Below are 48416 nucleotides of genomic sequence, written 5' to 3'. Positions count from 1 at the left end.
CTGAATTACCGCTCGCCGCGGGAGTTCAGGCGTGCGATGGCCTTATCAACCTAAGGGTGTGACCGTGTCCGGGGACACGGGGGCAAATCCATCCCGCTGCAGGTCGAGCGTCTGCTCGAAGGTGCTGACCCGAGCGTATCCAATAACTGCCATGCGTACCCTTTCCCGGATGTTGATTGTTGGAGGAAATGTTGAACATCTGAAGGGGTATAGCGCAGCATGACGGCGATGATTTCGCGTATGTCCAGAAAACCATCGTTTTTTGGATGACGAATCGGAAGTCGAAAAGGGTCTTAGCGTAGTGTCTTTCGCCTCGACCCGCTGGCGCGCTGGCGTTTTCGGGCTTGCTGCGTCAGCGTCAGTATCGACGCCGATAGTCGGCATCGTAGCCGGCAAGCTGCGCAAAGCTGTCTACTGCCTCACTGCCCCGACGCAAGAGAAACTGCACCCTGTTTGGGTTATCCCAACCAGCGGCGCTGTGCTTCCCTCCGTGAAAGAGATTGTTTCTGACCGTTTTTACAGCCAGTACGAGTTTCGATAGCTCGCTTTCGCCTTCGTCAAAGGTGAGCGGCGCCCATTCCCAGGCTCTCCCGTCCTTGACTATTTGAACATCAGGCGGGCTCCCCAGAAGCTCTCTAGCGCTGTCAGTGAGCTTGTAAAGTGATTCATGGTCGTCGACGAAGCCATCCCAGTCGGGTTGGGCTACTCCGCGTCGGCCGCGTTTCACTTTGCCGTTCTCCTTCAGCGCGAACTCAAACCGCGAGAACCTAAGAAAAAACTCCAAGGCTGCGCTCTTCACCGCTTCTTCAATTTCATCCGGATGCATCATGAGAGGTCAGGTACGTTGCAAGCAGTGGTGGGTCGGTCCACGGGTGGCATTGGCAGTCCTAGGCGAGCCCATGTCCCGCGGTCTTCCTTCGCCTAACCATAGGCTTAAGCCCGCGTGCACCACTCGCCGGCCTTTCCTTCTGTCGGAAATCCTCTGGAGAGGTTGCATCGATACCGATGACACGCAAATACCTCGACCGGTCCTTGGCCTCGAGTGCCTGTGCCTTCGCGGCCAGGATGGTCAGCAGGTCATCGAATTCAACCCTCGTCCCGGTCGCCGTGTTCATCCATGACCTTCCTTTAGTCTGTAGCACAATCACTAAGAATCCCGTCACCGCCTTGTTGTGCCGCATGTATTGTCCGACGAGTTGCCGCTCAAGCGCCTCGACGTATTGCTCCAGTGTCCATCGCTCGGACATCTTCAGTTCGATGGATGCCCGCCAATCACCGCGACTGCACAGTACATCCCGGCGCCTGCTCTCGGCGGTGTGGGATTCGACAGAGACCGAGTATCGCCTCCGTGCATGATGGTTCAGCTCGCTTGCCAGAAGGCGCTGGAAATTCGCCTCAAGCGCAAGCCCTGCCTTCTCCCCCTCCATCCCCGGGCGGTTGACGCGCTTAAAGTCCAATTCGCTGAAGAAGCTTCGCAGGCTGTGCTCGCCCCGTTCGATGTCGTATTTGACAGATTCGAGGTCAGCGTGAACCGCCATCGAGAAGGATAGCGAGTCCGTTACATCCGCGCGGAAGTCCTTTTCGAACTGGTCGTAGTTCGTCTGAGTAAGAGGTCTCCGCGCGAACTGACGCTCACGCAGCTCGAACTGGAGCTTCTGGATGTACATAAGCTGGGCCCCCTTCGCCGAAACTCGAGCCCGTCCGAGCACGTCGTAAGCTTGCTGAGAATTCGCGGAGGCAATGATGCCAAGCAGGCTATCCCGCATCTGCTGGGCATTGTCCCTTGATTTGGGGCTGTACACGCCCTCTGGCCTCCTGACGTCCTGCGTGGGGTCGACGGCCCACATCGTCCAGGCGTACAAATGCTCAAGGGCCATCACACCTTCGTCGCTTGCTTGAGCGAGCTTCACCAGCGCACCGCCATGGTCACGGCCGAAATATGCAGCCATGTGCGCGAGGAATTCCTTAACCGCTGCGGGGTCCTTTGGCCCCCACTTGCTGACCGCCCGCTGAAAGCCTCTTGGATGACTCGTCAGCCAATGACCGGCCCACATAACTGCATCATCTCGACGAGATTTGAGCTCTCCGTCAGGGTCCACTGGAAGTGGAGATGTGAACGCCTCCCCCATTTTTCCCAGTGCGATTCTCTCAAACTCGGCCCGCGGCACCTTGTCGGGCGATGCCATCACGGAGCGGAGAATTTGCCCTGCGACATACTCACGCGACAGTCCGATATTCGCCAAGTAGGACCACGCCAACGGAATCAAGGTCTCGCGAATGGGCGCCGGAGCCTTGCTGAGTGAGGCAAATAGCTCTTCTGCATGCTCTCCCGACACTGGCCCGTTCGGCGCTTCCTCTGCAATCTTGGAGAGTTCCGAGGCCGCGAGGTCTGAGTGAGCCTCGACTAACGGCCAGAACCACTTCGGATAGCCGTTGATTTCGAACGTGGCATAGCGTAGAGCTCGGCGAACCTCCGTCTCGGAGAGCGTAGGCAGACTAGTGCCCTGACCGAGTTCCAGATGAAGCCCCTGCAAGCCTGCCGCGGTGATGTGATATGTCGACCTAGGTTCAGTCTCGTCAAAGCGCGGGGGGCGATTGCGCCAAATACGCATCAAGCCTTTGCGAACAGCATCTGCGATTTCCCTCCCGGCTTCGCGCTCAAAGACCTCAAAGTTGACCTCACCATAGCGCGCCTGCGGGTTCGTCTTAAGGAGCCATCCCGTAACCCACACGAGAGCGCTCCCTGCGGTTCCATCGCGGAGAGAAGGCAACTGACTCTTCAAGTCATTCTTCGCCTCGGAACTGACCTTGAGCCTGTCCCGAGGCGATTTGGGCACTCTAGTTAGTTTTGGCTTTGGCTGCGCTGCTACTCGCGCCCGGTACTCAGAATAAAGCCTGGACAGACGGGGGTCATTGACTTCTTCAACATCCTCGGTTTGATAAGTGCAAGCACTGGAGTGGCCAATTATCGCCATTAGCAGGTCCTGGTCGCTAACCCACGACTGTTTCGCAACCATCCCGAGGAGCGCCCTTCGAACGAAGGTGTTTTCATCCAGTGCGGTATACACGCCAGACTCATCAGCGGAAAAGAACTGCGCGTCCGACGAGACGCGTTGAAGCACTAAGCAGAGCCGCGCCGTTCGCAAGGCCATAGTCTGATTCGTACGACGGACCAATGCGGCTACTGCATCGGCAGTCATCTCGAAGTATTGCTCACCCGTCCGAGCGTGCGCGCGGGTTCGGTGGCCGGTGCGCTCACGCAATCTTGCGACTCGCGTTACAAGACCCCGGCATAACTGATAGAGTTGCTCGTCAGTGGCGGAAGCCAGTAAGCCGCCTGAGTCCAGCACGTAGCCAATGCTGAATCCGTCTCGCCCCTGACCGAATTGCTTATCGATGAGACGAGCGACTTCGGAGGGAGTGAAGTGCTCCCAGCCAAGCTTTCCGAGTAGCAAGGCCGCGACGCCCTCCCGCACTGTGTCGCTTTCCTGAACTGCGACGGCAAGACCCACAAGGTCCTCTAGCCGGCCAAGTTCCAGCAGGTACTGGACATCTGCGCTGTCCCCAAGGAGCCGGGCATATCTTCTCCCGTGACGGCGTAGAACCCTGGTACGCAAGACATCCAACTTGCACGCAGTTGCAATGTCCATCAAAGTGTCCCGCGCCCAGTTGTGCCACCCATACTCGTCAAACAGCCTCGAGATGACAGGCACCAGGCGTTCAGGCCCGGCCTGCCAGTAGTTCTCGGACGTCAAGGTAAACATGCCTCGACCGGGATGGTCGCCCTGTTCAACGAAGCGGCGGATGCTCTCGGTGAGCGCCGCTTCGGCGTCAGCTAAGGGCACCGAGCGATTGCGAAGGTCTCCGAAGAACGCTAGGGCTTGGGGGTCATAGCGGAGGATGACTGCCCGGCAATGCCGGTTTAACGTGGCAAGCCAACCCATTAGAGGTAAGAACTCTCGCTGAATCCCTTCCTCCCCACTAGGAGAGGACCAAGTAAAGTTCTGAACCAGCCTCAGCGCCTGGTCAGTCGATTCGACCAGTTCTGCCAACCGTTCTGCTGCCAAAAAGGGCGGCAGTTCATCCGGGTACATCTTCACTTGATGAAACCCGACATCGATGAAGAGCTGTGACGTTAGCAGTTGTTCGACCGCACGCTCTGGCAACATTGGTGTGGCAATCAGTCTCGCAGAAAGCGCCTTTTCAGGGATGGCCAGCTTTCCTTCTGGCATCTCAATGTTCAGCAACTGGCAAGCCTGAGATGCGGAGGCCAGCTTCTGTGCTGCGCGTTCAAGCAACTCAGTGGACGGATTTCCCGCGTCCTCAAAGCGGTGGTCTCGTGCGCGCAGAACATGTACCGCACGTACGACTCGCCTGAAGACCTCAGTGAGCGAATCAGGTGGGTCTGTGAGCAGGTCAATGTGCGCGATGATGTCTAAGCCGCCAGGGCTGCGCGTGAACCCGCCGAGCCCTCGTTCCCGGGCAAGCAGCAAGAGCCGGTCCGCTTCCAGCCGAGGATGACGCCCTTTCAGATACAACTCGGCCTGACCCCTATCCAACTGCACCATCGAAAAGAGGCGAAGTCTCTTCGCCTCCCCAGATACGGGTGAAGCAGTTGAGCTGGTGGTCGACGTCTCGCCCACCGTTGGAGGTGTCGCAGTCGCCGTACGCACCGTCGAAGATGGCGGCACCAGCAAGTCGGACAGCTTGTCGAAGACCTGTGCCGTCAGAATTGCCGGTCGTGTCGAGATGACCCATCTGACTCGCTCTTTGGCCCACGAAACCTCATTGAGGATGTCGTCGACGAGGTACTCGATGTTCTCGGCCTTGCCCGCGGCCGCTTCGTCCAGCGAGTCAACAAAGATTGTCAGGGTCCCCTTAGTGGAAGACTTCCAGGCCAAGTAGGAAACACGGCTGTCGCCCTCAAGGGCTCTATCAAGGCTCTTGAGGTCAGCCAGTCTTCTGAGCGCAACAAAAACAGCAGCCTCCGATGTCGACCGCATTTGCTCGGCTTGATGCTCCATTTCGGTGGTCTTGCCGAAGTTCGCCGGCGCAACGACCACGGAGGCACGACACTCCAAGACCTTTGGCCAATCGACGCGTTTGCCTATGACCTCTGATGCAATCAACTCATCCTGATTGTAGCTCTCTCGTTCGACGAATCGTCGATTTAAATTGAAATAGTTCACCGGTGTCCCTGAGATTCCGCCCCGTTAGCGATAGGTTATCGCGTCTTCCCCATAAAATTTTTACTGATAATACGCGTTATCAGGAAAGAACGCTTCAATACGTGGCTGTAGAAAAGTCAGGAGGGACCCTGCTGCCCTGCCGCCGCTGCCGAATCTGCTTACCTGGAGTGCCACGCTGAGAGGAGAGCGGTGCGTCACGACTTCGCGTTCTCAAAAAACAACGATTTTTATAACGTTAAATTTGCAATCTGCCAACTTGGACGAGTCGATGTCCCTTGTTTGTTGACTGGCGCCACGTGCCGTTGCTAGGGTAACTTCTCTGCATAGTTCAAGAGGCATGTCATGAGCCGCCAAGTCATACCTGAAGATTTTCCCAAGAATGATTGGCTGGGCGCTGTGTCGGGAGCCCAACCAAAGCTGCTGGTACGTCAGAACGGCGAGCGGTACGAAGGGCCGTCGACAGAGGAAGCGCGTTGGCAAAGGTACGAAAAATGCGAAGACTTGGCGCAACAGCTCGCTCCTTACACTAGGCGAAAGATGTCCGAGAATTCCTGGTCATTGGAAGAGACATTGCCTCGTGTCGAGGCAAGTGTCGCGAAGAAGGTTCACAACTGCCAATGGGATTTCTCCGCGGCAGAAGTCACCTGGATAATGAAGCGTACTCGGGAAGTGTTGTTGGCGCCTGTGCCTCAGACGAATCGTCCATCCCAGAGCTGAACGCCAAATGCCGCAGCCACTTTCTGATGTGGTCGGACTGCTGTACAGAGCCCCTGCGAACGGCATGCGTCAGGTTTTTGCGCTGTCGCGGCGACAGGCTGAGCGACTGCCACGTCTGCAGTCCATTGCCATCGTATCCATCACCTCCCCAGAGCGGCCCATGGCGAGCCTGGAAGGCTTCAGTCATGTTTTGCGATTGAGCTTCGCCGACGTGGATTTCCTGAATCCTGCTCTTTCGCAGAGGGCGAAGAGCAGAATCCCCGACTCTTTCCGCGCAGACCAGGCACGCGATATTCACGCGTTTATCAGAGGATTGCCCGACAACGTCGCGTCGGTGGTCGTCCATTGCGAAGGCGGATTTTCGCGGTCTTGCGCGATTGCGTTAGCAATACATCGTTTGTATGGGTACGAGACCAGTGTCCAGTACTTGTCACAGGCAAATTCATCCATTGTGCAGACGATGCTTGCGAACTCCTCAGTGCCGTAAAACTACACTCAGGGAAAGAAGAGCAATATGAATTCTTGCGAGTCAACCGTATCGTCCGACGGGAGTGCGACTGTCATTTTCATAAAGCTAGACACTAAACGGTTGTCGTCAAAGGTCCTGCGAGTGTTGAAGGCGGCAGCGTCAATCGCTGTGCACAATCGACAGGTCCAGCTACATTACGTTCCGATAGCTGACTTCTGTGAACAGGCTGACTTGCCCGCTACGACCAGTTGGTTGCAGCTTCGCAAACTGTTGAGTGAAGCAAGCAAAATTCTCGGTTCTATTGATGTGATAGATATGGATGGCCAGGACCAAGAAGAGCAAGGTGGAAGCTGGGCAGTATTCAACTTGATGGGGCTGTCTAGCAGCCACATTTCGTTTGAATTATGCCGTTATATGTATCTACAGGAGGTACGGACCAATCTGCTTGGCAGCAGCCCCTTCCATCTGTCGCTTTCGGGTGCGGCTCGGGCAAAAATTGGCGCTGACCCCGCGAGAATTGGACAACATCTGATGCCGGTACAAAACCAGCGGCCAGAAGATAGCTCGGAAGGGTGAGCTTGAATGGCACATGATGCGGGCAACCAGGTGGGATTGCTGAGCCCTGTTGACCGGCATAAGCCAATCAAGGCTGGGGCTGGGCATCGTCCTTGGTCAGCGGCTAGGGGCGTGGGGAGCGCAGCATCCCCACATCAGCCCAGACCGGCGGCCAATCTGGTCACGAAAAGGTGCCAGGATTGCGCGGTCTTTTGTTCGTGACCAGATTGACCAGGTGCTGGCACAAAGCTCTTGCTGGGGGGTTGTCTCTTTCTGTGTCCTCTGGAAGAGAAAAAGCAATTCGATGTCCCCAGAGAGTTCCCAAGGGAACCCGGTCTGCGCGGTCACGTAAAAAACCACCGCCTTTGGCGGTGGTTTGGCGGACCAGGGCAGCAGTCTGGCGGGTCAGAGCCGGATATTGCATGTCCTGACGCGGCCTGCTTTGGTCAGCATGCGCCCCTCGGCAACTGCTCCTATCGAGTCCGGCAAGCGCTTCCAGAACTTGGGCGAAGCTACCGGCACCATCCCGTTCTCGCGGCACCAACCCGCGTAGTTCGCATAGACGTCGACTTTGGACGTCTCGACCGTCGTGGTGAGTTCGATGCCGAGGTCGTGGCTCCATGCCTGAACGGAGTTCGTTTCTGTGCGCGCAGATTGAGCCGCGACACGCATTGACGCCGGCACGGCTTCGTCAAACCGGCCTCGAGCTAGTAAGCGTTGCAGTCCTTCAAGCGCCCAATTCAGAACCCCGGAGAGTTCTCGGGCAATGATGCGCTTCGCCAGCAGCGGGTCACGCTCACTTTCAGGAATCTCGACCGAGAAGGGTACGACGTCGAACCGTCGCCAGAATCCGGTGGATTGGTCTGTGACAGCGGGAATATGGTTCGCCAGAATCAGCCACTTTCCGTTGACGCGAACCGTGATGGGGTCACGATACTTCCGGTCAATCTGGACAAGCTCGCCCGCAATCAGCGACTTCATGGCCTGCTCGTTGATATTCCGCTGGGGGGCTTCATCGCAGTAAATCAGCGAGGCACCAATCATGCTTGCCATGCGGAAGCCATCCAGGCCGTCCAGTTGAACCGCTGCGGTACGCTCGTGTAGGGCCTGGACCAGGTTGGCCAGGGTGCCCTTCCCGTTCGCGCCTGGTCCAAGCCAGATTTGGGCGCGCTGGAAGCGGGCATCCGGTAGCAATGTGTAGCCGACGTATTCCTGTACGCGGGCTCGTACTCCCGCATCAGGCAGGATGCGCTCCATAAACGCGTTGAATTCATTGGGGGCAGGCGCGCCAGGGTCGAAGTCGCAGGACAGGACGTGTCGCAATCCCAGGGATTTGTCGTGCGGCTCAAGTACCAAGCCGTGGTCCAAGTGCAGGTACCCATTGCGGACCGGAATGACGGTGGTCTCACTAGGCTCGCCAAGCATCGGAAGCCAACGTACGGCTGTTTGATAGGCTGCACGCGCGTTGGCAGCATTGATTGTGCCGCGGCCGTCGGACGCAATCCACTTAAGCGCTATGCGCTCACCCATGGCGTCGTCAATAGCCTTCCAATGGGTACCGGTCCACTCGTACAACAAGCTGTTGTCGGAGGCGTAGTTGCCGGACTTCTCCAGCTTCTCGGCAAACCGGATGGGTTCGAAGGGCGGGACGCGGCTCATTCCTGGCCCCCTGTCTTCTTATCAATCTCCGACGCCCCGATGCATACCACTCGGGCTGTTCTGGAAATGGGCGACGTGTTTCCCCCTAATAAGGGAGCAGTGTGGCTGATTTTGGGGGCCGCCGCAGAGGGAGCAAGCAGGCCGTACGTTGTACGCAATCGGTTCATGTGTTTGGTCTACAGGAAAGCAGTCACATGACTGCTTTGTGTATAGCCCGAAAAGACCCCCATGATTTGTGAGGCGTCCGCGAGCTGACCGACGAGACGCTCAAGAAGATTGCGCACGAGCTCACCGAAAGCTTGCGCCAGAACATCACGGTGGACTGGTCGGAGCGGGAAAGCGTGCGAGCCAAACTGCGACTGATGGTCAAGCGCATCCTGCGCAAATACAAATACCCGCCGGACCAGCAGGATGGCGCTGTGGAACTGGTGTTACAACAGGCTCAGGCGTTGGGTGAGGCGTGGAGCTAGCCGCTGCAGCAGCGATGGGGTAGCGAGTGGGCGTCGCTTTTGGGAGGCTACCGCTACATTTGGACCGGTATGGTGGCACCTTCGCCGAAGGTAATGCCACCAATGGGGTGGGCCACCTTATGCGAAAACGCAACCTTTGCTACCCGTGAAAATGAGGGCTTCGTACAGGGCATGGTCCGGAGAGCCTTATGCAGTCGGGCTTTTGCGTAAGGTGGCACTTTCGCATAAGGTGGGCCGTCCTCATTACGGAGAGGTGCGCTGCTCGCCATATCCCTGGACACCGTGGGGAGCGCGCTCAGAAGCATCGGCGACCGATAAGGTTGCCCGCATGAACAGCCCTACTTCCTGAGAAGGAGGCAGTGCAAAAGCCCTGAAGAGCCGAGCGGAGACGGCGCGCCGGGCCACGTTCCTTGGGGGGAGTGTGACATCGGTTAGTGCCAAATTCCCGCAGATTGTCTCTGTTTGGCACTTCTAAGTGGTTGATTTATATAAATAAATATTCCTGCATGCAGAAAAAGAAAGCGCGCGCACCGCATGAGATTTTCAGTTATAAATAGCGCTGTGTGACATCAGGAAAATCAGCATGGCCGACGAAGTGGTTGACTACCTTGTGGCTCACGGGCCGCGATTGAGCGGCGAGGTCGCCGGTGCTCTCGTGCAAACTCTGGGCATCACGCCCTCGGCTGCCCGTAAGAAGATTGAGCGGCAGCTGCGCAGCGATTCCGTTCGCTCGCTTGACCTCACGTTTCCTCGCCGAGCCCAGTTTCTGTATGTGAAGGCTCAGTACGGAAACTCCAGGTTTTGGCGGAATCTGGCTGCCGCCTTGGAGGAGAGCAACGGCGCATACGCCAGGGCTATTTGGGCCCTTCGTGCACGCGGCGGAGTTATCCCCCTGACCCACTTCGATTCCGCCGCGGGGTCTTCGCGTGGTCCCCGGCAACTTTCTGGCGAGGCCGTCTACAAGCGATTGGTTTCTGTTGGCCTGCTTCAGGAAATCGAGGTCCCTGGTTTGGGCGCCTGTGTGGCTTTTGCCAAGGGGGAACGATTTATAGACGACCTGATACCGGCCGTACGGGCGCGCTTGATTGCGGAAACTGTTCTCCTGCAGTCTGTTCAGGAATGGGCTGCCAAGCTTGGGTTCGGTAGTTTCCACACTTTCAAACTGCGGAGCAACGTGCCAGGCATGGCCCCAAACGTCGCAAGCTTCGAATGGGACTTGTCGGCCCCGTCGTTCTTGGGACCGTTGGCGACGTGGAACGACGCAGGGAAGCCAAAACCCGGCTTCCTGGTCGTAGATGTTCTTCTGACGGACAAAGTCGAAGTGGACGATGTTCGCCCGTTTGTCTACAAGTGCACGTCCTTGCGCCAGTTACGTGGAGTGGGTCGTTGCCTGCAGTTCTTTGTGGCTCACCGGTATTCCAAGCCAGCCTTGGACATGATTCGACGAGCCGGCATCGTGCCGGCGACGCCGGAATCGCTTTTCGGCACCGAGGTAGCCCGGGCACTGATAGAGCTGGCCAGTACGCTCACTCAGGCTGCAACGCGGGCCGTCGAGCCCGAGAAGTTTGCTCAGCTGTTTGACAGGCTCGGGAAGGTAGAAGGAGCCGCTGGCACGCTTCGGGGCGCTCTTTTCGAGTTTGTGGTCGCTGACCTGATTCGGCACACGGTTGCCAACGCCGACATCACGATGAACAAGATTTACAGGTCGCATGGCAAGGATGTCGCCGAAGTTGATGTCCGGTTCGCCACGAAGGACCAGCAGATTTCCTTTATCGAATGCAAAGGGCTTCTCCCAGGGCGTCTATTGAGCGACAAAGATGTTGACGATTGGCTAACCAAGCGGATTCCTATCGTCCGCGCGCACACTCTCGACAACCCGGAGTGGAAGAATCACCGCTTGAGGTTCGAGATGTGGCTTACTGGAGAGCTCTCTCCTGAAGCGAAAGCGAAAATCGAAGCCGCGAGAGCGGAGGTAGACCCGCGACGTTACACCCTCGATGTCTGCTATGCGCATGACATTGAGAAGATGGCCGCCCCATTCCCGGCGCTACATAGAGTAGTGACGCAGCATTTCCTCAAACATCCCTTGGCGTCGACGGATGACACAATAAATCCGCTTTCAAAGCGGCAGATTCCGCAGGCTCTTGCGGTGTTCGCTCCGATTCTGCAGACGGTGGAAGACGCTTCATAGGTCCAGAGTTAGGCGTTCTCCGTGGCTGACCTTCTGGAGGTAGAAAAGATGTGGCAGCGGCCCGTCGTAGCCTCGCCGGCGCGCCTCCTGAAACAGCGCCCAGGATTGGGTACGTACGCCATGAAAGCCTGGCTGTCGGGCGATGCGCTCAAGCGTCTCGGCCAACGCTGCGTAGTGACGCTGACCGGCTTGGAAAGCCAGTAGCGCATGCAACTCGGCCATCTCCTGCTTGGGGCGCCGCCAGGTCCAGACCGTCCGCCCCTGTGACGGGTGCCGGACCAGTTCATAGCCCAACCAGTCCAAGCGCGGTGCTTCCTCGACCAGGTGCAGCGTCTCCCCTTCCAAGCCGTTGCCATTCGTGGCGAGCAGCAACCATTCCACTTGCTCTGCATCCTGTGGCCAATACATGACCAGCAAGGCATTCGCCAGCCCCTTGCCCTTGCGGGTGATGCGTTGCGCCGGCGTGCAGCCGATGCCATACAGGCCGTGAAACTTCCGGGCCAGCGCCTCGGCCTTGCCGGCCTTCACGGTTCCGCAGGTGTATCGGTGGTATCCCTTCGGTACGCTGTCGAGGGCGCGGGCCAAGGCGGCTGTCTTGCTACGGGCAATCGGGGTAGTGGCGGGCATGCGGGTTCCGGATGAAGGTGATACCCGGTATAGCCAAAAGCCGCGCCGATAAAGTGTGATTGGGGTTGGCGGGGATGAGACGTAATGATGTTCCGAGCAACGCTTGGCCGAAGCGGAGAACACTCAGACAACCAGCGAGCAAGAAAAGGACTGTCGCACCGCCGAGGGCGTCGTGGAGGGTGACGGCAACAGCGGCTTGCCAAAACCAACAGGTACAGAACGCCTTATAGTTGGGAGAGCGCTTGCAAAGCGAGCTACCTGTCAGCATGCTTTGCAAACGCCAAGTCAGGCAGTGTGGAATATAAAAAACCCCGTGAGGGGCATCCTTCTACTGCCGCCAACCTTTCTCTTCCGCGAATTTGCACGTTCGCAGTGTGACCCGACCTAAGAGCTTTGGATACGCGTCTTGAGCAATCGTCTTTCTAATGGACTCTTTCTCTTCCGTCATCGTGCGAAGGGACATGTTCACCATGCCGACAAACTCCTTGTCTTGCTCTTTGGGCATCCCCTTCAATATCGTTTTCGTGAGGAAAACCCACGTATCGAACAGACCTTGCTGGTCTACCAGTTCGAGATTGTTCCTGCTTTCCTCATAAGCCTGCTGGCCCACGTTTTCCGCTCTTACGCCTTCCAATTCACAACTTGCAGCATGAACGCTCGCCACCGAGCAGTATGCGAGCAATGTGATGGCAAGATGTTTTCCGATTGACAAGTCTGCTCTCCCCTTTTGACTATAAGAAATAATTCTGGCGCCATCTTGCGCACGCCTGCTCTGCATGCACGGGTCTTACGCTACGCCCGAGTCAAGCTTGGAAAGCGAAGCGCGACACTGCTCCAGCTCCTTCCTGAGAGCATCAATTTCCGCCTGCATGCCTGAAGCCTGCTTCAGGAGGCGCCCGACCTTGTACCAGTACTCGTATCCCAAGTCGCCGTCCGCCAAGCCGAGCTCGTGAAACTTGCGAAGCGCTATTTCAAGGTCCAGCTGTTCGCTGCTTTGCATTTTGCTCCCTCATGGATTCGTTGCGCGGTGATTGCGGGTCATTCTGTGCCGCTGGGTTGCCTCACATCGGTGAGGCCATATTACAGCGTGTCTGCGTTAGTGCTCCAGTGAGATGGCGCTATACGGGACCAGGACAGCAAATGTGGAAGGGCTGGTTCCCGTCGACAGTCGGGATGGCTCGCACGCACGGCAGCCTGCTCGGTGAACCTTTGGGTACTAGCCAGAGGGTCCAGCGAGCAGGCCGCCAGACTGTAAACACACACGCCCGCAAGGGCACGCCGGGGCGCCACCCCGGCAGGTTCCAGGTCGCCAACCTGGAACCGAGCAAACGCTGTAGCCGCATGCCTCTAATAGGGCTGGTGCGGCTGCGATGGGCGCTGGGGGGTGCAATTCCCTCCTTCGACCCAATCCGTGCAACCGGTGCTGTTGCATGAGGTTGGGCGACACGGAAACGGCGCTGGGCAGGAAATGGCCCAGTGACCTGTTATTCGGTAAAAGCCGGTGCAAGTCCGGCTCGGGGGACGTACCGCAAGGGCGTAACCCGTACCGCACAGGATGGCTTCTGAGCGCACGGCGACGTGCGAGGGCTGCAAGGGGAAACCTGGCGCAGCTGGCACCTCGGGAAACCGGGGGTCGATGGATAGCTCAAACCTGTAACGGCACCCCTCGATGGGTGCTGTGCGGAGCAACGTAGAGCCATAGGCATGGAGCCGTGGTTCGTAGTCGATGAAGCATGACCTGAGTACCTGAGCCGCTATGGAACATCGGGCTGGGGAAACCTGCGGGGAGCCGGAAGGCTAAGGGAGTGTGGAGACAGTGGCGCTACGTTGCGCAGTAGCTGGTAACTAACGTGGGAACCTCTCTTCGGACCGTGTCGGGTGGCACCGCACGGGCTGATGGCAGAGAGGGGGAGACTGACTGAGTAGGGATTGACTCATTGGGCGATACGACCGAAGCCCATGGGGAGCCACGAAAGTGGCGGCACGGCTGGCACCGTGTTCCGAAAAGTTGGAGCGTTTGCGAAAGTGTGTGGCTGGGCCTGGCGGCCCGTTGCAGTGAAGTGCCGTCCTTCCCGCTTGGCGGCGGGAGGGCCGACCTCTGACCTTGGCCGGTCAGACAGCGAGAACAGGCAACATCTCGTAGACACTTTTCACTCAAGACCGGGCGTCCTGCTCGATGCCCGGTCTTCCTTTGGGATGCCAATCACAACGTCTGGTACCGCGCCGTTGAGGACTGCGACGCGTGCCGCGCGTATCAACTATGCCGCTTTGCGGGCAAAGTTGACCCGAACGACATTGCCGTGCTTCGCAGGCTCAGCAGGAGGCTCAGCGGCTTCCGTGGATTCGTCTGGGCCGGTCAGCTTCGCCTTATAGCCGGCGGGCAGTCGCCCTACTTCGTCTACATCGCCGTGCATCATCTGCGAGACGTCTTCGGCTTTGATGTTGATGTACCGCATCGCCATCTTGACCGTCTTGTGGCCGGTAATTTGCATGATGACGGGCAGGTTGCCATTGAACTCGCGTGCATATCGGGTGGCGGCCGTGTGGCGAAGGTCGTGCAACGTGACCCCAGTCACGCCGGCCTGCTCACATGCCACCCGCCAGGCCTTCCCAATGGCCTCATAGGTGGTCGGAAAAATCCGGCAGCCGGCCGATGCTGCGCCGGCCTGGGCGCGGAGCCCCTTGAGCAGCGCGATGGCTTCGGGGTTGAGGGGGACATTCCGCTTGCCGCCCTTGCTGTCTTGCAGGCAGAGCACCCGCCGGGTCCAGTCCACATCTCCCCAAGTCGCATAGGACAGGGGCTCGCAGGACCGCATGGCAGTCTCCAGCATCAGGCAAACAATGGGCAGCGCGTACGGATTCTTGTACCGGGCCAGCGCCTTGCCAATTGCCTTCCACTCGTCATTCGTCAACACCCGGTCCCGGGCGTTGTCCACGGCTGGTGCCTTGACGTCGCTGGCTGGATTGCTGTGGGGCGCTCGCCAGTTCCAGACCCGTCTGGCATGGCTGAACAGTCGGCGCACTTCTGCGCGCTCGTGGTCAATCGTCGCAGGCCCGTAACCCTCGCTCACCATCGCGTCGATAAGCGTCTGGACCTGATGCGTCGTGACGTCGGCCATCTTGGTGGCAGCCAGCTGCGCCCGAATCTCGTCCGAGCGGATTGTCTGGCCGGCCTGCGCCGCCCGATGCGCCCGCAGGCTGTTCGGAATCGCCCGCGCTTCTTCCCGGACCAGGGCGACCTCCCAATAGCGTCGTGCCCCGTCGGCGCTGTCTGCGGTCTTTGTGAGCTCGATGACCGGTAGTCCGAGCGCGCGCAGGTATCGGTTGATGCGATTCTTGTCCTGGGCCGCACCCTTGAGGAACGGGAAGCGTTGGAGCGCGTAATTGGAAAACGCAATGGCCAGCGAAGTCTGATAGGGCCCCGACCCGGAAGCCCGGGCCGTGTCCGTGTGTTCGGCCTTGATTTTCGCGATGGCCTGCTTGGCCTCAGCTTCCGTGGCAAAGCCAGAGCGATAAATGTCTTGTCCGCGGATGCGCAGGCGGAATGCCCAGCCCTTGCCCTCGGGGTAGGCCTTAGCCATGTCGCACCTCCGTGCAATGGGCGAGGCAATCGGTACGAGGGTACGGCGTGGTGTGCATAGCAACTCCGGAAGTGGGGGAGTTGCGGTATAGGCAAACGGAGCGTCGATGAAAGGCGCAATAGGCGCAGTCGAGCGAAAAAAATCTCGCTCGCGCGCACCGCTCCATCGTCAGGCGCCCATGACACTGTCAGAAAAGTGTCAGACCAAAACACAAAGCCCAGCGCGAGGCTGGGCTAAGTGCTTGAATCTTATGGTGGCCTGGGACGGAATCGAACCGCCGACACAAGGATTTTCAATCCTCTGCTCTACCGACTGAGCTACCGGGCCAAAGAAGGGAAACTATAACTGGACTTTTTTGGCCAGTCAAGCGTCATGTGCGTCACTGCTCGGCCGGCTCTGGCTTGTTGCGACCCAGTTCGACGCCGAGCTGCTTGAGCTTGCGGTACAGGTGGGTACGCTCCAGCCCGGTCTTCTCGGCCACGCGGGTCATGCTGCCGTGTTCGCGCAGCAGGTGGTATTCGAAGTAGGCGCGCTCGAACAGGTCGCGCGCTTCGCGCAGCGGCATGTCGAAGGAGAACTGCATCTCGGCCTCGGGCACGCGCGCGGGGTTGCCGTTGGGGGCGGCCTCGGCGGTGGTCTCGGGCACGATGTCGGACGAACCGGATTCGGCCGACGGTGCCGTGGCGGGCGCGGCAGTGGTGGCCGTGCTGCTGCGCGGGCGTTCGATGCCGCGGGCCAGGCCCTGCTCGACCGCGGACAGCAGCTTCTGCAGTGCGATCGGCTTCTCAAGGAAATTGAGCGCGCCGATCTTGGTCGCCTCGACCGCCGTGTCGATGGTGGCGTGGCCCGACATCATGATGACGGGCATCGTCAGCTGTCCCTGCGCGGACCATTCCTTGAGCAGGGTCACGCCATCGGTATCGGGCATCCAGATATCGAGCAGCACGAGGTCGGGCGTACCCGCCGCGCGGTATTCGCGCGCTTGCAGCGCGTTCTCCGCGAGTTCGACCACGTGGCCTTCGTCGCTGAGGATCTCCGAGAGCAGCTCCCGGATTCCCATTTCGTCATCGACTACGAGGATCGTTGCCATACTTCCCCTCTTAACCCCACCGCAGCGTTCCGGGACCGGACGCCATTGTTGACTATGTCAGTTTAACGAACAGGATCGAGATCTGTGCACCGACGATCTCCGCACCTTCCATGCGATTGCGCAACTCGATGCGCGCGCCGTGTTCGTCAATGATCTTCTTTACCATCGCGAGCCCCAGACCCGTGCCCTTGGCTTTCGTGGTCACGTAGGGCTCGAACGCACGGCTCAGGATTCGTGGTGCAAAACCGGGACCATTGTCCGCAATGGTGAGCTTGACGGCCTGCCGGTTTTCGCCGGCAGAATCTTTGTATTCTACAGTCTCGGTGTGCAGAGTGATATGGGGCGCCGCCCTACCGGCCGCGACGTTCTCGGCGGCGGCATCCTGTGCGTTCTGCAGCAGGTTGTGGATGACCTGGCGCAACTGCGTCGGATCGCCCTTGATCTCGGGCAGCGCGGTGCCCAGCGCCGGATGGATCACCGGGTGCTCGTGCACCGCGGGATCATCGATGCCGTACAGGTGCAGCACCTCCGCCACCAGGCTGTTGAGCTGCAGCGACTGCAGCACCGCGGGCGGCGTGCGCGCGTAGTCGCGGAAGTCATCGACCATGCGCTTCATCGCGGCCACCTGGTTGACGATGGTGGCGGCGCCACGCTTGAGCACATCGGCGTCGGTGCCTGCGAGCTTGGGCGAGAGCTTCATCTGCAGGCGCTCGGCCGAGAGCTGGATCGGCGTCAGCGGGTTCTTGATCTCGTGCGCGAGGCGCCGTGCCACCTCGCCCCAGGCCACCGAGCGTTGAGCGGCCATCACATCGGAGATATCGTCGAACACGATCACGTAGCCCGGCTCATCGCGCTCGCCGCCGGGCAGGCGTGCGCCGCGCACCAGCAGCGTAAGCGGCTGTTCCTCGCCCTGCGGCAGCTCGATCTGCTTCTGCCAGTGCTGGGCGCCGCCCAGCACCTCGCTGGTGTTCTGGTCCGAGAAGGCCTGGCGCACGATCTCGCCGAACGGCCCCATGCCAGGGATCTGCTCAACCGGCAGGCCCAGCACCGCGCCGAGCGGCTGGCGGAAGATGCGCTCCGCGCCGGGATTGGCGGTAATCAGCACAAAGCGGCGGTCGAACACCAGCACGCCGGCGGTCAGGTTCTGCAGCACGCTTTCCAGGTAGGCCTTCGATTGCTCCAGCGCGGTGCGGTTCTCTTCCACCGCCAGCCGCGCCTCGGCCAGCTGGCGCGTCATCTGGTTGAACTGCTGCGTCAGCATGCCCAGTTCATCGCGGCTTTTCAGTTCGCGCTTGGGCGAGAGGTCGCCCTCGGCCACTTCCTTGGTCCCCTGCAGCAGCATCAGCAGCGGCCGCGCCAACTGCCCGCCCAGCAGCAGCGCCAGCATCACCGCGATGAAGACGGCCAGGAACAGCGTCAGCGTCAGCGTGCCGATATACATCTTGCGCAGGCCGGTGCGGCCCAGCGCCTTTTCCTGGTATTCCTGGTACGCGCGCTGGACCTCGTCGGCATTGCGAGCGAGCACCGCCGGCACCGGGTGCAGCACCTGCAGGTAACGCTCTTCGCGCACGGTCTCGCCGACCAGGCCGAAGGCGCTCGACGGCGATTCCTCCGGGCGGCGCTCCACGGACAGGCCGGAGCCGGCCCAGCGCGGCGGCTTGGCCAGCGCGCGCGGGGCGCTGCCGACTGCCGCGTCATCCTGTGCCGTGGTTGGGCTAGCGCCCAGCGGAATGATCACGCGCAGCCGGTACAGGTGGCTGCTGTCGACGCGCTCGGTGTTCGGCCTGCCGTCGCCCGACGGGTCGGTGCCGCCCTCCACCGCCGCGTAGCCGCCGGCCAGCCGAGCCTGTTCGGCCAGCACGCCGGAAGGCAGGTCCGGCACCAGCGACGCATAGTTGCTGGACGCCGTGGCCAGCACGCGGCCGCTGCCGGTGAAGATGGCGGCTTCCTGAACGCCATACTGCTCGCGCAGCCGGTTCAGCTGCAGCGAGGTGGCCACGCCGGAGGCGCCGGCGAGCTGCTCGGCCATCAGGCGTGCCTTGCCCTGCAGGTCGGCGAGCGAGCTGTCGATGGTGGAGCGGCCCAGGTTCAGGCCGGCCTCGAGCGCGGTTTCCACGCGCACGTCGAACCAGGACTCGATGCTGCGCGAGACGAACTGCAGCGATACCAGGTAGATCAGCACGCCGGGCAGCACGCCCACCACGCCGAAGAACACGGCGAGCTTGGTCATCAGCCGCGTGCCGAACTTGCCGCGGCGATAGCGCAGCCACAGCGTCAGCGCCAGCGCACCCACGATCAGCACCAGCAGGGCGCCGATCACCAGGTTCACCTTGAACAGCAGCGTGAAATAGCGATCGAAGAATTCGGTGTTGGCCGATGCGCCGGCCAGCAGGCCCACCAGCACCAGCGCCAGGAAGACGATGATCCCGGCCACGACGCGGTACAGCACGCGCCGGAACCGGCTGTCCCACAGCGAGTTGTTCATGGCTGGCCCGATGCGGGCTGCACCAGCAGTGCGGGCGACAGCCCGTACGACACCGTCTGCATGGTCAGGCCGCGTGAGTCAATGGCAGCGGCAGGCGCCGACGCAGGTGCGGGTACGGCGGGCGAGGCCGGCAGCGCCGGCGATGCGGGCCCTGGGGCCGGCGCGGGCGGCGCTGCGGGCGGCGGCGGCGGCGGCGGCGGCGGCGGCGGTGCGTTCAGGTCCGTCGGCACCGTATAGACAAAGCGCCGCCAGTCGGAGGCCAGGTTCCATTCACGCGTGTTGACGGCGTTGATCTGGAACGGCTTGGGCAGTTGCGACAGGTCCAGCCGCATGCGCACTTCCGCGTGGTAGCTCTCGCCCGGCTTGACCGCATTGCGCTCGAACACGCGCCAGCCGCGCACGCGCTGGATGAACTGCAGCGCGCTCTTCAGGCGCGTGAACGGCAGCTGCAGGCCGCCGGTGGAGACACGGTACTGGCGCGTCAGCGGCTGGTACGACAGGCGCACGCTGCGGCTGGTGTTGACCGGCTTGTCGTCGAACCAGTACCAGCGCGAGCGCGAGAGCTGGAAGTCGACTGCGAAATAGAGGGAGATGCCCTTGTGCAATGCGTCTTCCAGCACGGGCGGCAGGTCGAAGTCGAAGCTGGCGGCAAGCTCGAAGCCGCCGTCCTGGAATTCGATGCGCGCCTCGGTGGCCTCGATGACCTGCGCGCGCGCGACGGGCGGCAACCACAGTACCGAGGCGAGCGCCAGCACCAGTGCAAGCCACCACCGCGCCAGCAGGCCACGCCTGCCCGCGCCGCCGGGGCGCAGATGCAGGTACGCCTGGTCCGCGGTAGTGTCCACGTTCGTGTCCACCATGACGCGGAAGTCTGACAGGCGCGGCGTGCTCAGCATCGGATCAGATCAGGCGCGTTTCTGGAAGCGGGCGTAGAAGAAGCCATCGTGATCCGACGGCAGGCTGGTGCCGGCACTGGCGGCCTTTTCGCCATTGGCGCCGGCTGCTTGCGTGGTATGGGTGCCGGGCAGCAGCTGCCCCGGCGCCTGCAATCGTATCGCATCTGCCAGCTGTGCACCAAACCAGCGCGCCTGCTCCTCGCCTTCCGTTGGGAAAATAGAACAGGTGACATAGACCAGGATGCCGCCCGGTTTGAGCAGCGGCCACAGTTGCGAGACGATGCGGCGCTGCTCGGTGATGAGCTTGGCAATATCGGTCTCACGGCGCAGCCAGCGGATATCGGGATGGCGCCGCACAATGCCCGAAGCCGAGCACGGCACGTCGGCGAGGATGCGGTCAAAGGGCTGGCCGTCCCACCAGTCGGCGGGCCGGCTGGCATCGCCGACCACGATCCTGGCCTCCTTGCCCAGGCGCGCCAGGTTCTCGCCGATGCGGGTGGTGCGCTGCGGGTCGCTTTCCACCGCGGTGACTTCAATATCGGCCAGTTCCAGCAGGTGCCCGGTCTTGCCGCCGGGCGCCGCGCAGGCATCCAGCACGCGCATGCCGTCGGCCACCTCGAGCAGCGGCGCGGCCAGCTGCGCGCCGGCATCCTGCACCGAGACCACGCCTTCGGCAAAACCCGGCAACTGCGTCACCGGCACCGCGCGCACCAGGCGCACGGCCTGCGGGCCGACCACATGGCCAGCCAGGCCGGCGTTGGCAAGATCGGTCTGGTACTGCTGCACGGACACGCGCGCGGTGTTGACGCGCACCGTCATCGGCGGGCGCACGTTGGCGCTGGCGGCCAGGGCCATCCACTGGTCCGGGTAGGCCTCGCGCAGCATGCGCAACCACCACGGCGGCAAGTTCCAGCGTGCCTGCTCGTCGCGGTTGACGTCGGCCAGCAGCGCCTTGCGTTCGCGCAGGAAACGGCGCAGCACCGCGTTGACCAGGCCGCGCGCATGCGCAGTCTTGGGTTCGGAGGCGGCGGCGCTGACCGCCTGGTCGACCACCGTGAAGGTGCTGTAGCCCGGGCGGCCGGCGTCCGCGTCCTGGCGCGCCTTGTCCGCGCTGTCCTGCTTGTCGCGCGGGCCCGGTGCGTGCTCCAGCAGCAGTGCCAGCGACACGGCCAGCAGCGAATCGACCTGCGCGCCCGGCGGGCGCGTGACCAGCTTCGTCACCAGTGCGCGTGCCGTGCCGAACTGGCGCATGGTGCGATAGGCGATGTCCTGCAGCGCGCCGCGCGTGGCGGCATCATGCACGCGGTCCAGCCGCAGTTGCGCGGCGGCGTCCTCGATCGCCTGGGGCAAGGCTGTGCCTTCGCTGACGGCGCGCACCGCGGCGGCGGCGCCAAGCATCTGGAAGGCAAGCGAATCGGGAGGCAGGCGCATATCGGTCAGGCGGCGGGTCAGGCAGCGGGTCAGGCGTTGGAATCGGGAAGCAGGCCGGCGCGGGCACAAAAAAAGCCCGCCGGTCCTGCGGAACAGCGGGCAGTTTACCCTGTGCGGGGGCCCTACCCCGGATTTCCGGCCGCTCAGGCGGGATAGATGCCGGTCTGGGCCATCTGCATCAGGCGCGCGATGCGCTCCTCGGTGGCCGGGTGGGTCGAGAACAAGTTGGCGATGGCGCCGCCCGAGAGCGGGTTCATGATCATCATCTGCGCCGTGGCCGGGTGTTCTTCGGCCGCCTGGAACGGGATGCCCTGGGCGTAGCGGTGGATCTTGTCCAGCGCGCTGGCCAGTGCCTGCGGGTCGCCGCTGATCTCGGCGCCGCCGCGGTCGGCTTCGAACTCACGTGCGCGCGAGATTGCCATCTGGATCAGCGAGGCCGCCAGCGGGGCCAGGATTGCGACGGCAATGCTGGCGATCGGGTTGCTGCGGTTGCCGTTCTCGTCGCGCCCGCCGAAGAACATCGCCATATTGGCTAGCGCGGAAATGGCACCGGCCATGGTGGCGGCGATGGTCGAGGTCAGGATGTCGCGGTGGCGTACGTGCGCCAGCTCATGCGCCATCACGCCGCGCAGCTCGCGCTCGGACAGCACGCGCAGGATGCCGGTGGTGGCCGCCACCGCGGCGTGTTCCGGGTTGCGGCCGGTGGCAAAGGCGTTGGGCGCGTCTTCATTGATCAGGTACACGCGCGGCATCGGCAGGCCGGCGCGCTGCGCCAGCTCCTGCACCATGCCGTAGAACTGCGGCGCGCTGCCGGCGTCGACTTCCTGCGCGTTGTACATGCGCAGGACCATCTTGTCCGAGAACCAGTAGGAGAAGAAGTTCATGCCCAGCGCAAGCAGCAGCGCCATCATCATGCCGCTGCGCCCGCCGATCATGCCGCCGATGACGATGAACAGCGCCGTGATGGCCGCCATCAGCATGAAGGTCTTGACCCAGTTGAACATTGCGGTGATCTCCGTGTAATCGTGAGCCGCGTCCCGGGGGGAAAGCGGACGCGATGACCGTTAGATAGGGGGTGATACCCGAAAATTCAACGGCTGTTCAACGGTTTCAGGGGGAGCCGTGGCGGATTGCGCCCGCCGGGCGGTTCCGCCGGCACTTAGAACCCGTTTCAGAATGAAAAAGGGGACGCGCTCAAGCCAGGCGCGGCGCAGGCTAGGCGTGGGCCGCCGGCCTTGGTCATTCCAAGGTCAAGGCCCGCAACAACGCATGCGCCGCGCCTGGCTTGAACCCGCAGGGAAGGCTGCTGCCGGGCCCCTTTTTCATTCTGAAACAGGTTCTTATGCCGCCATGTGCGGCAAAGGCCCGCCCGATTATGCCTGCGCGGCGGCGCCGTTGCCGGGTACCGCGCAGCGCGTGCCCGGCGGCAGCGGCAGGCCTTGCAGGAACTGCTGCGCCGGCTGGCGGCGCCCGCCCGGCTTCTGCAGCTCGGTGACCTGCAGTGCGCTGCCCTCGCCGCAGGCGATGAGGATGCCGGCGGCGTCGGCCGCCAGCACCGTGCCGGGCGGATGCGGCAGGCTGCTGGCGGCGGCCAGCGGCTCGGCGTGCCAGCACTTGATCACGGTATCGCCGACCTGCACCGTCGCGCCCGGGAAGGGGTTGAACGCGCGCACCTGGTTGGCCAGCGCCGCGGCCGGGCGGCGCAGGTCCAGCGGCGCCTCGTCCTTGGCAATCTTCTCGGCGTAGGTGACGCCTTCGGCCGGCTGCGGCGTGGCGGCCAGCGCGCGGCCGGCGGCCAGTTCCTGCAGGGCCGCCACGGTCATGCGCGCGCCCAGCGCGGCCAGGGTGTCGTGCAGCGTGCCGGTGGTGTCGTCCGGGCCGATCGGCACGGCCTCGCGCGTGAGCATGTCGCCGGTGTCCAGGCCTTCGTCCATTTGCATCAGCGTGATGCCGGTCTCGGCATCGCCCGCTTCGATGGCGCGGTGGATCGGCGCCGCGCCGCGCCAGCGCGGCAGCAGCGAGCCGTGGATATTCAGGCAGCCCAGGCGCGGCAGGGTCAGCACCTCGGCCGGCAGGATCAGGCCGTAGGCGGCCACCACCATCACGTCGGGGGCGGTGCCGGCGAGCGCGTCGATGGCCGCGGCGGCGTCTTCCGGGTACTTGCCCTGGCGGCGCAGCGAGCGCGGCTGCAGCACCGGCCCAAGGCCGCTGGCGGCGGCGAACTGTTTCACCGGGCTGGCCTGCAGGTGCATGCCGCGGCCGGCGGGGCGGTCAGGCTGCGTCAGCACGGCCACGACGGGAAAACCGGCGGCGTGGATGGCTTCCAGCGCGACGCGCGCGAACTCGGGCGTGCCGGCAAAGGCGACACGCAGGGGTCTGGCTTGGGACATGGCAGGTTCCGTGGCCTGAAGCAGAACCGGCCGCTATCGCGGCCGGTACTTTTGTTCTTCGGAAGTCATAAAGATAACAGACCCCGCGCGGGCGCCGCGCGCTGGCGGCGGGATTCCGGGCGGGCTGTTACATCTTTGTGGCAGGACGCCGCTTACATGCGGGTGCGCTCGCGCTTCTGCAGCCTGCTCTTGATGCGGTTGAGCTTGAGCGGCGACAGGTACTCGACAAAGACCTTGCCGCGCAGGTGATCGATCTCGTGCTGGATGCAGACCGCCAGCAGGTCGTCGGCTTCGAGCTCGAAGCTTTCGCCCTTCTCGTTGAGCGCGCGCACGCGCACCCGGTCGGGGCGCTCGACGCGGTCGTAGACCTCGGGCACCGACAGGCAGCCCTCTTCCCACACCTTGCGGTTGTCGCTGGCCCAGAGGATCTCCGGGTTGATAAAGACCTGGAGCTGGTCGCGCGTTTCCGAGACGTCGATCACCACCACCTGCTCGTGCACGTTGACTTGCGTGGCGGCCAGCCCGATGCCGGGCGCTTCATACATGGTTTCAGCCATGTCCTTCACCAGCTGGCGGATACGGTCGTCCACCGCCGCTACGGGTTTGGCAACGGTGTGCAGGCGGGGATCAGGGTAGGTCAGGATATCGAGTTTTGCCATGATGCTCAGGCGCAACGCCGGCTGCTGCCGGCAACCGGGCCGCGTTGCGGCGGCCGGTGTTTACATGCAGAATCGGGGCGCAAGTACAAAAATTCAAGGCGCGCCGCAACAGGCGCGCTCTCCCGGGTCAATCCGGCCGAACCACGGCCGGTCAGGAAAATGCGCGATCTTACCAAAGAACACCAGGCGGCGTCGGGCCGCAGGCTGCACGCGTTCACCCCTAAGTTTGCTTATGCGTTGTTGAGTGCCGCTGGCTTCACTGCCGCGGCCACGCTTCCGGCCCTGGCCGCGGACCTGACGGTCACGCCGGCACAGCAGGCCGAAGCTCAGCGCACGGCCCAACAGGGCATCCCCGTTTCAGACCTGGCTGCCAATGCGCCGTCGCAGTACACCGTGCGCATGGGTGACACGCTGTGGGGGATCTCGGGCCGCTTCCTGCGCCAGCCATGGCGCTGGCCTGAGCTATGGGGCATGAACCGGCAACAGATCCGCAACCCGCACCTGATCTATCCGGGACAGATCCTGTACCTGATCCAGCGCGACGGCCGCGCCTGGCTGTCGACCACGCCCGCCGGCAGCGGCACGGTGCGCCTGTCGCCGCAGGTGCGCGGCAACGCCGCCGACGGCGCCGCCATCCAGAGCATCGCGTCCTCCGATATCGAGCCCTTCCTGATCCGCCCGCTGGTGGTCGACCAGGACACGCTGGCCACCTCGGCGCGCATCGTCGCCGTGTCCGAGTCGCGCGTCATCCTTGGCCGCGACGACACCGGCTACGCGCGCGGCATCCCCGCCGACGCGCCGCAAGGCAGCGACTGGCAGGCCTACCGCCCGGTCACCCCGGTGCGCGACCCCGTCACCAATGCCGTGCTCGGCTACGAGGCCGAATACGAAGGCAACGTGCGCCTGGCGCGCGGTGCGCAGGGCCCGGATGCGGTCTCGACCATGCAGGTCACGCAGGCCAGGCAGGAGATGGGCGTGGGCACGCTGCTGATGCCGCAGCCCGCGCGCGAAGCGGTGCGCTATGTGCCGCACGCGCCCGATACGCAGTTCGACGGCCGTGTGGCCAAGGTCTATGGCGGGGTCGAGTTCGGCGGCGCCAGGCAGGTGGTGGTGCTCAACCTCGGCAGCCAGGCCGGAGTGGAGCCCGGGCACGTGCTGGCGCTGTCGCGCACCGGCGAGACCGTCGCCGACAAGACCGACAGCAACCGCGCCATCCGCCTGCCCGACGAGCGCTACGGCCTGGCCTTTGTCTTCCGCGTGTTCCCGGGGGTGTCGTATGCGCTGGTCACCGACGCCTCCAACGTGATCGCGGTCGGCGACCGGGCGACCTCGCCGCGCTGAGCCGGTCTTGGCGACATCGCAGGCGGCCCCGGCGGCCGCCGCTTCCCTTTGCCATGCCGGCACTGCCCGGCAGGTCACCACGCGCGATCCCGACGAGCTGAAGGCGTGGCTGCAGCTCGCCTGTGCGCCTGGGGTCGGCCCGGTCACGGTGCGCCTGCTGCTGGCCGCATTCGGGTTGCCGCAGCAGATCCTGGCGCAGAGCGTGGCAGCGCTGTCTTCCGTCGTCCCCAAGAAACACGCGCACGCGGTGCTGGCCAGGCCCGGCACCGGGCTGCCGGCACTGGTCGAACGCACCCTCGCCTGGCTCGGCACACCCGGCAACCACGTGGTCACGTTCGGCGACGACGCCTACCCTGCCCGCCTGCTCGACCTGCCGGATCCGCCGCCGCTGCTATATATCAAAGGCGATCCCGCGCTGCTGGCGCGTCCCGCGGTGGCCATCGTCGGCGCGCGCGGTGCCACCGAGCAGGGCAAGCGCGATGCGCAGGCCTTCGGGCGGGCGCTGTCGGAGTCGGGGCTGGCGGTGGTTTCGGGGCTGGCGCTGGGCGTCGATGCCGCCGCCCATGCCGGCGGGTTGCAGGGCTGCGGCGGTACCGTCGCTGTTACGGGTACGGGGGCCGACCGGGTCTATCCGGCCGAGAACCTGGCGCTGGCGCACGAAGTGGCCGCGCGCGGCGCCATCGTCACCGAATTCCCGCTCGGCATGCAGGGCCTGCCCGCCAACTTCCCGCGCCGCAACCGCATCATCGCGGCCCTGGCGCGCGGGGTGCTGGTGGTGGAGGCCGCAGCGCGCTCGGGCTCGCTGATCACCGCACGGCTGGCGGCCGAGCTGGGGCGCGAGGTATTTGCGGTCCCGGGCTCGATCCACGCGCCGCTGTCAGCAGGCTGCCACCTGCTGATCCGCCAGGGCGCGAAGCTGGTGGAGAGCGTGGAGGACGTGCTGGAAGAGATCAACCTGCTGCCGGCACCTGCCCGCCCTGCTGCCAGGCGCGTTCCCGCGGCCGCGCCGGAGCAACCGGATCTTTCTGACTTTGCTGGCCACGCCGACCCCCTGCTGGCCGCTCTCGGCTACGATCCGGTTACGCTGGATGCGCTGTGCGAGCGCAGCGGCCAGCCGCCGGAAGTCGCCGCGGCGCGCCTGCTGGAACTGGAACTGGCCGGGCACGCCGAGCGTCTACCGGGAAACCTGTTCCGGCGGCTTGGGTGAGCCGCGGCGCAATACCGATACAATCGCCGGCAGCCCGCGTGCCGCGGGCGCCTCATGTTTCCGATGCCATGACCGTTTACTTTCCAGAACGTGACGCCGGCGCCATTGCCGAGTGCCTGGCGGCGCGGCCGCAGGGCCGCCTGGTGGCCTGCCTGTGCGCGCAGTGGTGCGGCACGTGCCGGGACTATCTGGCGGCGCTGACCGCGCTGGCCGCGCGCCATCCGGAGGATTGCTTCGTCTGGATCGACATCGAGACGCATGCGGATGCGCTTGGCGATATCGATATTGAGAATTTCCCGACGCTGCTGGTGCAGCCTGCGTCGGGTGGCACGCCCCAGTTCTATGGCACCCTGCTGCCGCACATCGAGGTGCTGGAACGCATGCTGAGCCGCGGTGCGGCGATGCCGGCGAGCGCCGAAGACGTGCCGCAGGTGCTGGACTGGTTGCTTGCCGGGGGGAGCAGCGCCGCCTAGGCGGCGCCAAGGGCGGCGGCGGAGCTTGCTTGCACCGCCGTTGAAACCGCGCTTATTATTGGCGCCTCATAGCCCCCCGGCGTTCTGATTACTTCGTTTGTAGTGCAATTCGCGGGTTGCCGGATGCAGCTCGCAAGGACCCTTCCCATGTCAAAAGCCCTCATCATCGCGGAAAAACCGTCGGTCGCGGCGGATATCGCCCGTGCCCTCGGGGGGTTTACCAAGCACGACGAGTATTTCGAGAGCGACGACTACGTGCTGTCCTCCGCCGTCGGCCACCTGGTCGAGATCGCCGCGCCGGACGATTACGAGGTCAAGCGCGGCAAGTGGAGCTTCGCCAACCTGCCGGTGATCCCGCCGCATTTCGACCTGCGCCCGATCGCCAAGACCGAGTCGCGCCTGAAGGTGCTGAACCGGCTGATCAAGCGCAAGGATGTCACCGCCCTGATCAACGCCTGTGACGCGGGGCGCGAAGGCGAACTGATCTTCCGGCTGATCGCGCAACAGGCCAAGGCCAAGCAGCCGGTGCGCCGGCTGTGGCTGCAGTCGATGACGCAGCAGGCGATCCGCGATGGCTTCGCCAGCCTGCGCGAAGACGAAGACATGCTGCCGCTGGCCGACGCCGCGCGCTGCCGGTCGGAGGCCGACTGGCTGGTCGGCATCAACGGCACCCGCGCCATGACCGCCTTCAACAGCAAGGGCGGCGGCTTCTTCCTGACCACCGTGGGCCGCGTGCAGACGCCGACGCTGTCGATCGTGGTGGAGCGTGAAGAGAAGATCAAGCACTTCGTGCCGCGCGACTACTGGGAAGTGCGGGCCGAGTTCATCGCCGCCGCCGGCCTGTACGAAGGCCGCTGGTACGACCCCAAGTTCAAGAAGAGCGAGTTCGATCCCGAGGCGCGCGAATCGCGCCTGTGGAGCGAGGCCGAGGCCAAGAGCATCGTTGCCGCCTGCCGCGACAAGCCGGGCACCGTCACCGAGGAATCCAAGCCGTCGACGCAGCAGTCGCCGGCGCTGTTCGACCTGACCACGCTGCAGCGCGAGGCCAACTCGCGCTTCGGCTTCTCGGCCAAGAACACGCTGGGCCTGGCGCAGGCCCTGTATGAAAAGCACAAGGTCCTGACCTACCCGCGTACCGATGCGCGCGCGCTGCCCGAGGACTACCTGGACACGGTCAAGCAGACCATGGACATGCTGGCCGACAGTTCGCCCAACTACCTGCCGCACGCCAAGAAGATCCTGGCGCAGGGCTGGGTCAAGCCGAACAAGAAGATCTTCGACAACAGCAAGATCAGCGACCACTTCGCCATCATCCCGACGCTGCAGGCGCCCAAGAACCTGTCCGAGCCAGAGCAGAAGCTGTACGACCTGGTGGTGCGCCGCTTCCTGGCGGTGTTCTTCCCGGCGGCCGAGTTCCAGGTCACCACCCGCATCACGGAAGTCGCCGGCCACCACTTCAAGACCGAAGGCAAGGTGCTGGTCAACCCGGGCTGGCTGGTGATCTACGGCCGCGAGGCGCAGGGCGACAAGGATGCCGCCAACCTGGTGCCGGTGGCCAAGGACGAAAAGGTCAAGACCGACAAGGTCGAGAGCGTCGGCCTGACCACCAAGCCGCCCGCACGCTACAACGAAGCCACGCTGCTGTCGGCCATGGAAGGCGCCGGCAAGCTGGTGGACGACGACGCGCTGCGCGAAGCCATGGCCGGCAAGGGCCTGGGCACGCCGGCGACGCGCGCGGCCATCATCGAAGGCCTGCTGACGGAAAAATACCTCGTGCGCGAAGGCCGCGAGCTGATCCCGACGGCCAAGGCGTTCCAGCTGATGACGCTGTTGCGCGGCCTGGGCGTGCTGGAACTGACGCAGGCCGAGCTGACCGGCGAATGGGAGCACAAGCTCTCGCAGATCGAGCGCGGGCGCATGAAGCGCGACGAGTTCATGCTTGAGATCGCGCAGATGACGCAGCAGATCGTCAAGCGCGCCAAGGAATACGACAGCGACACCATCCCGGGCGACTACGCCACGCTGGACACGCCGTGCCCGCAATGCGGCGGGCAGGTCAAGGAGAACTACCGCCGCTTTGCCTGCACCGCGTGCGAGTTCTCGATCAGCAAGATCCCGGGCGGGCGCCAGTTCGAGATCGAAGAGGTCGAGGAGCTGCTGCTGAAGAAGGAAATCGGTCCGCTGCAGGGCTTCCGCAGCAAGATGGGCCGTCCGTTCGCCGCCATCCTCAAGCTGGGCAAGGACGACGAAGGCCATTACAAGATGGAATTCGACTTCGGCCAGAATGACGACGACAACGACGGCGAACCGGTCGACTTCAGCGGCCAGGAGCCGGTGGGTTCCTGCCCGAAGTGCGGCGGCTCGGTGTTCGAGCACGGCATGAAGTACGTCTGCGAGAACAGCACGACCAGCCCCAAGAGCTGCGACTTCACCACCGGCAAGATCATCCTGCAGCAGGAAATCAGCCGCGAGCAGATCGGCAAGCTGCTCACCGACGGCAAGACCGACCTGCTGACGGGGTTCAAGTCGTCGCGCACCGGCCGCAACTTCAAGGCCTTCCTGGTCAAGCAGCCGGACGGCAAGATCGGCTTCGAGTTCGAGGCGCGCGAGCCCAAGGCGGGCGCCAAGACGGCGGCGAAGAGCACGGCCAAGGCGGCATCGAATGGCGCGGCCGAGGCGGCGCCGGCAACCAAGACGGCAGCGAAGACCGCGGCCAAGACGCCAGCCACCAAGGCGCCGGCAAAGAAGGCGGCGGCCAAGAAGGCCCCCGCCAAGACCGCCGCGGCCAAGAAGTCGCGCGCGGCGGCCGCCGGCGAGTAAGCGTCAGCGCGTCACGGCAAAACGCCCGGCATTGCCGGGCGTTTTGCTTTGGGTGGCTCAGCCAGGCAGCCGCTCAGGTGCGCATGGCTTGCGCGCCGTGGCTGGCGGCTGGCGCCGGCAGCGCTTCCTTGCCCCGTACCTGCCCTTCTTCGAGCAGGAAGTCGATAAAGGCGCGCACCTTGGTCGGCAAAAACTTGCGGCTCGGGTAGACCACGCTGACATCGCGCCGCGGCAGCTGGTATTGCGGCAGCACGTGCACCAGCTTGCCGGATTCGATATTGGGACGCGCCAGGTAGGACGACAGCATGGCCACGCCCATGTCGGCCAGCGCCGCCTGGTGGGCCAGTTCGGCATTGCTGCACAGCAGCCCGGGGCGGATCGGCACGGTCACCTCGCCTTCCGGGCCCAGCAGCGTCCATTCGTGCTCGGCGCTGGGCAGGCGCATGGCGATGCAGCGATGGTTGCTTAGTTCATGGGCATGGCGGATCGGCGCGTGCGCCGCCACGTAGCCCGGCGACGCGCACAGGATCACTTCGGCCGACAGCAGCGGGCGCGCCACCAGGTGCGAGCCCAGGCCCAGGTCGGACAGCATCACGGCGACGTCGCGGCCTTCTTCGACGATATCGACGTTGCGGTCCGACAGGATCACGTCGAACACCACGTCCGGATACAGCTGCTGGAACCGTGCCAGCAATTCCGGCAGCAGGTGCAGGCCGAACATCACCGGGGTGACCAGCCGCAGCGTGCCGGACAGCGACTGGCTGCGCGCCGTGACCACGCTTTCGGCTTCTTCCACGTCTTCCAGGATCTGCTGGCAGCGCTGCAGGTAGGTTTCGCCGGCGTCGGTCAGCGACAGGCTGCGGGTGGTGCGGTTGAGCAGGCGCGTGCCCAGATGGCTTTCCAGGTCGGCCACGTAGCGCGTCACCACTGCGTTGGACATTTCCAGCTGCTGCGCTGCACGCGCGAAGCTTCCCAGTTCCACCACCTTGGAAAACACACGCATCGATTGCAGGCGATCCATGACACAGTCTCCCGATTCTGCGCTGAATTCTTACGTAATCAGCCTATTTTATTGTTCGAATCAAAACTAATCATTGTGGATCCTGATATTTATTGATATGAGGGAAATGCCTAATATCTAGCCATCGGATGCCGCAACGCAACATAGTCTTTCGTCGAAGTGACGGCTCAGGCATCCATGCAATAGAGAAAGCCTGAATCATGAAAACCAACCGCTACGCCCTGATCGCTGTCGCCACCCTCGCCGCCGCACTGTCGGCCGCACCGGCCTTTGCCAAGAACGGCAAGTTCGATGTGTTCACCGACGGCGCCAAGGTAGCCAAGTTCGATCCGTACACCGACGGTGCCCGCGCCGGCAAGTTCGACACGTTCGCCGAAGGCGCCCGCGCCGGCAAGTTCGATACGTACGCCGAAGGCGCCAAGTACGACACCACTACCGATCGCGCGCCGCTGTAAGGCCGCCTGGCCGCCTCAGGCCCGCCTCCCTGGGCGGCCTGGCAGCGCGATCCCGGGGCCGCTTCCTCCCCTTGTGCGGCCCCGCCTGCTTCAAACCTGGTCTCCACAGGTCCTTGGGGGAGCGCCTCGCAGCCTCTCCGCCTTTATTGGAGAAGAAGCCCGCACCGGTTCCGGTTGCGGGCTTCTTTGTTTCTGCATCCGGCGGGTTTGCAACCACTGGCGAATGATTATGCCAGACGCCGCAAATGAAAAACGGGCCATGACGGCCCGTTTTGCTGACCCCGCTTCGACTTAGTCGTCGTAGTGGTGGCGGTGATGCTTGTGCTTCTTGCGCTTGTAGTTGCTGTTGTAATAGCGGCGGTCATTGTCGTACGAGTTGCTGCGCGAGACGTTGCCGCCCAGCGCCGCACCCGCGCCGCCGCCCAGGCCGGCGCCGATCAGGCCACCGGTGCGGCCGCCCATGGCGTTGCCAGCTGCGGTGCCGGCACCGCCGCCCAGCGCGCCGCCGATGATGGCACCGGTGCGCTCGCGGCGGTTGGAGGTCACTGCGCCACCGGCGCCGCCGCCCACTGCACCACCGATCACTGCGCCGGTGCTGCCGCCCAGCGCGCCGCCCACTGCGGCACCGGCGACGCCGCCGAGTGCGCCGCCCAGGGCGTTGTTCATGTCGCTCGCGACGGCCGGCAGCGCGCAGGCCGCCAGGGCGAGGGCAATGGTCAGGTTGCGAACGGGATGGCGAGTCATATCTTTTTTCCTCGAATTGCCATGATGTGTCGCAAGTGTAGAGAAGGAGCCGCACCCTTGCTGTAACCACCTGTAAAGCCCTGTAACCCGCTACAGAAACGGTATCCGTGCATTACAAAAGCGGGGTAAAAACGCAACACTTGATAAAAAGACAGGCGATCATGTGATCGCCTGTCTGCTTTGTATGCCGCCGGCCCGCAGGACGGCAGCGTTCAGCGTGTGCTCAGCAGCACTTGCCCTGCCCGCCGCCGTAGCGTGCCTCCTGGCGCTCGCGGAAGAATTCCTCGTAGCTCATCGGTTCGCGGTCCGGGTGGGTGCTTTCCATGTGCGCGACATAGGTCTGGTAGTCAGGCAGGCCGACCATCAGCCGCAGCGACTGCCCAAGGTAGCGTCCCATGGTTCCGAGTTGTTCCAGCATGGCGGGCTCCTGTGATCCCTGGGTTACTGGGCCGAGGCGCCCGAAGGCAGCGCCTCGAACGGCGTTTCCTTGGCCGTCGGGCGGGCGGCGGCGCGTGCCTGCATCGCGGTCTTGAAGCCGTAGAACACGATCGACAGCACCACCAGCATGAACAGCGCGCACAGGCCGGCGTCCAGATAGTCGTTGAAGACGATGCGGTGCATCTGCTCCATCGACTTGGCCGGGGCCAGCACCTTGCCTTCGGCGATGGCGGCGCTGAACTTGGCGGCGTGGGTCAGGAAGCTGACCTTGGGGTCGGCGTGGAACAGCTTCTGCCAGCCGGCGGTCAGCGTGCAGATCAGCAGCCAGACGGTCGGCACCAGCGTGACCCAGGCGTACTGGCCGCGCTTCATCTTGACCAGCACGCAGGTGCCCAGCACCAGCGCCACCGCGGCCAGCATCTGGTTGGAGATGCCGAACAGCGGCCACAGCGTGTTGATGCCGCCCAGCGGATCGACCACGCCCTGGTACAGGAAGTAGCCCCAGGCCGCCACGCACAGCGCGGTGGCGGTCAGGTTGGCGACCAGCGAATCGGTCTTGCGCATCGACGGGATAAAGCTGCCCAGCAGGTCCTGCAGCATGAAGCGGCCGGCGCGGGTGCCCGCGTCGACGGCGGTCAGGATGAAGAGCGCCTCGAACAGGATGGCAAAGTGGTACCAGAACGCCATCATGGCCTGGCCGCCCACCACCTGGTGCAGGATGTGGGCGATGCCCACCGCCAGCGTGGGCGCGCCGCCGGCGCGCGAGAGAATGGTGTTCTCGCCGACGTCCTTGGCGGTCTGCACCAGCACGTCCGGCGTGATCACGAAGCCCCAGGTCGACACGGCTTGTGCCACCGCTTCCGGCGTGGTGCCGATCACGGCGGCCGGGCTGTTCATGGCGAAGTACACGCCGGGCTCGATCACCGAGGCGGCCACCAGCGCCATGATGGCGACGAAGGACTCGGCCAGCATCGCGCCGTAGCCGATAAAGCGCGCGTGCGATTCATTCTCCAGCAGCTTGGGCGTGGTGCCCGACGAGATCAGCGCGTGGAAGCCCGACACCGCGCCGCAGGCGATGGTGATGAACAGGAACGGGAACAGGTTGCCCGACCACACCGGCCCGCCGCCCTTGGCGAACTGCGTGAAGGCCGGCATCTTCAGCTCCGGCGCGACGATCAGGATGCCGATGGCCAGCGCGATGATGGTGCCGATCTTCAGGAAGGTCGACAGGTAGTCGCGCGGCGCCAGCAGCAGCCACACCGGCAGCACGGCGGCGATAAAGCCGTAGATGATCAGCATCCAGGTCAGCGCCTTGCCGTCGTACGTGAACAGCGGCGCCAGCGTGGCGCTCTCGTGCACGTACTGGCCGCCGATGATGGCGAGCATCAGCAGCACGAAGCCGATCACCGATACCTCGCCGATGCGGCCCGGGCGGATGTAGCGGGTATAGATGCCCATGAACAGCGCGATCGGGATCGTCACCGCCACGGTGAACGTGCCCCACGGCGAGTCGGCCAGCGCCTTCACCACGATCAGCGCCAGCACCGCCAGGATGATGACCATGATCATGAAGCAGCCGAACAGCGCGATCATGCCCGGGATCGTGCCCATCTCGGACTTGACCAGGTCGCCCAGCGAGCGGCCGTCGCGGCGCGTGGAGATGAACAGCACCATGAAGTCCTGCACCGCGCCGGCGAACACCACGCCGGCAAGCAGCCACAGCATGCCCGGCATATAGCCCATCTGCGCGGCCAGCACCGGGCCGACCAGCGGTCCGGCGCCGGCAATCGCCGCGAAGTGGTGGCCGAACAGCACCGCCTTGTTGGTCGGCACGTAGTCCAGGCCGTCGTTATGGCGCCAGGCGGGCGTCATGCGTTTGGGATCGAGCTGCATCACCTTGTCGGCGATAAAGCGGCTGTAGTAGCGGTAGGCGATCAGGTAGATGCAGAGCGCGGCAACCACGATCCACAGCGCGCTGACGGCCTCGCCGCGCGCCAGCGCGACAGTGCCGAAGGCAAACGCGCCAAGGACGGCGACAGCCAGCCACACCAGGTGTTCTCCGATGCGATTCATAGTGAAGGTCTCCTCAGACCGGGATTTCTTGGATAGCCTGCGGCGGCGAAGGACGGGGAACGGCGAACAGCGGTGGCATGCGCCAAAGCGTGCAGCTGCGGTGAATCCGGCGGTGAGGGCGTCTCCTGGGATCTGCTGCTGCGCGCCCGGTTTGTCGTCGTTTCCGGATCTCGTCTTGCAGGCAGGCGATGCACCGTCCAGGGGTGTCCGGTGCACCAACTGCGTCGACACGCGCGCCCTGCTGGGGCGGTGGCGTGTCCGGCGTGTAGTATTGACACCCGCCAAACCCCGCACAAGCGCGTAACTACGCAGCACTTCTGCGTAGAACTACGCAAATCGACGGTGGCATGCCGCCTGCGCGGCATCGGTGTTTACCCCCGGTCCCCCTCACTTGTATGAAACTCCGCCAGAAGATCCTGTTGCTCGCCGTGGCGCCGCTGGCGGTGGCCATGCTCGGCATCGCACTTGCCGTGCGCTACCAGGCCACCCAGCTCGCGCAGCATGAACGCGCACTGGTCGAAGCCGCCTACCTACAGAGCAAGGAAATGGAGCTGCGCCACTACGTAGAACTGGCGCAGAGCGCGATCGCGCCGCTGGTGCGTTCCGGGCACAGCGATGCCGACACCCGGCGGGCGGCGATGGAGGCACTTGCGCGCCTGGACTACGGCCCCGACGGCTACTTCTTCCTGTACGACCTGCAGGGCCGCAACCTGATGCACCCGCGCCAGCCCGAACTGGTCGGCCAGGACCTGTGGACGCTGCGCGATCCGCAGGGCGCGCTGACCATCCAGCAGCTGATCGCCGCGGCCAAGGGCGGTGGCGGCGCAGTGCGCTACCTGTGGAGAAAGCCCTCGACGCAGCAGCTGGCGCCCAAGCTTGGCTATGTGGTGGCGGTGCCCGAATGGGGCTGGATGGTCGGCACCGGCATCTACCTGGATGACGTGGAAAGCACGCTGCGCCAGCTCGACGCCCGTGCCGAGACCGATATCCGCGCGACCATGGCCTGGATCGGCGTGATCGCCGGCATCAGCATCCTGCTGGTCGCCGCCAGCGGCCTGGCGCTGAACGTCAGCGAGCACCGCGAGGCCGACGCCAAGCTGCGCCAGCTGGCGCAGCGCGTGGTGCAGTCACAGGAAGAAGAGCGCGCCCGGCTCTCGCGCGAGCTGCACGATGGCATCAGCCAGTTGCTGGTGTCGGTCAAGCTGGTGCTGGAAACCGCCACCAACCGCCTGCGCCTGGCCCCGGCCGACGGCGCCGCGGTGGCGCCGGTGCTGGGCATGGCGCTGAACCGGCTCGATACCGTCTTCAATGAAGTGCGCCGCGTGGCGCGCAACCTGCGCCCCGCCCTGCTCGACGACCTGGGCCTGTACGCCGCGCTGCAGCACCTGGCGCGCGAGATGCAGGGCGGCAGCGCGCTGGAGATTGCGGTGACCCAGAGCGGCGCTCCGCGTGAACTGCCCGACGAGCAGGCCACGGCGCTGTTCCGCATCGCCCAGGAAGCCTTGACCAACGTCGAGCGCCATGCCGGCGCGCGCCGGGTCGCGGTGGCGCTGGCCTTTGATGCCGATGCCACGCGCCTCACCGTGCGCGACGATGGGCATGGCTTCGACGTGGCGCGCATGCAGGAGGACCCGCAGCGCGGCATCGGCCTGCGCAACCTGCGCGAGCGCATCGCCGCGCTGTGCGGGCAGTTCGACATCGCTTCGGGCATGGGCGGCACCCAGCTGGTCGCTTCACTGCCGCTGGCCAGGCCTGCGGCCATTGCGCACGATCCCGTTTCAGCAGGACCCTCGCCGTCATGACCCAGTCTTTTGCCGATTCCATGGAAGTACCCGCCCGCGTATTGCTGATCGACGACCACGCGCTGGTGCGCGACGGCATGCGCATGCACCTGGCGCTGCAGCCCGGCTTGCGCGTGGTGGGCGAAGCTGACGACGGCGAAGCCGCGCTGGCGTGGCTGGACCGCGCCGGTGCCGCCGAGCTGCCCGACCTGGTCATCACCGATATCGGCATGCGCGGCATGGGCGGCATTGCCCTGGCCGCGGCGCTGCACGACCGCTATCCGGAGCTGGCGGTGCTGATCGTGTCGATGCACGACAACCTGGAGTATGTGCGCCAGGCGGTGCGCGCCGGCGCGCGCGGCTATGTGCTCAAGGACGCGCCTGCCGACGAGCTGATGGCGGCGATCCAGTCCGTGCTGGCCGGACGGGTCTTCTACAGCGCCCGCATTGCACGCGGCATGGCCGAGCAGAGCCCTGCCGCAGGGCCGCTCGATGCGCTGACGCCGCGCGAGCGCGACATCCTGCGCGGCATCGGGCGTGGCCTGGCCAACAAGGAGATTGCGGCGCAACTGGGGGTGTCGGTGCGCACGGTGGAGACGCACCGGCTGAACCTGAAGCGCAAACTGGGGATCGAGGGGCGGGCGGGGTTGGTGAAGTATGCGGTGGAGACGTTGGGGGAGAGCGAGGGGGGATAAAAAAACGCCCGTCTCAGCAGAGACGGGCGTCTTTATCGCGAGCTGCGCGAACCGTGGCGATCAGCCGTCCAGCCGCTTGCCCAACGCCGCCCGCGCTTCCGCCAGCGCCTGCGGCAGCCGATGCTGCAGCTTGGTGAACAGCTCGTCATGCAGCGCCAGCTCCTGCTGCCACGCATCGCGATCGATCGAAGTCACCTGCGTGAACTGCGCCGGCGTGAAGTCCACGCCATTCCAGTTCAGGTCCTCGTAGCGCGGGGTGGTGCCGAACACGTGCTCGGCGCCCTGCCCCTTGCCTTCCACGCGGTCGATCATCCACGACAGCACGCGCATGTTCTCGCCAAAGCCCGGCCACACGAAGTTGCCGTCGGCGTCCTTGCGGAACCAGTTGACGCAGTAGATCTTCGGCAGCTTCGCGCCCGCGGCTTCCAGCTTCTGGCCGAGTTCCAGCCAGTGGCCGAAGTAGTCGCTCATGTTGTAGCCGCAGAACGGCAGCATGGCGAACGGGTCGCGGCGCACCACGCCCTGCTGGCCGGCGGCCGCGGCGGTGGTTTCCGAACCCATGGTGGCGGCCATGTAGACGCCTTCGGTCCAGTTGCGGGCCTCGGTAACCAGCGGCACGGTGGTCGAGCGGCGGCCGCCGAAGATGAACGCATCAATGGGTACGCCGGCCGGGTTGTCCCAGTTCTGGTCGATCGACGGGCACTGCGACGCCGGCGCGGTGAAGCGGGCGTTCGGGTGCGCGGCCTTGGCGCCGGTGGCGCGGGCGATTTCCGGGGTCCAGTCCTGGCCCTGCCAGTCGACCAGGTGCGCGGGCGCTTCCTTGGTCATGCCTTCCCACCACACGTCGCCGTCGTCGGTCAGCGCCACGTTGGTGAAGATGACGTTTTCCTTGAGCGTCGCCATCGCGTTGAAGTTGGTCTTCTCGCTGGTGCCCGGGGCCACGCCGAAGTAGCCGGCTTCCGGGTTGATGGCGTACAGGCGGCCGTCCTGGCCCGGCTTGATCCAGGCGATGTCGTCGCCGATGGTGGTGACCTGCCAGCCCTCGAAACCCTTGGGCGGGATCAGCATGGCGAAGTTGGTCTTGCCGCAGGCCGACGGGAAGGCCGCTGCCACGTGGTACTTCCTGCCCTCGGGCGAGGTCACGCCCAGGATCAGCATGTGCTCGGCCAGCCAGCCTTCATCGCGGCCCATGGTCGAGGCAATGCGCAGCGCGAAGCACTTCTTGCCCAACAGCGCGTTGCCGCCGTAGCCCGAGCCGAATGACCAGATCTCGCGCGTTTCCGGGAAATGGACGATGTACTTGGTCGGGTTGCACGGCCAGGCCACGTCCTGCTCGCCGGCGGCCAGCGGCTTGCCCACGGTGTGCACGCACGGCACGAACTCGCCGTTGGTGCCCAGGACCTCGTACACCGCGCGGCCCATGCGCGTCATGATGCGCATATTGACCGCCACGTACGGCGAATCGGACAGTTCCACGCCAATATGCGCGATCGGCGAGCCCAGCGGGCCCATCGAGAACGGCACCACGTACAGCGTGCGGCCGCGCATGCAGCCCTCGAACAGGCCGTTCAGCGTCTGGCGCATCTCGGCCGGTTCGGTCCAGTTGTTGGTGGGGCCGGCGTCTTCCTGTTTTTCGGAGCAGATGAAGGTGCGATCTTCTACCCGCGCCACGTCCGAAGGGTCCGACAGCGCCAGGAAGGAATTCTTGCGCTTGGCCGGGTTCAGCCGCTTCATGGTGCCGGCGGCGACCATCTGCTCGCACAGGCGGTCATATTCTTCCTGCGAGCCGTCGCACCAATAGACATTGTCGGGCTTGGTCAGGGCGGCGATTTCCGCGACCCAGGCCACCAGCTTGGGGTGCTTGACCCAGGCCGGCGCATTGACGGGCGCCGTACCTTGCATCGTGGGGTGGTTCATACTGCAGACTCCAGATTCGTAATGGGAAGGAAGGGAAGGAATCCTTGCAAAGCCTGGCCAGCGGGCAGATGGGGCCGTCACGCGCCCGGAGTGATGTCACACTCGGATCGACACATCCCGTTACAACTCCGCGGCGGCCCCGTTTATGCAAAAGGTCGCGGCGGTCCCTGCGGCTGCGCTACAGTTGCGCTTCGCGCGCGCAGGGGTGGCTGCGCGTGCTGGCCGGACTTTGTCCGTGTGCGATCGCATGGCGGGAGCAAGGCTCGACCGACAATCCGCGGCGGCACCGGAACGGGCAAGGATACCACTGGCGCACCCCCCTGTTTTTTGCTCTGCAACAATCGCCGCCACCAGCCGGCGCGGGGTTTTTCGATATTTCTCAACAATACTGTTGGCCGGCGCGCAGCTCGGTGGCGGCGCGCACCAACCGGCACAAGACCGTTAGACAACCAGAGTTGCCGATGAAGATTGCCGTACTCGACGATTACCAGGATGCCGTGCGCAAGCTGCCTTGCTTCAGCTTGCTGGAGGGGCACGACGTCAAGGTGTTCAACAACACCGTCAAGGGCGTGGGCCAGCTGGCCGCACGCCTGTCAGACGTCGAAGCCGTGGTGCTGATCCGCGAACGCACCCGCATCACCCGGCAACTGCTGGAAAAACTGCCAAAACTCAAGCTCATCAGCCAGACCGGCCGGGTCGGCGCCGGCCCCGGCAGCCATATCGACCTGGACGCCTGCACCGACCGCGGCGTGGCCGTGCTGGAGGGCGTGGGTTCGCCGGTGGCGCCGGCCGAGCTGACCTGGGCGCTGATCATGGCCGCCCAGCGCCGCATCCCCCAGTATGTCGCCAGCCTGAAGCACGGCGCATGGCAGCAGTCGGGGCTGAAATCGACGACGATGCCGCCCAATTTCGGCCTGGGCCAGGTGCTGCGCGGCCAGACCCTGGGGATCTGGGGCTATGGCAAGATCGGCCGGCTGCTGGCTGGCTACGGCCGCGCCTTTGGCATGAAGGTGCTGGTCTGGGGCCGCGAGGCGTCGCTGGAAGGCGCCCGTGCCGACGGGCTGGGCGTGGCCGAATCGAAGGAGCAGTTGTTTGCCGACAGTGATGTGCTGTCGATGCACCTGCGCCTGAACGACGACACCCGTGGCATCGTCAAGCTGACCGACCTGACGCGGATGAAGCCCACGGCGCTGTTCGTCAACACCAGCCGTGCCGAACTGCTGGAAGAGAATGCGATGGTCACCGCGCTGAACCGGGGCCGCCCGGGCATGGCGGCGATCGACGTGTTCGAGTCCGAGCCGATCCTGCAGGGCCACGCGCTGCTGCGCATGGAAAACTGCATCTGCACGCCGCACCTGGGCTATGTGGAGCGCGACAGCTACGAGCTGTACTTCCGCACCGCGTTCCAGAACATCCTGGACGTGCTGGCCGGCAACCATGACTGCATCGTCAACCCGAAGGCGCTGGCGCCGGTGCTGACGCGCTGAGTCACCAGCGGCCGGATTGCCTCCGGACAGCCCGCCCTGACACCCCTGTTCCGCCATGCGGGGCAGGGGTGTTTCACATCTGGCGGGGCATTTCCTCTGGGAAACGCGAATTCCACGAAACCGCTACACTCCGGACTTCCCTTACCGCCCGGCCTGCCACGGCCCGCGGCATCCCAGACAACAACAAGGCGCCCTCCTGCGCCAATCCCTATTCCCAAGGCCGGCATGGACCCCAGGCTAGTGACGCTCTGCGTCGGCAATTTCGTCATTGGCACCGGTGCGATGATCGTTACCGGCATGTTGAACGACATTGCCGCCGATTTCGGGCTGGGCGCGGCCAGCGCCGGGCAGCTGATCTCGGTGTTTGCGCTGGCCACCTGCATCGGCGCACCGCTGTTTGCCACGCTGGGCTCGCGCATTGACCGCCGGCTGCTGCTGGCCGGGTCGCTGCTGGTCTATGGGGTGATGCACCTGGCCGCCGCGTTTGCGCCCAGCTTTGCGGCGCTGATGGCGATCCGCTTCCTGACCGCGATCGGCGCGGCCATCTATACGCCCCAGACCGCCGCCACGCTGCCGCTGCTGGTCAACGCGCAGACGCGCGGGCGCGCCATCAGCTTCGTGTTTCTTGGCTGGAGCATCGCCAGCGTGGTGGGCGTGCCGCTGGGCACGTGGATTTCCAGCACCCTGGGCTGGCGCGTCAGCATGGCGCTGGTCGGTGCCCTGGCGCTGCTGGTGTCGGCGGCGGTCTGGCGCGCGCTGCCGCGCGGGCTGACCGTGCCGCCGGCCGGGCGCGAGGCCTGGGGCGCGGTGCTGCGCCACAAGCCGATCATGCTGGTGGTGCTGACCACCATGATCTCGTCGGCGGGCATGTTCACCGTGTTTACCTATATCGCCCCGCTGATGCGCGACGTGTACGGCATCAGCGGCGGCGCGCTCAGCCTGATGTTCCTGGCCTACGGCGCCTGCGGCGTGTTCGGCAATGCCATGGCGGCGTCGCGCATGGACCGGGTCACGCCCAGCCGGATCGTGCAGGTCACGCTGCTGACCTCGATCACGGCCATGGTGCTGTGGCCGCTGGCCGGGCTGGGCAGCGTGGCGCTGGTGCTGCTGTTCATGCTGTGGGGCGTGGGCGGGTTTGCCACCAACAGCGCGCAGCAGGCGCGGCTGGTGCTGCTGGCGCCGGAGCGGGCATCGGTGTCGATCTCGCTGAATTCTTCGTCGATCTACCTGGGCCAGGCGGCCGGCGCCATGGCCGGGGCTGCCATCTATACGCTGGCCGGCGCCGATACGCTGCACTGGGGCGCGGCGGCGCTGATGCTGGTGGCGCTGGCGGTATCGCAACGCGCCCGGGCGCTGGGCTGCCAGTGGCGGCGGCCGCAGGCGGCGCAGCAGGTGTGATGCAAGGCTGAAACCCGAGCCGGCTCCCCGCCGCCGGGTTCCTTGTGAGGGACCGCACCAAGCACTTGTCCACAGGGTTATCCGCCCCGTTATCCTCAGGCATATCCGCAGCTTATCCACAGCCCTTTCCACAACCGGAAGCACAACCACGAAGCGGGGGCGCACGTGAGCGAATCCAGACCTCGGCCGGGCCTTGCGCGTGTGCTGGCGGTCAGCATGGCCAAGGCCATCCCGCTGGTGGTCGCCGGGGCGGGCACCGAGGCGGTGGTGCTGTCGGGCATTCGCAAGCACCCTGTCAGCACCCTGCTGCACCCGTTGCGGGTACAGGTGCAGCCGCTGGGCCTGGCCGGCGACGAACAGGGCGACCTGACCGTGCACGGCGGCCTGGACAAGGCGGTCTACGCCTATCCCTTCGAGCACTACCCGTGGTGGAACGCGCGCCGCCGCGCCTGCGGGCAGCCCGAGTCAGGCCCACCGTTGCCGTTTGGCGCCATCGGCGAGAACCTGACCCTGGAGGGGCTGCTTGAATCCCAACTCTGGATCGGTGACCTCGTGCGCGTGGGCACGGCCCTGCTGCGGGTGGAGTCGCCGCGCAAGCCCTGCTACAAGTTCAACGCCGCGCTGGGCTACCGCCACGCGGTGCGCGACATGATCCAGAGCGGCTACTCCGGGGTCTACCTCAGCGTGGTGCTGAAGGGAGAAGTGCGCGCTGGCGATGTCGTGATTGTGCAGGCCGGGCCACGCGAACTGTCGGTGGACAGCGTCAATCAGTGGCGCCGCGATGGCCGGCGGCAGCTTTTCTGATAATGTTTGTCTAACCATACAAGCGCCCCGCTAAACACATCTCCGGCTTCCCCTGTGGCCCGGACGGCGTTTGCCGGCGCCGGGCATTACCAGACCCTTGCAACCCTGTAACGGACTGTAATACGCGGCGCTGGCTCCGGCGGGCGAAGCGCGGTATCAGTAGAGTCTTTGCGCGACACGCACCGGCAACATCTGGACACAACCAGCCGGGCGATCACGGGGAGTGGCGCGAAGACGCGGTGCAGAGGGTCCACACAATATGAAATCTGAAAGGATCGACCAGCCCAAGGGCTTCGTCGACAGCAACTGGAGGGCGGCCACCGGAACCGGGCGTGGCCGCGTATCGCCGTGGGCGGTAGTGGCCGTGCTGCTGGTCATTGCCGGCCTGGGCTGGTTTGCCTGGCGTACCTGGTTTGCGCCCAAGCCGGCGCCCAAGGCGCCGGCAGCCGTGGTGGTGTCCACCGCGCGCGTGCAGCAGGGCGACGTGCCGCTGCAGGTCAAGGCCAACGGCAATGTCACCGCGCTGTCCACCGTCGAGGTGCGCCCGCAGGTGTCCAGTACCGTGCGCACCGTCCATATCAAGGAAGGCCAGACGGTCAAGCCGGGCGACCTGCTGTTCTCGCTCGATACCCGCATGGACGAGGCCAACCTGGCCAAGGCGCAGGCCCAGCTGCTGAAGGACCAGGCCGACCTGGCCGATGCCCGCCGCACCCTGGCGCGCAGCCAGGATCTGCTGGAGCGCAACTTCATCTCTAAGAGCGCGGTCGACACCGCGCAGGCCAAGGTGGACGGCTTCGCTGCCACCGTGCGCGCCGACCAGGCCGCCATCGAAGCCAGCCGCGTGGCGATCAGCTACGGCGCGATCCGCGCCACCATCAGCGGGCGCACCGGCGTGATCAACGTTTTCCCGGGCTCGCTGGTGATGCCCGGCAGCACCGTGCCGATGGTCACCGTCGCCCAGGTCCAGCCAATCGCCGTAACCTTCACCCTGCCGGAGCGGCAGCTGGGCGCGCTGCGCGAGGCGCTGCACGCCGGCCCGGTGCAGGTCACCGCGCTGCCCAACGACGGCAGCAAGACGCCGGTGACCGGCAGGATCACCTTTGTGGATAACACCGTCGATCCGCAGTACGGCACCATCCGCGTCAAGGCGCAGTTCGACAATGAAGAGCAGCGGCTGTGGCCGGGCACCTATGCCAACGTCAACGCCGTGGTGCAGACCCTGAAGGGCGCGCTGTCGGTGCCGCCGCAGGCGGTGGTGACCGGCCCGGAAGGCCGCTTTGTCTATGTGGTCCAGCCCGACAGCAAGGTCGCGCGCGTGCCGGTGCAGGTGGTGACCACCACTGCCGCCGCCGCCGTGGTCGAGGGCGTGCAGCCCGGCGCCCGCGTGGTGGTGGAGGGCACGCAGAACCTGCGCCCCGGCACGCTGGTGCGCGAGGCCCCGGCCGCCGGTGCCTCGGCCGCCGCCGCCCGCCCGGCCGCCGCCACCGCGGGGCACTGAGCCATGACGCTGTCTGAACTCTGCATCCGCCGTCCGGTGATGACGGTGCTGCTGTGCCTGGCCGTGGTGGTCACCGGCATCGTGCTGTACCCGACCATCCCCATTGCCGCGCTGCCCAGCTTTAATTCGCCGGTGATCCAGGTCACCGCGACCCTGCCCGGGGCCAGCCCCGAGACCATGGCGGCATCGGTCGCCACGCAGCTGGAAAAGCAGTTTGCGACGATCCCGGGCGTGTCGGTGATCAGCTCGTCGAACACGCTCGGCAACTCCAGCATCACCATCGAATTCAACAACGACCGCGATATCGACGACGCGGCCGTCGACGTGCAGGCGGCGCTGTTCCGCGCGCAGCGCTCGCTGCCGATCGAGATGACGGTGCCGCCGTCGTACCGCAAGGTCAACCCGGCCGATGCGCCGGTGCTGCTGCTGGCGATCAACTCGCCGGCGATGAGCCTGGCGGACCTGAACGCCTTTGGCGACAACCTGATCTCGCCCACGCTGGCCACGCTGCCGGGGGTGGCGCAGGTGCAGATCTTCGGGCAGAAGCGTTTTGCGGTGCGGGTGCGCGCGCACCCGGATGCGCTGGCCGCGCGCGGGCTGACGCTGGACGAGCTGGCCACGGCGCTGAACCGCGCCAACACCAACACGCCGGTGGGCACGCTCGACAGCGCGCGCCAGACCCTGACCATCCAGGCCAACCGGCAGCTGACCAGCGCCGACGCCTTCCGCAACATCATCGTCGCCAGCCAGCCCAACGGCGCGCTGGTGCGGCTCTCTGACGTGGCCGAGATCGAGGACAGCGTCGAGACCATCAAGACCGGCAGCTGGCTCAACAACGAGCGCTCGATCGTGCTGGCGGTGCTGCGCCAGCCCGACGCCAACACCGTGGCGGTGGTCGATGCCATCAAGGCCGCCCTGCCCCGCCTGATCGCGCAGATGCCGGGCTCGGTCAACGTCGCGGTGGTCAACGACCGCTCGAACTCGATCCGCGAATCGATCCACGACGTGCAGTTCACGCTGGCGCTGACGGTGGCGCTGGTGGTGATGGTGATCTTCCTGTTCCTGCGCCGCGCCGCGGCCACGCTGATCCCCGCGGTGTCGCTGCCGATCTCGCTGATCGGCACGGTGGCGCTGATGAAGGCCTTCGGCTACAGCCTGGACAACGTCTCGCTGCTGGCCATCACGCTGGCGGTGGGCCTGGTGGTGGACGACGCCATCGTCATGCTCGAGAACATCGTGCGCCATATCGAGGAGGGCGTGGCGCCGCTGAAGGCCGCGCTGGTGGGTTCGCGCGAGATGGGCTTCACCATCCTGTCGATCTCGATCTCGCTGGTGGCGGTGTTTATCCCGATCTTCTTCATGCCGGGCGTGATCGGCCTGTTGTTCCATGAGTTCGCCGCGGTGGTGTCGCTGGCGATCCTGGTGTCGGCGCTGGTGTCGCTGACGCTGATCCCGATGCTGTGTGCACGCTTCCTGTCGGCCGAGAACGTGCCGGTGGATGAATCGCACCACGCCTACGGCGACCACGCGCCCGGCCAGCCCGCCATCGTGCAGAAGCAAACGCTGGGCATGCGCTCGACGCAGTGGTTCGAGAACCTGTTCGAGTTCACGCTGCACCGCTATGCGCGCGGGCTGGACTGGTGCCTGGCGCACCGCCACACCGTGCTGGCGGTCGCGGGCCTGACCTTCGTGCTGACCGCGGTGCTGTTCGTGACCATCCCCAAGGGCTTCTTCCCTGAAGAGGACATCGGCCAGATCCGCGTCAACGCCGAAGGCCCGCAGGACATCTCCTTCGACGCCATGGCAGAACGCCTGCGCGACGCCGCCGAGCGCATGCGCGCCAACCCCGCGGTCAAGAGCATCGTGGTGGCCATCGGCGGCGGCCCGTCGCCGGCCATCAACACCGGGCGCATGTTTGTCGAACTGAAGCCGCGTGGCGAACGCGAGGCCATGCCCAAGGTGATCGAGTCGCTGCGGCGCGATGTTGCCGGGGTGCCGGGCCTGGCGGTGTACTTTGCGCCGGTGCAGAACCTGCAGCTGGGCGGGCGCCAGAGCAAGAGCCGCTACCAGTACACGCTGCAGAGCGTGAAGGCCGGCCAGCTGCAGGACTCCTCCGACCAGTTGATGGCGAAGATGCGCACCGACCCGATCTTCCGCGACGTCACCAGCGATTCGCAGCAGTCCGGGCTGGAGGCGCACCTGTCGATCGACCGCGACAAGGCCAATGCGCTGGGCGTTCAGATGCAGGACGTGCGCACCGCGCTGTACTCGGCCTTCGGCGAGCGGCAGGTGTCGACCATCTACACGCCGATCGACAACTACTACGTGATCCTGCAGGCGGCCGATATCGACCGCGTCGACGAGACCGCGTTCTCCAAGCTCTATGTGCGCAGCAAGACCGGCCAGATGGTGCCGATCTCCGCCTTTGCCACCACCGAGCGCCGGGTCGGGCCGATCGCCGTCAACCACCAGGGGCAGCTGCCTTCGGTGACGGTGTCGTTCAACCTGGCGCCGGGCGCGGCGCTGGGCGATGCTTCGGCGCGCATCGACCGCTACCGGCAGGAGATCGCCATGCCCAGCTCGATCTTCACCAGCTGGGGCGGCGACGCGGCGGTGTTCCAGTCGTCGCAGGCCACGCAGATCGTGCTGCTGGTGGCGGCCATCGCGGTGATCTATACGCTGCTGGGCGTGCTGTATGAAAGCTATATCCACCCGCTGACCATCCTGGCGGGCTTGCCCTCGGCAGCGGTGGGCGCGTTGCTGACGCTGTTCCTCTTCAACGTGGAGCTGTCGCTGATCGCAGTGATCGGCGTGCTGATGCTGATCGGCATCGTCAAGAAGAACGCCATCATGATGATCGACTTCGCGCTGGCCGCGCAGCGTGAACAGGGCATGCCGCCGGCCAAGGCGATCCGGCAGGCGTGCCTGCTGCGCTTCCGGCCGATCATGATGACGACCTTCGCCGCGGTGATGGGCGCGCTGCCGCTGGCGCTGGGCCTTGGCGCGGGTGCCGAGTTGCGCCAGCCGCTGGGGCTGGCGGTGGTTGGCGGCCTGTTGTTCTCGCAGGTGATCACGCTGTTCATCACGCCGGTGATCTACCTGGCGCTGGACCGGTTCTCCGGGACGGGGCCGTTGCAGATCGACTCTGAAGGCAACAAGCTGCCGGACAAGGCGCCGGGCGAGACGGTGCACCAGCACTGAGGCACCGGCAGACAAGAGGAGGCCGCAGCATTGCTGCGGCCTCTTTGTTTTTGAGGCGCCGGCCAGGGTCAGACATTAGCGACATGTAGCGCCGTCGCCACATGACATGCCCACTCGATATAAGTGCTTTACGAACCAGATTTAAATGATAATAATTCTCGTTAACTAAAAACGGCGTCACCCGCGACACCTCGTTTTCGCGGGCAGCGCCTTCACGCAAGCCAGCCATCCCGTTCAGGTTTTTGCCAGCCAGCGCGTCCGTTTTCTTCTGGGGAGAATCCATGAAACGTCGCTGCCTTGCGCGCCTGCGCGCCACTATCCGGGTCACGCCTGTCGCTGCCGTCTGCGCAGCGTTAGGTTCGCCAGCCATTGCCGACGAGGGCGATAGCAAGCGCACCACCGTCGCTGCCCTCAATGAAGTGGTGGTCACCGCCACCCGCACCGCGGAGCGCGCCGACTCGGTCGCCTCCACCATCACCACCCGCGATGCGCGCCAGATCGAGCGCGCCCAGCCCGTCGACGAGACCGGCCTGTTCGCCGACGAGCCCGATATCGACGTGCCGCGCGACCGCCGCCGTTTTGGCGCGGGCAGCATCAATATCCGCGGCATCGAAGACAACCGCGTGCTGCAGATGGTCGACGGGGTGCGGCTGC

The 48416-nt window shown here is 64.6% G+C and carries 36 protein-coding genes, 1 tRNA gene and 1 pseudogene (1 of these 38 only partly in view); 18 read left to right on the top strand and 20 right to left on the bottom strand.

The genetic code is table 11. The features are described 5' to 3' along the window. Window positions 1-358 precede the first annotated feature (358 nt). Window positions 359-829 (bottom strand): hypothetical protein, encoded by a 471-nt coding sequence (locus ACW4E8_RS31090; protein WP_456808031.1) that lies wholly within the window; start codon window positions 827-829, stop codon window positions 359-361. Window positions 830-887: 58 nt separating this feature from the next. Next, on the bottom strand, window positions 888-5189 hold the full coding sequence (locus tag ACW4E8_RS31085; protein WP_456808030.1) for a hypothetical protein: 4302 nt from the start codon (window positions 5187-5189) through the stop codon (window positions 888-890). Between the two features lie 342 nt (window positions 5190-5531). On the opposite strand from ACW4E8_RS31085, the gene ACW4E8_RS31080 reads away from it, so the two are divergent. The 3 genes from ACW4E8_RS31080 (at window position 5532) to ACW4E8_RS31070 (ending at window position 6951) form a co-directional block, all read left to right on the top strand. Further along, complete coding sequence (locus tag ACW4E8_RS31080) at window positions 5532-5906, top strand: hypothetical protein (protein ID WP_456808029.1); 375 nt, start codon at window positions 5532-5534, stop codon at window positions 5904-5906. A gap of 7 nt (window positions 5907-5913) precedes the next feature. Then, window positions 5914-6393, top strand: coding sequence for a hypothetical protein (locus ACW4E8_RS31075; protein ID WP_456808028.1), 480 nt, complete (start codon window positions 5914-5916; stop codon window positions 6391-6393). 234 nt (window positions 6394-6627) lie between these two features. Then, entirely contained in the window at window positions 6628-6951 is a 324-nt protein-coding gene (locus ACW4E8_RS31070; protein WP_456808027.1) for a hypothetical protein, read from the top strand. Between the two features lie 384 nt (window positions 6952-7335). Here ACW4E8_RS31070 and ACW4E8_RS31065 read toward each other — a convergent pair whose 3' ends face one another. Beyond that, the gene (locus tag ACW4E8_RS31065) at window positions 7336-8589 is read right to left on the bottom strand and encodes a DNA primase family protein (protein ID WP_456808026.1); all 1254 of its coding nucleotides are present in this window, start codon (window positions 8587-8589) and stop codon (window positions 7336-7338) included. A gap of 242 nt (window positions 8590-8831) precedes the next feature. Between ACW4E8_RS31065 and ACW4E8_RS31060 the strand changes: the two are divergent. Beyond that, a pseudogene (locus ACW4E8_RS31060) lies at window positions 8832-9059 on the top strand (type I restriction enzyme endonuclease domain-containing protein); the annotation flags it as partial. Window positions 9060-9642: 583 nt separating this feature from the next. Then, window positions 9643-11250: a hypothetical protein gene (locus ACW4E8_RS31055; RefSeq protein WP_456808025.1), complete on the top strand. Its 1608-nt coding sequence runs from the start codon at window positions 9643-9645 to the stop codon at window positions 11248-11250. Here ACW4E8_RS31055 and ACW4E8_RS31050 read toward each other — a convergent pair. From ACW4E8_RS31050 to def, 12 genes are all read right to left on the bottom strand, one after another. Beyond that, on the bottom strand, window positions 11245-11877 hold the full coding sequence (locus ACW4E8_RS31050) for a hypothetical protein (RefSeq protein ID WP_456808024.1): 633 nt from the start codon (window positions 11875-11877) through the stop codon (window positions 11245-11247). The two genes, ACW4E8_RS31055 and ACW4E8_RS31050, sit on opposite strands and share 6 nt — an antisense overlap. Before the next feature lie 328 nt (window positions 11878-12205). Beyond that, entirely contained in the window at window positions 12206-12589 is a 384-nt protein-coding gene (locus tag ACW4E8_RS31045) for a hypothetical protein (protein ID WP_456808023.1), read from the bottom strand. Between the two features lie 75 nt (window positions 12590-12664). After that, window positions 12665-12877, bottom strand: coding sequence for a hypothetical protein (locus ACW4E8_RS31040; protein WP_456808022.1), 213 nt, complete (start codon window positions 12875-12877; stop codon window positions 12665-12667). Window positions 12878-14135: 1258 nt separating this feature from the next. Next, the gene (locus ACW4E8_RS31035) at window positions 14136-15458 is read right to left on the bottom strand and encodes a tyrosine-type recombinase/integrase (protein WP_456808021.1); all 1323 of its coding nucleotides are present in this window, start codon (window positions 15456-15458) and stop codon (window positions 14136-14138) included. 251 nt (window positions 15459-15709) lie between these two features. After that, a tRNA-Phe gene (locus ACW4E8_RS31030) sits at window positions 15710-15785 on the bottom strand. A 52-nt stretch (window positions 15786-15837) separates the two neighbouring features. Next, the gene (locus tag ACW4E8_RS31025) at window positions 15838-16548 is read right to left on the bottom strand and encodes a response regulator (protein WP_456808020.1); all 711 of its coding nucleotides are present in this window, start codon (window positions 16546-16548) and stop codon (window positions 15838-15840) included. Between the two features lie 52 nt (window positions 16549-16600). Then, window positions 16601-19033 carry a sensor histidine kinase gene (locus ACW4E8_RS31020; RefSeq protein ID WP_456808019.1) on the bottom strand — a complete coding sequence of 811 codons (2433 nt, stop codon included), beginning with the start codon at window positions 19031-19033 and terminating at the stop codon, window positions 16601-16603. Then, on the bottom strand, window positions 19030-19929 hold the full coding sequence (locus tag ACW4E8_RS31015; RefSeq protein ID WP_456808018.1) for a DUF4390 domain-containing protein: 900 nt from the start codon (window positions 19927-19929) through the stop codon (window positions 19030-19032). Before ACW4E8_RS31015 ends, ACW4E8_RS31020 begins: the two co-directional genes overlap by 4 nt. Before the next feature lie 9 nt (window positions 19930-19938). Beyond that, complete coding sequence (rsmB, locus tag ACW4E8_RS31010; protein WP_456808017.1) at window positions 19939-21360, bottom strand: 16S rRNA (cytosine(967)-C(5))-methyltransferase RsmB; 1422 nt, start codon at window positions 21358-21360, stop codon at window positions 19939-19941. A 143-nt stretch (window positions 21361-21503) separates the two neighbouring features. Beyond that, entirely contained in the window at window positions 21504-22364 is an 861-nt protein-coding gene (htpX, locus tag ACW4E8_RS31005; protein WP_456808016.1) for a zinc metalloprotease HtpX, read from the bottom strand. Window positions 22365-22733: 369 nt separating this feature from the next. Next, a complete protein-coding gene (gene fmt / locus ACW4E8_RS31000) occupies window positions 22734-23750 on the bottom strand; it encodes a methionyl-tRNA formyltransferase (protein ID WP_456808015.1) in 1017 nt (338 codons plus the stop codon). A 152-nt stretch (window positions 23751-23902) separates the two neighbouring features. Next, a complete protein-coding gene (gene def / locus ACW4E8_RS30995; RefSeq protein ID WP_114135476.1) occupies window positions 23903-24409 on the bottom strand; it encodes a peptide deformylase in 507 nt (168 codons plus the stop codon). Between the two features lie 159 nt (window positions 24410-24568). Here def and ACW4E8_RS30990 point away from each other — a divergent pair, with 159 nt between their 5' ends. The 4 genes from ACW4E8_RS30990 (at window position 24569) to ACW4E8_RS30975 (ending at window position 30250) form a co-directional block, all read left to right on the top strand. Beyond that, on the top strand, window positions 24569-25750 hold the full coding sequence (locus ACW4E8_RS30990; RefSeq protein WP_456808014.1) for a LysM peptidoglycan-binding domain-containing protein: 1182 nt from the start codon (window positions 24569-24571) through the stop codon (window positions 25748-25750). A gap of 7 nt (window positions 25751-25757) precedes the next feature. Next, window positions 25758-26957 carry a DNA-processing protein DprA gene (gene dprA / locus ACW4E8_RS30985; RefSeq protein WP_456808013.1) on the top strand — a complete coding sequence of 400 codons (1200 nt, stop codon included), beginning with the start codon at window positions 25758-25760 and terminating at the stop codon, window positions 26955-26957. A 68-nt stretch (window positions 26958-27025) separates the two neighbouring features. Next, on the top strand, window positions 27026-27430 hold the full coding sequence (locus ACW4E8_RS30980; protein ID WP_456808012.1) for a thioredoxin domain-containing protein: 405 nt from the start codon (window positions 27026-27028) through the stop codon (window positions 27428-27430). Window positions 27431-27577: 147 nt separating this feature from the next. Further along, window positions 27578-30250, top strand: a complete 2673-nt coding sequence (locus ACW4E8_RS30975; protein WP_456808011.1) for a DNA topoisomerase III — start codon at window positions 27578-27580, stop codon at window positions 30248-30250. Between the two features lie 73 nt (window positions 30251-30323). On the opposite strand, the gene ACW4E8_RS30970 is transcribed toward ACW4E8_RS30975, so the two are convergent. Next, entirely contained in the window at window positions 30324-31271 is a 948-nt protein-coding gene (locus tag ACW4E8_RS30970) for a LysR family transcriptional regulator (RefSeq protein ID WP_456808010.1), read from the bottom strand. Window positions 31272-31471: 200 nt separating this feature from the next. Here ACW4E8_RS30970 and ACW4E8_RS30965 point away from each other — a divergent pair, with 200 nt between their 5' ends. Next, entirely contained in the window at window positions 31472-31726 is a 255-nt protein-coding gene (locus tag ACW4E8_RS30965) for a hypothetical protein (protein WP_456808009.1), read from the top strand. A gap of 291 nt (window positions 31727-32017) precedes the next feature. On the opposite strand, the gene ACW4E8_RS30960 is transcribed toward ACW4E8_RS30965, so the two are convergent. The 3 genes from ACW4E8_RS30960 to ACW4E8_RS30950 all read right to left on the bottom strand — a co-directional run bounded on the left by ACW4E8_RS30960 (window position 32018) and on the right by ACW4E8_RS30950 (window position 34981). Then, the gene (locus tag ACW4E8_RS30960; RefSeq protein ID WP_456808008.1) at window positions 32018-32470 is read right to left on the bottom strand and encodes a hypothetical protein; all 453 of its coding nucleotides are present in this window, start codon (window positions 32468-32470) and stop codon (window positions 32018-32020) included. A 223-nt stretch (window positions 32471-32693) separates the two neighbouring features. Then, window positions 32694-32888 carry a YbdD/YjiX family protein gene (locus ACW4E8_RS30955; RefSeq protein WP_010811333.1) on the bottom strand — a complete coding sequence of 65 codons (195 nt, stop codon included), beginning with the start codon at window positions 32886-32888 and terminating at the stop codon, window positions 32694-32696. 23 nt (window positions 32889-32911) lie between these two features. Continuing rightward, window positions 32912-34981 (bottom strand): carbon starvation CstA family protein, encoded by a 2070-nt coding sequence (locus ACW4E8_RS30950; protein ID WP_456808007.1) that lies wholly within the window; start codon window positions 34979-34981, stop codon window positions 32912-32914. A gap of 395 nt (window positions 34982-35376) precedes the next feature. Between ACW4E8_RS30950 and ACW4E8_RS30945 the strand changes: the two genes are divergently transcribed. Together ACW4E8_RS30945 and ACW4E8_RS30940 are read left to right on the top strand one after the other, a co-directional pair. Then, window positions 35377-36783 carry a cache domain-containing protein gene (locus tag ACW4E8_RS30945; RefSeq protein ID WP_456808006.1) on the top strand — a complete coding sequence of 469 codons (1407 nt, stop codon included), beginning with the start codon at window positions 35377-35379 and terminating at the stop codon, window positions 36781-36783. Further along, a complete protein-coding gene (locus ACW4E8_RS30940; RefSeq protein WP_456808005.1) occupies window positions 36780-37457 on the top strand; it encodes a response regulator in 678 nt (225 codons plus the stop codon). Before ACW4E8_RS30945 ends, ACW4E8_RS30940 begins: the two co-directional genes overlap by 4 nt. A 60-nt stretch (window positions 37458-37517) precedes the next feature. On the opposite strand, the gene ACW4E8_RS30935 is transcribed toward ACW4E8_RS30940, so the two are convergent. Further along, window positions 37518-39374 (bottom strand): phosphoenolpyruvate carboxykinase (GTP), encoded by a 1857-nt coding sequence (locus ACW4E8_RS30935; RefSeq protein ID WP_456808004.1) that lies wholly within the window; start codon window positions 39372-39374, stop codon window positions 37518-37520. 461 nt (window positions 39375-39835) lie between these two features. Here ACW4E8_RS30935 and ACW4E8_RS30930 point away from each other — a divergent pair, with 461 nt between their 5' ends. The 6 genes from ACW4E8_RS30930 to ACW4E8_RS30905 all read left to right on the top strand — a co-directional run. After that, entirely contained in the window at window positions 39836-40861 is a 1026-nt protein-coding gene (locus ACW4E8_RS30930; RefSeq protein WP_456808003.1) for a D-2-hydroxyacid dehydrogenase family protein, read from the top strand. A 225-nt stretch (window positions 40862-41086) separates the two neighbouring features. Then, a complete protein-coding gene (locus ACW4E8_RS30925) occupies window positions 41087-42259 on the top strand; it encodes an MFS transporter (RefSeq protein ID WP_456808002.1) in 1173 nt (390 codons plus the stop codon). A 165-nt stretch (window positions 42260-42424) separates the two neighbouring features. Next, on the top strand, window positions 42425-43063 hold the full coding sequence (locus tag ACW4E8_RS30920) for an MOSC domain-containing protein (RefSeq protein ID WP_456808001.1): 639 nt from the start codon (window positions 42425-42427) through the stop codon (window positions 43061-43063). Window positions 43064-43322: 259 nt separating this feature from the next. Then, complete coding sequence (locus tag ACW4E8_RS30915; RefSeq protein WP_456808000.1) at window positions 43323-44561, top strand: efflux RND transporter periplasmic adaptor subunit; 1239 nt, start codon at window positions 43323-43325, stop codon at window positions 44559-44561. A 3-nt stretch (window positions 44562-44564) separates the two neighbouring features. Beyond that, on the top strand, window positions 44565-47762 hold the full coding sequence (locus tag ACW4E8_RS30910; protein WP_456807999.1) for an efflux RND transporter permease subunit: 3198 nt from the start codon (window positions 44565-44567) through the stop codon (window positions 47760-47762). Window positions 47763-48043: 281 nt separating this feature from the next. Then, window positions 48044-48416, top strand: the 5' end (the start) of a protein-coding gene (locus ACW4E8_RS30905; RefSeq protein ID WP_456807998.1) for a TonB-dependent hemoglobin/transferrin/lactoferrin family receptor. Its footprint extends 1907 nt past the window's final position; only the first 373 of its 2280 coding nucleotides appear in the window; the start codon lies at window positions 48044-48046; its stop codon lies off the right edge, out of view.

The organism is Cupriavidus sp. CP313, assembly GCF_054072015.1.
Note: the sequence above shows the minus strand (reverse complement) of the source record. Positions and strands in the feature narration are given on the sequence as shown.

Bases quoted from the DNA above. Each gene is read 5' to 3' on its own strand.
- ACW4E8_RS31090 (WP_456808031.1), bottom strand. From the start codon at position 829: ATGATGCATCCGGATGAAATTGAAGAAGCGGTGAAGAGCGCAGCCTTG.
- ACW4E8_RS31080 (WP_456808029.1), top strand. From the start codon at position 5,532: ATGAGCCGCCAAGTCATACCTGAAGATTTTCCCAAGAATGATTGGCTG.
- ACW4E8_RS31075 (WP_456808028.1), top strand. From the start codon at position 5,914: ATGCCGCAGCCACTTTCTGATGTGGTCGGACTGCTGTACAGAGCCCCT.
- ACW4E8_RS31065 (WP_456808026.1), bottom strand. From the start codon at position 8,589: ATGAGCCGCGTCCCGCCCTTCGAACCCATCCGGTTTGCCGAGAAGCTG.
- ACW4E8_RS31055 (WP_456808025.1), top strand. From the start codon at position 9,643: ATGGCCGACGAAGTGGTTGACTACCTTGTGGCTCACGGGCCGCGATTG.
- ACW4E8_RS31050 (WP_456808024.1), bottom strand. From the start codon at position 11,877: ATGCCCGCCACTACCCCGATTGCCCGTAGCAAGACAGCCGCCTTGGCC.
- ACW4E8_RS31040 (WP_456808022.1), bottom strand. From the start codon at position 12,877: ATGCAAAGCAGCGAACAGCTGGACCTTGAAATAGCGCTTCGCAAGTTT.
- ACW4E8_RS31035 (WP_456808021.1), bottom strand. From the start codon at position 15,458: ATGGCTAAGGCCTACCCCGAGGGCAAGGGCTGGGCATTCCGCCTGCGC.
- ACW4E8_RS31025 (WP_456808020.1), bottom strand. From the start codon at position 16,548: ATGGCAACGATCCTCGTAGTCGATGACGAAATGGGAATCCGGGAGCTG.
- ACW4E8_RS31020 (WP_456808019.1), bottom strand. From the start codon at position 19,033: ATGAACAACTCGCTGTGGGACAGCCGGTTCCGGCGCGTGCTGTACCGC.
- ACW4E8_RS31015 (WP_456808018.1), bottom strand. From the start codon at position 19,929: ATGCTGAGCACGCCGCGCCTGTCAGACTTCCGCGTCATGGTGGACACG.
- rsmB (WP_456808017.1), bottom strand. From the start codon at position 21,360: ATGCGCCTGCCTCCCGATTCGCTTGCCTTCCAGATGCTTGGCGCCGCC.
- htpX (WP_456808016.1), bottom strand. From the start codon at position 22,364: ATGTTCAACTGGGTCAAGACCTTCATGCTGATGGCGGCCATCACGGCG.
- fmt (WP_456808015.1), bottom strand. From the start codon at position 23,750: ATGTCCCAAGCCAGACCCCTGCGTGTCGCCTTTGCCGGCACGCCCGAG.
- def (WP_114135476.1), bottom strand. From the start codon at position 24,409: ATGGCAAAACTCGATATCCTGACCTACCCTGATCCCCGCCTGCACACC.
- ACW4E8_RS30990 (WP_456808014.1), top strand. From the start codon at position 24,569: ATGCGCGATCTTACCAAAGAACACCAGGCGGCGTCGGGCCGCAGGCTG.
- ACW4E8_RS30980 (WP_456808012.1), top strand. From the start codon at position 27,026: ATGACCGTTTACTTTCCAGAACGTGACGCCGGCGCCATTGCCGAGTGC.
- ACW4E8_RS30975 (WP_456808011.1), top strand. From the start codon at position 27,578: ATGTCAAAAGCCCTCATCATCGCGGAAAAACCGTCGGTCGCGGCGGAT.
- ACW4E8_RS30970 (WP_456808010.1), bottom strand. From the start codon at position 31,271: ATGGATCGCCTGCAATCGATGCGTGTGTTTTCCAAGGTGGTGGAACTG.
- ACW4E8_RS30965 (WP_456808009.1), top strand. From the start codon at position 31,472: ATGAAAACCAACCGCTACGCCCTGATCGCTGTCGCCACCCTCGCCGCC.
- ACW4E8_RS30960 (WP_456808008.1), bottom strand. From the start codon at position 32,470: ATGACTCGCCATCCCGTTCGCAACCTGACCATTGCCCTCGCCCTGGCG.
- ACW4E8_RS30955 (WP_010811333.1), bottom strand. From the start codon at position 32,888: ATGCTGGAACAACTCGGAACCATGGGACGCTACCTTGGGCAGTCGCTG.
- ACW4E8_RS30950 (WP_456808007.1), bottom strand. From the start codon at position 34,981: ATGAATCGCATCGGAGAACACCTGGTGTGGCTGGCTGTCGCCGTCCTT.
- ACW4E8_RS30945 (WP_456808006.1), top strand. From the start codon at position 35,377: ATGAAACTCCGCCAGAAGATCCTGTTGCTCGCCGTGGCGCCGCTGGCG.
- ACW4E8_RS30940 (WP_456808005.1), top strand. From the start codon at position 36,780: ATGACCCAGTCTTTTGCCGATTCCATGGAAGTACCCGCCCGCGTATTG.
- ACW4E8_RS30935 (WP_456808004.1), bottom strand. From the start codon at position 39,374: ATGAACCACCCCACGATGCAAGGTACGGCGCCCGTCAATGCGCCGGCC.
- ACW4E8_RS30930 (WP_456808003.1), top strand. From the start codon at position 39,836: ATGAAGATTGCCGTACTCGACGATTACCAGGATGCCGTGCGCAAGCTG.
- ACW4E8_RS30925 (WP_456808002.1), top strand. From the start codon at position 41,087: ATGGACCCCAGGCTAGTGACGCTCTGCGTCGGCAATTTCGTCATTGGC.
- ACW4E8_RS30915 (WP_456808000.1), top strand. From the start codon at position 43,323: ATGAAATCTGAAAGGATCGACCAGCCCAAGGGCTTCGTCGACAGCAAC.
- ACW4E8_RS30910 (WP_456807999.1), top strand. From the start codon at position 44,565: ATGACGCTGTCTGAACTCTGCATCCGCCGTCCGGTGATGACGGTGCTG.